At 64.5% G+C, this 55,810-nt stretch carries 53 protein-coding genes; 25 read left to right on the forward strand and 28 right to left on the reverse strand.

Annotation, left to right across the window (positions count from 1 at the left end; genetic code table 11):
* Positions 1-115: 115 nt before the first annotated feature.
* From ACQKI2_RS10300 to ACQKI2_RS10325, 6 genes are all read right to left on the reverse strand, one after another.
* Positions 116-493 (reverse strand): endonuclease domain-containing protein, encoded by a 378-nt coding sequence (locus ACQKI2_RS10300; RefSeq protein ID WP_427379614.1) that lies wholly within the window; start codon positions 491-493, stop codon positions 116-118.
* A complete protein-coding gene (locus ACQKI2_RS10305) occupies positions 490-927 on the reverse strand; it encodes a PaaI family thioesterase (protein ID WP_427379615.1) in 438 nt (145 codons plus the stop codon). Before ACQKI2_RS10305 ends, ACQKI2_RS10300 begins: the two co-directional genes overlap by 4 nt.
* Positions 927-1,226, reverse strand: a complete 300-nt coding sequence (locus tag ACQKI2_RS10310) for a barstar family protein (RefSeq protein WP_427379616.1) — start codon at positions 1,224-1,226, stop codon at positions 927-929. Before ACQKI2_RS10310 ends, ACQKI2_RS10305 begins: the two co-directional genes overlap by 1 nt.
* Positions 1,223-2,398 (reverse strand): acyl-CoA dehydrogenase family protein, encoded by a 1,176-nt coding sequence (locus tag ACQKI2_RS10315; RefSeq protein ID WP_427379617.1) that lies wholly within the window; start codon positions 2,396-2,398, stop codon positions 1,223-1,225. Before ACQKI2_RS10315 ends, ACQKI2_RS10310 begins: the two co-directional genes overlap by 4 nt.
* 110 nt (positions 2,399-2,508) lie before the next feature.
* Entirely contained in the window at positions 2,509-4,293 is a 1,785-nt protein-coding gene (locus ACQKI2_RS10320) for an acyl-CoA dehydrogenase C-terminal domain-containing protein (protein WP_427379618.1), read from the reverse strand.
* Between the two features lie 110 nt (positions 4,294-4,403).
* Positions 4,404-4,883 carry a MerR family transcriptional regulator gene (locus ACQKI2_RS10325; protein ID WP_035593225.1) on the reverse strand — a complete coding sequence of 160 codons (480 nt, stop codon included), beginning with the start codon at positions 4,881-4,883 and terminating at the stop codon, positions 4,404-4,406.
* 345 nt (positions 4,884-5,228) lie between these two features.
* On the opposite strand from ACQKI2_RS10325, the gene ACQKI2_RS10330 reads away from it, so the two are divergent.
* Entirely contained in the window at positions 5,229-8,828 is a 3,600-nt protein-coding gene (locus ACQKI2_RS10330; protein WP_427379619.1) for a peptidoglycan-binding protein, read from the forward strand.
* Positions 8,829-8,839: 11 nt separating this feature from the next.
* Here ACQKI2_RS10330 and ACQKI2_RS10335 read toward each other — a convergent pair whose 3' ends face one another.
* Complete coding sequence (locus tag ACQKI2_RS10335; RefSeq protein WP_427379620.1) at positions 8,840-11,011, reverse strand: beta-propeller domain-containing protein; 2,172 nt, start codon at positions 11,009-11,011, stop codon at positions 8,840-8,842.
* Positions 11,012-11,142: 131 nt separating this feature from the next.
* On the opposite strand from ACQKI2_RS10335, the gene nudC reads away from it, so the two are divergent.
* Positions 11,143-12,060 carry an NAD(+) diphosphatase gene (gene nudC / locus ACQKI2_RS10340; RefSeq protein WP_427379621.1) on the forward strand — a complete coding sequence of 306 codons (918 nt, stop codon included), beginning with the start codon at positions 11,143-11,145 and terminating at the stop codon, positions 12,058-12,060.
* A 104-nt stretch (positions 12,061-12,164) separates the two neighbouring features.
* Entirely contained in the window at positions 12,165-12,389 is a 225-nt protein-coding gene (locus ACQKI2_RS10345; RefSeq protein WP_114104887.1) for a hypothetical protein, read from the forward strand.
* 231 nt (positions 12,390-12,620) lie between these two features.
* Here the strand turns inward: ACQKI2_RS10345 and ACQKI2_RS10350 are convergent, their stop codons facing one another.
* Complete coding sequence (locus ACQKI2_RS10350; RefSeq protein WP_427379622.1) at positions 12,621-13,085, reverse strand: YHS domain-containing (seleno)protein; 465 nt, start codon at positions 13,083-13,085, stop codon at positions 12,621-12,623.
* Complete coding sequence (locus ACQKI2_RS10355; RefSeq protein ID WP_427379623.1) at positions 13,082-13,594, reverse strand: hypothetical protein; 513 nt, start codon at positions 13,592-13,594, stop codon at positions 13,082-13,084. Before ACQKI2_RS10355 ends, ACQKI2_RS10350 begins: the two co-directional genes overlap by 4 nt.
* 120 nt (positions 13,595-13,714) lie before the next feature.
* Between ACQKI2_RS10355 and ACQKI2_RS10360 the strand changes: the two genes are divergently transcribed.
* On the forward strand, positions 13,715-14,635 hold the full coding sequence (locus ACQKI2_RS10360) for a LysR family transcriptional regulator (RefSeq protein WP_427379624.1): 921 nt from the start codon (positions 13,715-13,717) through the stop codon (positions 14,633-14,635).
* Here ACQKI2_RS10360 and ACQKI2_RS10365 read toward each other — a convergent pair.
* Positions 14,619-15,455 (reverse strand): prephenate dehydratase, encoded by an 837-nt coding sequence (locus ACQKI2_RS10365; RefSeq protein ID WP_427379625.1) that lies wholly within the window; start codon positions 15,453-15,455, stop codon positions 14,619-14,621. The genes ACQKI2_RS10360 and ACQKI2_RS10365 overlap by 17 nt on opposite strands.
* A gap of 162 nt (positions 15,456-15,617) precedes the next feature.
* On the opposite strand from ACQKI2_RS10365, the gene ACQKI2_RS10370 reads away from it, so the two are divergent.
* Positions 15,618-16,376 carry a c-type cytochrome gene (locus tag ACQKI2_RS10370; RefSeq protein WP_427379626.1) on the forward strand — a complete coding sequence of 253 codons (759 nt, stop codon included), beginning with the start codon at positions 15,618-15,620 and terminating at the stop codon, positions 16,374-16,376.
* 81 nt (positions 16,377-16,457) lie between these two features.
* Here the strand turns inward: ACQKI2_RS10370 and ACQKI2_RS10375 are convergent, their stop codons facing one another.
* Positions 16,458-17,318 (reverse strand): C40 family peptidase, encoded by an 861-nt coding sequence (locus tag ACQKI2_RS10375; RefSeq protein ID WP_427379627.1) that lies wholly within the window; start codon positions 17,316-17,318, stop codon positions 16,458-16,460.
* A gap of 31 nt (positions 17,319-17,349) precedes the next feature.
* Positions 17,350-17,742, reverse strand: coding sequence for a MarR family transcriptional regulator (locus tag ACQKI2_RS10380; protein WP_427379628.1), 393 nt, complete (start codon positions 17,740-17,742; stop codon positions 17,350-17,352).
* A gap of 120 nt (positions 17,743-17,862) precedes the next feature.
* Here ACQKI2_RS10380 and ACQKI2_RS10385 point away from each other — a divergent pair, with 120 nt between their 5' ends.
* The 3 genes from ACQKI2_RS10385 to ACQKI2_RS10395 all read left to right on the forward strand — a co-directional run bounded on the left by ACQKI2_RS10385 (position 17,863) and on the right by ACQKI2_RS10395 (position 19,635).
* On the forward strand, positions 17,863-18,348 hold the full coding sequence (locus tag ACQKI2_RS10385) for a transcriptional repressor (RefSeq protein ID WP_427379629.1): 486 nt from the start codon (positions 17,863-17,865) through the stop codon (positions 18,346-18,348).
* Positions 18,345-19,268 (forward strand): thioesterase family protein, encoded by a 924-nt coding sequence (locus ACQKI2_RS10390; RefSeq protein WP_427379630.1) that lies wholly within the window; start codon positions 18,345-18,347, stop codon positions 19,266-19,268. The genes ACQKI2_RS10385 and ACQKI2_RS10390 overlap by 4 nt, the downstream gene beginning before the upstream one ends.
* Positions 19,269-19,347: 79 nt before the next feature.
* Positions 19,348-19,635: a DUF1330 domain-containing protein gene (locus ACQKI2_RS10395; protein ID WP_427379631.1), complete on the forward strand. Its 288-nt coding sequence runs from the start codon at positions 19,348-19,350 to the stop codon at positions 19,633-19,635.
* Here ACQKI2_RS10395 and ACQKI2_RS10400 read toward each other — a convergent pair.
* The 5 genes from ACQKI2_RS10400 to ACQKI2_RS10420 all read right to left on the reverse strand — a co-directional run bounded on the left by ACQKI2_RS10400 (position 19,632) and on the right by ACQKI2_RS10420 (position 24,933).
* The gene (locus tag ACQKI2_RS10400) at positions 19,632-21,089 is read right to left on the reverse strand and encodes a pyridoxal phosphate-dependent decarboxylase family protein (protein ID WP_427379632.1); all 1,458 of its coding nucleotides are present in this window, start codon (positions 21,087-21,089) and stop codon (positions 19,632-19,634) included. The two genes, ACQKI2_RS10395 and ACQKI2_RS10400, sit on opposite strands and share 4 nt — an antisense overlap.
* Positions 21,090-21,118: 29 nt before the next feature.
* Positions 21,119-21,736: a S24 family peptidase gene (locus ACQKI2_RS10405; RefSeq protein WP_427379633.1), complete on the reverse strand. Its 618-nt coding sequence runs from the start codon at positions 21,734-21,736 to the stop codon at positions 21,119-21,121.
* Between the two features lie 60 nt (positions 21,737-21,796).
* Positions 21,797-23,059, reverse strand: coding sequence for a SulP family inorganic anion transporter (locus tag ACQKI2_RS10410; RefSeq protein ID WP_427379634.1), 1,263 nt, complete (start codon positions 23,057-23,059; stop codon positions 21,797-21,799).
* 101 nt (positions 23,060-23,160) lie between these two features.
* Positions 23,161-23,895, reverse strand: a complete 735-nt coding sequence (gene pdeM / locus ACQKI2_RS10415; RefSeq protein WP_427379635.1) for a ligase-associated DNA damage response endonuclease PdeM — start codon at positions 23,893-23,895, stop codon at positions 23,161-23,163.
* Between the two features lie 333 nt (positions 23,896-24,228).
* The gene (locus ACQKI2_RS10420; protein ID WP_427379636.1) at positions 24,229-24,933 is read right to left on the reverse strand and encodes a hypothetical protein; all 705 of its coding nucleotides are present in this window, start codon (positions 24,931-24,933) and stop codon (positions 24,229-24,231) included.
* Positions 24,934-25,207: 274 nt separating this feature from the next.
* On the opposite strand from ACQKI2_RS10420, the gene ACQKI2_RS10425 reads away from it, so the two are divergent.
* The 5 genes from ACQKI2_RS10425 (at position 25,208) to ACQKI2_RS10445 (ending at position 30,334) form a co-directional block, all read left to right on the forward strand.
* Positions 25,208-26,227, forward strand: a complete 1,020-nt coding sequence (locus ACQKI2_RS10425) for a sterol desaturase family protein (RefSeq protein WP_427379637.1) — start codon at positions 25,208-25,210, stop codon at positions 26,225-26,227.
* On the forward strand, positions 26,224-27,345 hold the full coding sequence (locus tag ACQKI2_RS10430; RefSeq protein WP_427379638.1) for an acyltransferase family protein: 1,122 nt from the start codon (positions 26,224-26,226) through the stop codon (positions 27,343-27,345). The genes ACQKI2_RS10425 and ACQKI2_RS10430 overlap by 4 nt, the downstream gene beginning before the upstream one ends.
* 74 nt (positions 27,346-27,419) lie before the next feature.
* On the forward strand, positions 27,420-28,154 hold the full coding sequence (locus tag ACQKI2_RS10435; protein WP_427379639.1) for a 2OG-Fe(II) oxygenase: 735 nt from the start codon (positions 27,420-27,422) through the stop codon (positions 28,152-28,154).
* Between the two features lie 112 nt (positions 28,155-28,266).
* Positions 28,267-28,671: a thiol-disulfide oxidoreductase DCC family protein gene (locus tag ACQKI2_RS10440; protein WP_427379640.1), complete on the forward strand. Its 405-nt coding sequence runs from the start codon at positions 28,267-28,269 to the stop codon at positions 28,669-28,671.
* Positions 28,664-30,334, forward strand: coding sequence for a DUF4166 domain-containing protein (locus ACQKI2_RS10445; RefSeq protein WP_427379641.1), 1,671 nt, complete (start codon positions 28,664-28,666; stop codon positions 30,332-30,334). Before ACQKI2_RS10440 ends, ACQKI2_RS10445 begins: the two co-directional genes overlap by 8 nt.
* Here the strand turns inward: ACQKI2_RS10445 and ACQKI2_RS10450 are convergent.
* Positions 30,324-33,110, reverse strand: a complete 2,787-nt coding sequence (locus ACQKI2_RS10450) for a ligase-associated DNA damage response DEXH box helicase (protein ID WP_427379642.1) — start codon at positions 33,108-33,110, stop codon at positions 30,324-30,326. The two genes, ACQKI2_RS10445 and ACQKI2_RS10450, sit on opposite strands and share 11 nt — an antisense overlap.
* Before the next feature lie 100 nt (positions 33,111-33,210).
* On the opposite strand from ACQKI2_RS10450, the gene ACQKI2_RS10455 reads away from it, so the two are divergent.
* Positions 33,211-33,894, forward strand: a complete 684-nt coding sequence (locus ACQKI2_RS10455) for a hypothetical protein (RefSeq protein ID WP_427379643.1) — start codon at positions 33,211-33,213, stop codon at positions 33,892-33,894.
* A 51-nt stretch (positions 33,895-33,945) separates the two neighbouring features.
* On the opposite strand, the gene ACQKI2_RS10460 is transcribed toward ACQKI2_RS10455, so the two are convergent.
* Positions 33,946-35,445 (reverse strand): serine hydrolase domain-containing protein, encoded by a 1,500-nt coding sequence (locus ACQKI2_RS10460; protein WP_427379644.1) that lies wholly within the window; start codon positions 35,443-35,445, stop codon positions 33,946-33,948.
* A gap of 156 nt (positions 35,446-35,601) precedes the next feature.
* Between ACQKI2_RS10460 and ACQKI2_RS10465 the strand changes: the two genes are divergently transcribed.
* The 6 genes from ACQKI2_RS10465 (at position 35,602) to ACQKI2_RS10490 (ending at position 41,149) form a co-directional block, all read left to right on the forward strand.
* On the forward strand, positions 35,602-36,813 hold the full coding sequence (locus ACQKI2_RS10465) for a S1 family peptidase (protein ID WP_427379645.1): 1,212 nt from the start codon (positions 35,602-35,604) through the stop codon (positions 36,811-36,813).
* A gap of 61 nt (positions 36,814-36,874) precedes the next feature.
* Positions 36,875-37,636, forward strand: a complete 762-nt coding sequence (locus tag ACQKI2_RS10470; protein WP_427379646.1) for a hypothetical protein — start codon at positions 36,875-36,877, stop codon at positions 37,634-37,636.
* On the forward strand, positions 37,633-38,808 hold the full coding sequence (locus ACQKI2_RS10475) for a mechanosensitive ion channel family protein (protein WP_427379647.1): 1,176 nt from the start codon (positions 37,633-37,635) through the stop codon (positions 38,806-38,808). Before ACQKI2_RS10470 ends, ACQKI2_RS10475 begins: the two co-directional genes overlap by 4 nt.
* A 106-nt stretch (positions 38,809-38,914) precedes the next feature.
* Positions 38,915-39,748, forward strand: a complete 834-nt coding sequence (locus tag ACQKI2_RS10480) for a mechanosensitive ion channel family protein (RefSeq protein WP_427379648.1) — start codon at positions 38,915-38,917, stop codon at positions 39,746-39,748.
* A gap of 42 nt (positions 39,749-39,790) precedes the next feature.
* On the forward strand, positions 39,791-40,162 hold the full coding sequence (locus ACQKI2_RS10485; RefSeq protein WP_427379649.1) for a hypothetical protein: 372 nt from the start codon (positions 39,791-39,793) through the stop codon (positions 40,160-40,162).
* 84 nt (positions 40,163-40,246) lie between these two features.
* On the forward strand, positions 40,247-41,149 hold the full coding sequence (locus ACQKI2_RS10490) for an SDR family oxidoreductase (protein ID WP_427379650.1): 903 nt from the start codon (positions 40,247-40,249) through the stop codon (positions 41,147-41,149).
* A gap of 23 nt (positions 41,150-41,172) precedes the next feature.
* Here ACQKI2_RS10490 and ACQKI2_RS10495 read toward each other — a convergent pair whose 3' ends face one another.
* Positions 41,173-43,074: an ABC-F family ATP-binding cassette domain-containing protein gene (locus ACQKI2_RS10495; RefSeq protein WP_427379651.1), complete on the reverse strand. Its 1,902-nt coding sequence runs from the start codon at positions 43,072-43,074 to the stop codon at positions 41,173-41,175.
* A gap of 118 nt (positions 43,075-43,192) precedes the next feature.
* On the opposite strand from ACQKI2_RS10495, the gene ACQKI2_RS10500 reads away from it, so the two are divergent.
* Positions 43,193-43,819: an N-acetyltransferase family protein gene (locus ACQKI2_RS10500; protein WP_427379652.1), complete on the forward strand. Its 627-nt coding sequence runs from the start codon at positions 43,193-43,195 to the stop codon at positions 43,817-43,819.
* Between the two features lie 7 nt (positions 43,820-43,826).
* Here ACQKI2_RS10500 and ACQKI2_RS10505 read toward each other — a convergent pair whose 3' ends face one another.
* The gene (locus tag ACQKI2_RS10505; RefSeq protein WP_427379653.1) at positions 43,827-44,939 is read right to left on the reverse strand and encodes a hypothetical protein; all 1,113 of its coding nucleotides are present in this window, start codon (positions 44,937-44,939) and stop codon (positions 43,827-43,829) included.
* A gap of 103 nt (positions 44,940-45,042) precedes the next feature.
* On the opposite strand from ACQKI2_RS10505, the gene ACQKI2_RS10510 reads away from it, so the two are divergent.
* Positions 45,043-45,459 carry a PaaI family thioesterase gene (locus ACQKI2_RS10510; protein ID WP_427379654.1) on the forward strand — a complete coding sequence of 139 codons (417 nt, stop codon included), beginning with the start codon at positions 45,043-45,045 and terminating at the stop codon, positions 45,457-45,459.
* Positions 45,460-45,487: 28 nt separating this feature from the next.
* Positions 45,488-45,871 carry a DUF423 domain-containing protein gene (locus ACQKI2_RS10515; protein WP_427379655.1) on the forward strand — a complete coding sequence of 128 codons (384 nt, stop codon included), beginning with the start codon at positions 45,488-45,490 and terminating at the stop codon, positions 45,869-45,871.
* On the opposite strand, the gene ACQKI2_RS10520 is transcribed toward ACQKI2_RS10515, so the two are convergent.
* On the reverse strand, positions 45,853-46,467 hold the full coding sequence (locus ACQKI2_RS10520) for a hypothetical protein (RefSeq protein WP_427379656.1): 615 nt from the start codon (positions 46,465-46,467) through the stop codon (positions 45,853-45,855). The two genes, ACQKI2_RS10515 and ACQKI2_RS10520, sit on opposite strands and share 19 nt — an antisense overlap.
* Positions 46,468-46,579: 112 nt before the next feature.
* Between ACQKI2_RS10520 and pip the strand changes: the two genes are divergently transcribed.
* Both pip and ACQKI2_RS10530 read left to right on the forward strand, forming a co-directional pair.
* The gene (pip, locus tag ACQKI2_RS10525) at positions 46,580-47,569 is read left to right on the forward strand and encodes a prolyl aminopeptidase (protein ID WP_427379657.1); all 990 of its coding nucleotides are present in this window, start codon (positions 46,580-46,582) and stop codon (positions 47,567-47,569) included.
* A 78-nt stretch (positions 47,570-47,647) separates the two neighbouring features.
* Complete coding sequence (locus ACQKI2_RS10530) at positions 47,648-48,019, forward strand: hypothetical protein (RefSeq protein WP_427379658.1); 372 nt, start codon at positions 47,648-47,650, stop codon at positions 48,017-48,019.
* 87 nt (positions 48,020-48,106) lie between these two features.
* Here the strand turns inward: ACQKI2_RS10530 and ACQKI2_RS10535 are convergent, their stop codons facing one another.
* The 6 genes from ACQKI2_RS10535 to ACQKI2_RS10560 all read right to left on the reverse strand — a co-directional run bounded on the left by ACQKI2_RS10535 (position 48,107) and on the right by ACQKI2_RS10560 (position 55,409).
* Complete coding sequence (locus tag ACQKI2_RS10535; RefSeq protein ID WP_427379659.1) at positions 48,107-49,528, reverse strand: sodium-dependent transporter; 1,422 nt, start codon at positions 49,526-49,528, stop codon at positions 48,107-48,109.
* 81 nt (positions 49,529-49,609) lie between these two features.
* A complete protein-coding gene (gene rodA / locus ACQKI2_RS10540; RefSeq protein ID WP_427379660.1) occupies positions 49,610-50,845 on the reverse strand; it encodes a rod shape-determining protein RodA in 1,236 nt (411 codons plus the stop codon).
* Positions 50,842-52,785, reverse strand: a complete 1,944-nt coding sequence (gene mrdA, locus ACQKI2_RS10545) for a penicillin-binding protein 2 (RefSeq protein ID WP_427379661.1) — start codon at positions 52,783-52,785, stop codon at positions 50,842-50,844. The genes rodA and mrdA overlap by 4 nt, the downstream gene beginning before the upstream one ends.
* Complete coding sequence (locus tag ACQKI2_RS10550; RefSeq protein ID WP_427379662.1) at positions 52,782-53,333, reverse strand: hypothetical protein; 552 nt, start codon at positions 53,331-53,333, stop codon at positions 52,782-52,784. The genes mrdA and ACQKI2_RS10550 overlap by 4 nt, the downstream gene beginning before the upstream one ends.
* A gap of 2 nt (positions 53,334-53,335) precedes the next feature.
* Complete coding sequence (locus tag ACQKI2_RS10555) at positions 53,336-54,331, reverse strand: rod shape-determining protein MreC (protein ID WP_427379663.1); 996 nt, start codon at positions 54,329-54,331, stop codon at positions 53,336-53,338.
* A gap of 37 nt (positions 54,332-54,368) precedes the next feature.
* A complete protein-coding gene (locus tag ACQKI2_RS10560; protein ID WP_035593124.1) occupies positions 54,369-55,409 on the reverse strand; it encodes a rod shape-determining protein in 1,041 nt (346 codons plus the stop codon).
* Between the last annotated feature and the right edge of the window lie 401 nt (positions 55,410-55,810).

Consider the following 55,810-nt stretch of genomic DNA (forward strand, 5'->3'; position numbering starts at 1 on the left):
GTGGGGTGTGTTATCATTTGTGGGGGGCCTCGTTGACCACAACCGCCCCCAGCGCGCGGGGGTGGTGGGTCCGCCCCCCCCTGGCGCGAGACGGAGGGGGAAAAGAGACAGGTAACTACCCATGCCGGTCCTCCGCATGTTCAGCATATCTGAGCCGGTCGTCGATCAGAGTCAGCACACCGTCCAGTTCATCATACACATCTGCATTCTGAACACGCAGCATATCCCATCCCTTGGCCCGCAGATACGCGCTGCGCTGTTCGTCATACCGGATTTCGGCGTTTTCCGAATGCGTGGCCCCGTCCACTTCGATGGCAAGATGCGCTTTCACACAGGCAAAATCCAGAATGAACTGACCCACCGGATGTTGGCGCCGGAACTGCCAGCCATTGCGCTGGCGCCCTCTGAGTTTCGACCAGAGAATTGTTTCCGCCTCAGTCATCGACCGGCGCATCTGCCTGGCAAAGGTACGCACACGCGGGTCGGCCTTCACATCCCACCCCCTGCCGGCGCTTTGACCGGATTGAGTGTAAGCGAAGCGGTGGCTCTCGCGGCTTCCTTGCCGCGGGAGTCGAAAAGGTCGGCCTCGGCGAACACCATCGCCCTGCCGACATTGCGAAGCCGCGCCGCCACCTCGATGGGGCCAACGCGGACAGGGCGGAGGAAATGCGTGTGCAGGTCCACCGTGGAAGGGTATTTTGAGGTGCCGGCCTTGATGGTCGTCAGCATGCCGATGGCATCATCCATCATGGCAACGAGATAGCCGCCCTGGATATAGCCGGCGGGATTTGTGAATTCCGGGCTGCCATTGAACCGGACACGGGTCGTCATCGCCTTCGCGTCCAGTTCAATGAGCTCAAAGCCGAGGGACACCGAGCTGCGCGCGGGGGTGGGGAAGACTTCGCGGAGGAGGTCACGATCAGGCATCAGTCAACAAGATCTACCTTCCTGTGCTTCATCTCCGCCGACACTTCTCGCAAAATCCTCAGAAACTCACCATTTCTAAAACTTGACAGAGATCGGCAGTTCAAAAACCGCAAATTGACTTCGCCAGGCCATCCTGGCCCGCCCCACTCAACTGCATCCCAGTATGCATCCAAGTTTCGACCGAACAAATGACCAAGTTCGGGTTTAGTTGCAGTAAGATAGCGATCCCAAAATTCGGTCTCGCTTTGCACACCGCAACAATCAACCTCGATAACCGGCCAGTTGCTCCAATCCCTCAAAGCGTCCTCGCGATCAGCATTTTCATCACTTCGTTGGCGCCGCCATAGATGCGCTGGACGCGGGCGTCGGCATACATCTGGGCGATGGGATATTCATCCATATAGCCGAAGCCGCCATGCAGCTGGAGGCATTCGTCGATAATCTTGCACTGCAGATCGGAGATCCAGTATTTCGACATCGAGGCCGTGGACGCATCCAGTTCCTCCTTCAGGAGAAGCTCCGTACAGTGATCAGCGAACACTTTTGCGACAGTCGCCTCGGTCTTGCATTCGGCGAGCTTGAACTGAGTGTTCTGGAAATCGAAGATCGTCTGGCCAAACGCCTTGCGGCCTTTGACATAGTTCACCGTCTCATGGATCGCGCGCTCGATCATGCCGACGCCCTGAAGGCCGATGATGTGGCGCTCCTGCGGCAGTTTCTGCATCAGCTGGATGAAGCCCTTGCCCTCTTCCCCGCCCAGCAGGTGAGCCGCCGGCACGCGCACGTCGTCGAAGAACAGCTCAGACGTATCGGCCGCATGCTGGCCCACCTTGTCGAGGTTACGGCCACGGCGGAAACCGCCTGCGCCTTCAACCGCTTCTGTCTCGACACAGATGATCGAGATGCCCTTGGCGCCCTTGGTCGGGTCCGTCTTCACGCAGAGGAGGATCAGGTCAGCGGTCTGGCCATTGGAGATGAAGGTCTTCGAGCCATTAATGACGTAGTGATCGCCGTCCAGCTTCGCCGTCGTCTTCATGCCTTGAAGGTCAGAGCCTGCACCCGGCTCGGTCATCGCGATGGCGGTGACGAGATCGCCGGAACAGATTTTCGGCAGCCAGCGCTGCTTCTGCTCCTCAGTGCCATAGGCGGTGATGTAGGGGGCGATGATGGCGTTGTGCAGCGTGATGCCAAAGCCGTCGATGCCCTTCCATTGCTGCTGCTCGATGATGATGGCCTCATGGCGGAAGTCCCCGCCCGCGCCGCCATATTCTTCCGGAACCGACGCGCCGAGCAGGCCCATCTCGCCGGCCTTCTTCCAGATCTCGCGCGGCACGATACCGGCCTTGCGCCAAGCCTGGACATGCGGGGCGCATTCCTTCTCGAAGAACTGACCCACGGCGTCGGCGAAAATGTCGAGCTCTTCATCCTGGCGCCAGGCAGCCTTGGGGACGTTCAGAGGGCTCTCATGCATCGGTATCTCCACATCTTGTCGTAGCGTAAAGTTGCCGCTTACGTTCACGTCAGCATGTAAGCGTGGCGGCCCGGATTCTCCAGCCGTGCCGCCACGTCAGGGATACCGCGTCAGAATTGCGCGGCGTCGAGCGCCATCATGGCGGCCGCGCCGGTTTTCACCTTGATGAGGTGGGCGCCCGCGTCCGGCAGCATCCGCTCGACAAAGTAACGGCCGGTGGCGAGCTTCGACGCATAGAACGGGTCGCCGCCCTCCTGCTTTTCCAGCGCGATCTTGGCCATGCGGGCCCACATATAGGCAAGCGCGGTCAGGCCCATCAGGTGCAGATAGTCATGGCTGGAGGCGCCGGCGTTGTTGAAGTCGCTCATGCCATTCTGCATCAGCCACATCGTGCCATCCTGAAGCTGGGCACGGACGGTTTTCAGGCCCTCGATGAAGGGCTCAAGGCCTTCCATCTTTTCATTGGCGGAGATGAACTCATCGATCTCGCCGAAGAAGGAGAAGACCGCGCGGCCCCCATTGGCGCCGAGTTTACGGCCAACGAGATCCAGCGCCTGCACGCCATTGGTGCCCTCATAGATCAGGGTGATGCGGCAATCGCGGACGATCTGCTCAAGGCCCCATTCGCGCGTAAAGCCCGAACCGCCATGCACCTGCAGGCCCAGATTGGCGCTTTCATAGCCCTTATGCGTCAGATAGGCTTTCACCACCGGCGTCAGCAGGGCCATATAGTCCCCTGCCTTCTCGCGCACTTTCTCGTCGGGCGATTTGTGCTGCAGGTCGCCCTGGAAGGCCATCCAGTAGGTGAAGGCGCGGCCACCCTCGATGAAGGCTTTCTGCTCCAGCAGCATGCGGCGCACATCGGGGTGAACGATAATCGGGTCTGCCGGCTTTTCCGGGGCCTGCGCGCCGGTCAGCGAGCGGCCCTGAACGCGGTCCTTGGCGAAATCGAGCGCGTTCTGATAGGCGATCTCCGCCTGGGAAAGCCCCTGCAGGCCCACGCCGAGGCGCGCCTCGTTCATCATCACGAACATGGTGCGCATACCCTTGTGCTCTTCCCCGACGAGCCAGCCGGTGGCCCCGTCATGGTTCATCACGCAGGTGGCGTTGCCATGGATGCCCATCTTCTCTTCCAGGCCGCCGCAATAAACGGGGTTGCGCTCGCCGAGGCTGCCATCCTCATTGACCAGGAATTTCGGCACGAGGAACAGCGAGATGCCCTTGATGCCTTCCGGGCCGCCTTCGATGCGGGCAAGGACAAGGTGAATGACATTGTCCGTGAGGTCCTGCTCGCCGCCGGAAATCCAGATTTTCTGGCCGGTGATCTTGTAGGTACCGTCAGGTTGCGGGACGGCCTTGGTCTTGATGAGGCCAAGATCTGTGCCGCAATGGGGCTCGGTCAGGTTCATCGTGCCGGCCCATTCGGCAGATGCCATCTTGGGGCCGTACTTGGCTTTCAGTTCCTCTGAACCGCCTGCCATCAGGGCCCGAAAGGCACCATGTGTAAGGCCGGGATACATTCCAAAGGCCATGTTCGAGGAAGAGACCATCTCGGTCCAGGCGATGTTGACGACATGGGGAAGCCCCTGCCCGCCCATCTCCGGCTCAGTCGCCAGCAGCGGCCAGCCATTCTCGACCAGTTGCTTGTAGGCATCGGGAAACCCGTCCGGCGTCTTCACGCTGGCATCGGCGGCGCGCTTGCAGCCCTGCTTGTCGCCCACCGCGTTCAGCGGGAACAGCACATTCTTGGCGAACTTGGCGCCCTCATCGAGGATCTGGTCGATCGTCTCGGGCGCGGCATCGGCAAAGCCCGGAAGGTTTGAATGGTTCTGCAATTGCAGCACTTCGTGCAGCACGAACTGCATGTCGCGGACGGGGGCATCATAACGGGGCATCTTCAGACGACTCCTTGGAATGAGTAAGTTTGGTGCCTTCAATGCCAAAGCGCGCTGGAAAAGTCATTCCAACGCGCTTCATTATCTTCAAAAATGTCAGTAACGGCCAATCAGACTTCGTCGAGCTGCTTGCGGGCCACCTGTTCATAGGCGGCTGCCTGGCGCTTGGTCTCTTCCGACGGGCCGGGATTTTCGACGATGCCCTGCAGCCAGTCGATGCCCTTGTAGAGCTCGGTCAGGGCGGTATCGATGTCCTGGCGCTGGACTTCCAGTTCGCGGGCCTGCTTGCGGAATTTCTCCAGCATCATGCGCGTCTGGGCACGTTTGCCGTCGTTCAGCGCATAGAGGTCGAGAATTTCACGAATGTCGGCCAGCGGCAGGCCAAGACGCTTCAGGCGGACGATAATGGTGAGGCGCGCGCGGTCGCGGTTGGAATAAAGACGCATCATGCCGTCGCGGGCCGGATGCAGCATATCCTTGTCTTCATAGAAGCGCAGGGCGCGGGGCGTGACGCCAAACTCGCGGGCGAGTTCGGAGATCGTGTAGGTACGTGATTCTGCAGCAGAAATGGATGAGGTGGGCTTGTGCATGGCTGTCTCCCTTGATGTGCAATTTTTATTGTTCTTATTATTAGTCAGCGCAGACTATCCAGCTTTCCGCGTACGTCAACGTCAATTTTCCGCTTACGCGAACGGAAACTGTTGGCACACCCCCTGACAGCTTCCCCCATCCAGGCTAGTCCCCGGAATTAACAGAATTAACGCGCCCTTAAGGGAATAAGCCGCATTTCTCCCGAAGTATGAACAAATCGGCCGCTCGCCTTAACCCGGCGCAGCGGTGCGGGTGCGCAAGGAGTGGGCGCGATGAGCCAGACGGGGCCCTGGAGCGTAAAAGGGATAGATCAGCGAGCCCGGGAAGCCGCGCGCGAAGCCGCAATGGCTGAGGGAATCACGCTGGGCGAATATCTCAACCGTCTGCTGATGTCGGCTGAGGAGCCCCATTATGAGGAGATGCGCTCTCCTTATGAAGGCCCCTCTTACGGCAATCCGTCCTATCGCAATCCGCCCCGCCCGCCGCGCAGCGATTATCGCGGCGAGCCGCGCCCCCAGCAGGACGCCGCCACCGCGCTTGAGCGCCTTTCCCGCCGCATTGAGGCCACCGAGGCCCGCTCCACCCTCGCCATCACGGGCATCGACCATACCGTTCTGGGCCTCGTCGCCCGCATCCAGAATGCCGAGCAGACCAGCGCCGCCGTGGCCGGCCATGTCGAAGGCCTGATCGATGAGATGCGCGCCACGCATGAGGCGCTGCAGGCCAAAGTCCGCCGGATGGAACACGACGAGGCCGGCAAACAGAACATTGAGGCCCTCAAAGCGCTGGAAGCCGCCCTCGGGAAGCTCGCCAATCATGTTTATGAAGAAGCCGAGCTGACCCAGAACGAAACCCTCGCCATCAAGGGCCGCGTCGAGTCCGGTTTTGCCGATGTCGCCGAGCGCGTCGAGATGATCGACACCCGCGTTCAGCGCACGCTGTCGGAAACCGCTGCCCGCATCGACCGCGCCGTCGAACAGGCTGAGCAGCGCGCCGAAGGCGTCACCCGCCACCTCTCCGAACGGATGGGGCGGCTGGAAACGGAAGTGCACGAACAGACATCAAAACTGGAAAGCCGGTTTGATGATCTGGAACTGCAAACCGCCGCCCGCGCCACCGATACTCAGAAGGCAGAGGAACGCCTGAGCGCAGTTGAAGATGATGTCTCCGGCGCGCTGTCCTCCATGGAGGCGACCCTTCTGCGCGTGCAGGAACGCCTGAACCGCGCCGAGACCACCACCGACGCAGCGCTGAAGGGCCTTGAATCCACCTTCGCCTCGCTCGACGAACGCATCGATGCCGTCGCCAAGACTGTTGACCCGGAGCTGGCCGATCGTCTGCGCAAGGAGTTTGACGCGCGCTTTGAGGATATCACCCAGCTTGTCCGCTCCACCGTCGATAATGCGCGGATGGAACTGGCCGGGGAGATCACCCGCGCTGCCGAACAGGACGCGGAAACCGAAACGCAGCTGCGCACGGAAATCGGTGAACTGAAGGCGCGCCTGGCGGAAGTGGAAGCGCGGGACCCGGAAGAGCTGACCTCCGGCGTGCGCGAAGAAATCGAACGCCTCGGCACAACCGTCACGGAACGGATCGATGCGCTGGCAGAGCATGTCGAGACACGCCTGGAAGAAAGCGAGATCCGCGGCGCCGAAGCCATCGAACAGGTCGGCGAGCAGGTTACCGTTGCGGCGGTCCGCCTTCAGAAGCGTCAGGACGAAGCCCTCACCGCGCTTGCCCAGGAAATCGAAGCCAGCCGCAAATCGGCCGATGCGCGCCTCTCCGACGCGCTGGCGAGCGTGTCCGAGCGCCTGGAAGAGATTCACAATCAGTCCTCCGGCTCCCTCTCCCCGATGCAGCGCGCCATCGCCACGCTCGCCTCGCGCCTTGAGAGCCTGGAAGCCTTCACCGTGCCGCCCGGCGCCGAGCTGCCGCCCCCTGCCCTGACCCCCGAAGCGCCCACAAGCTTCACCGAAGAAACCGGCGCAGACCCTTATGCAGAGACGGAAACCTCTGCCGAAGAAAGCGATGAGGACGCGCATGGCGAGTTTGAAGCCGGCCTTCCCGAAATCGCCTTTGAAGACCTGATGCCGGATGCTCCGCAGGCCGAGGAAGCAGACTTCAGCTCCGGCTTTGAAGACTGGGACACGGCCTCCGAGACAGACGCAGACACACAGCCGGCAGAAGAAAGCCCCTTCGGGTCAGACTTCGAAGCCATTCGCGCCGCCGTCGAGCGCCTCAGCCATGTCAGCGCGCAGTCTGCCGCGTCTGCACAAGAAAAGACCGAACACAGCGCGCCCGAGCTTTCCGCCCCCGCAGTCAGCGAAGATGTGTTTGAAGATGCGTTCGAGCACGACTTTGAAGATGACCTGGACGACAGCCAGTTCATGGCCGGCATTCCCGATACGGCGGCGCCGGATATCCTGGCGGAAGATTATGATCCGCTGGCAGAGCTTTCCGGGCTGGAAGAAGCCCGCAGCGAGGCGCGCGAGTCGGATATCTTCGATGACGATATCGAAGGGGGCCCCTTTATCGCCGAAACGCTGCCGAAGGCAGATCGCGATGATGCCTCCGGCCTGATCGATACGCTGGACAATGCCGCCACCGACCGGGACGCGGAGACAAACGACTATATCGCCCGCGCGCGCCGCGCCGCGCTGGCGGCGGCCGACACGCAGGGAAAGCCCCGCCGCGTGGCGATCTCCCCGGCCAAGCAGACAAAGCCCGCCAGCAATCGCGCGCCGCTGCTGATTGCCGCCTCTGCTGCCGTGCTGACGGGCGCGGCCGCCGGCGGCTATCTCTACCTGCGCGGCAAGCAGCCGCATGATCCCTCCCTCTCTGGCCCGGTCGATACCTATGTCGATCCGGTCTTCGCCTCTGCGCCGCCGATTGAGGCCGATCTCCAGCAGCTGGCGGGTCTCGACGCGGCAGCAGGCTCTCTCCCGCTGCCGGACGCCCCTGCCGAAGAAGACGAACTCTTCGACAGCGCCGCAGGCGCCATTGAGGAAGACATCTTCGGCCTGCCTGCCACCGTGCCTGCCGAGGCCGCCCCCGCAGCGGCCGCTGCGCCCGCAGACGTGCCGACCATCGCCTCCCTCAGCCCCCAGCCCGCCGCCAGCTATCCGGCCATCCCGTCGGTGGTGACGGTCGAGTCCGAAGCCAATGCCGGCAATGCGATTGCCCAGTACCAGCTGGCGCAAAGCTATCTGACGCAGAATGATCTGGAGGCGGCCATTCCCCTGCTGCGCCGCGCCGCCCTCAAGGGCGCAGCGCCTGCGGAGTATGACCTCGGCAAACTCTATGAGCAGGGGCTGGGCGTTGATCAGGACATGATCGAGGCGCGCAACCTGATCGCCAGGGCCGCTGCAGCAGGCCATGTCGGCGCGATGTATGATCTCGCCCTCTTCATGGCCGAAGGCGAAGGGGGTGAACTGGATGAAGCCGGCGCGGTGGAATGGTTCAGCAAGGCCGCCGATCACGGCTTCCTCGATGCCCAATATAATCTCGGTGTGATGTATGCCGAAGGCATCGGCGCCGGGCAGGACCTTGCCGAAGCACTCTACTGGTTCGAACTGGCCTCCCGCAAAGGCGACAGCGCCGCAGCGCTGGAAGTGCGCAACCTGACCGGCCGCCTGCCGCCGGAAACCGTGCGTGACGTGATGGAAGCCGCCGATGTGTGGAGCGAGCTGCCAAGCATCGCGCTTGCCAATGGCCGCTTCGGCGCCCAGCGCTGGAACACGGGCAACCCGCTGCAGGTTCAGGCTGTGCAGACAGCGCTCTCCCGGCTGGGCTATCTCTCCAGCCAGCCCGACGGCGTGATCGGTCCGCAAACGGCAAATGCCATCCGCGAGTATCAGCGCGGCGAAGGTCTCGCCGTAACCGGCACGGTGACGCCTGAACTGATCGAGCGCCTCAACACCGGCGCGTCGCGCGGCCGGGGCTGAGGCGCCCTTTCCTAGTCTGCCAATGGCCCGGTAAGGTCGATCCGGCCGGTCTCGGTGAGCTTGCCGTCCTCAACGCGGCCTTCGACCAGTTCGGAATTGATCAGCGCCAGCACGCGCCCGCCGGTAAAGATCGGGCGGGCATTTCCATACCAGTCGATACAGGACACTTCGCAGGTGTACCCGGTCTCCGAAGGCAGCCGCGGATCGCGGCGCGTTGCGTCCAGCATACCGGCTTCCGACAGGCCGCCATCGGCCGCCGCCGCGATATAGCTCATGTCGGAACTCGCCGACCACCACCACCAGCGATCCGCCTCCTCTGACCGCGGAACAGTCGGCAGCCCAATCAGTCCCGCCCCATCAGCGCCAATCCGGCTGTTGAAGGCGTGGCTGCGGCTCTCGCTCTCATAGCGCCCCTTCAGCGTGATCGTTCCGGAGACGCGCGGCTCCGCTCTGAGGTCGATCAGCGACAGGCTGAGGCCCTTGCTGTCATGGTATCCGGTCAGCGCCATGTATGGCCCCGCCCGCTCGGCGCGGATCACGTCATGGGTCAGCTCCACGGTCACCGGCTTTTCCGGCGCATCGACCGGCACAATGATCGCGCGGCCCGCGTCCCGTGTCTCGCCGTCCCCCGGCGGCCAGCTACCCCAACCTTCGCGCGCGCCATACACCAGATGCTTCTCGGTGAAGCGGGCTTCATAGTCAGACGCGCCCGGCGTCGGCAGGTCGAAGTAACGCCCGCCAGCGGTATCGTGGAACACTTCATCCAGCTCACTCAGTGGCACGTCAAAGAAGGAGAGGTCTGCTTCATCCTTGCTGTCCCAGCTATCACAATCGCGGTGGCGCCAGTCGAGCACGGCGCGGAAGGTGCCCGCATCCATATCCATCGAGAACTGGTTCTGCGGCGCGCCGCGCACACCGAGCACCGCCGGCTTCGCCCCATCAGTGGGCAGACGCACGAGCGCTGAAGGCGCGATATCGGCAAGCTGCGGGCGCGGGCCTTCCGAACATTCCGGATAGGACGCACGCTCGCCGAGATCGCGTTCCCGCTCTTCATCGGCAGGGCTCATCCAGAGCCAGAAGGCATCCTTGGTCACCAGGAACTCATGCGTCTCGGTTCCGACAATCGCAGTCGCTTTGCAGGCAGGCACGTTGCCATCGGTGACCCCGGCAATATCGCACACCGTCACTGTATGGATCACCGGCTTCAGCGTCTGCTGAACCGGCATCCAGATGTCGGTGGCGCTGAACAGCGGGCGGCCATCTTCAAGTTCCGTACGCTCACGGAACCCGTCACCCTCCTCCTGGCGCCATTCGCGGATCACCGGAATATCAAGCTCGTCCCACCAGCCACGCCCCACCAGATAGATCGGCGTATGAATGACCAGCTTTCCGTCGATCATCCGCGTGGCATAGTTGGAGCCGGAATAATAATCATTGGAAGAAATGTAGAAGGTCGCCTGCCGCGTCACCTTCCCATCCTCGCCAAGGTTCAGCACCGTGTATTCGGTGGCTTCCTCGCGATAGGAATATCCCGTCACCAGAATGGTGCGCCCGGCGACGAGCACTTCATCATACCAGGTGTCTTCATTGCTGGAGCGGTAGACATTCGCGCGGTCTGCCAGCTTCAGCCCCGGCTGCCCGCCCGGCATCAGGTCGGTCACGAAGAGGCGGCCATCCTGAAGGATCACCAGATGCTGGCCGATCTGTTTGATGATGCCGCCTTCATCCACGCCCGCTTTCTGGTTGTTGGTGATCTCGGGATTGTCTGCCGACCCCGGAGCGGCGCTGCCGGTGACGGTGACTTCCTGAGAGGGCGCAGCCTCAGCTGCCGGCGCCGGCGCGCCAACCGCCATCGCCATATCAGATGTCGGCGGCGGCGCGGAGACCATGGGATAAGGCCGGCCGATGCCGCGCGCTTCAGCGGCCTCGCGCGTTGCCCGGATCCAGTCCTTGAATTCCTCTTCGCTGCGGAACTTCGAAAGCGATGTCGCGCGCAGCCCGTCCAGCGCCGGATCTTCAAACGCGGCGAGCGTTTCGTCCTGCTCGGGCAGCTTGAAATCCGCATAGCGGTTCTGGTTGGCCGCAGGCGGCTCGGGCGGATCCACGAAGGTCTGCCGGGGTGAGAAATAAGCGCAGCCGCTGACGGCAAGTGCGGCCAGCGGTAATCCGAGATAGCGTTTCATGATGTGCGTCCCCTCAAACATGAACGCATACTACCGCATGCGAGTGCGGCGGAGTAGTGGCAGACCCGTGGCGAGGCTGGCGCGGCGTCCGGTGTTCCCTTCTCCGAAAAACCAATCTAGTCCTCTGGCCCATGACGAACTCGAACGACATGCCCCTCGCCGCCAAACCCATCAGCCGCGCTGCCCATCGCCGCGGGGATGACGCTTGGCTTGAAGCCGCCATCCAGCAGGACACCGCCCTGATCCTTCTTCTGCGCGCGGGCGAACCTTTTGTTGCCAGTGATGGCGGGCTCTACTGGTTCGGCCCCGAAGCGCTGCGCGTCTCGCCCGGCAGCCCGCGCCTCTTCCTCGGCGAAGACAAATCCGGCGCGCCGGTCTTCGCGCTCGACCTTCCGGCAAAGTTCGATGTGGCCAGTTCCCTGATCGCGGGCGCAGGAGAGTTCCTCGATTTCCGCCAGGCGTCTGCGCGCATGCCGGACATGGATGCCAACTGCGCCTCCACCGCGCGCAGTCTTTTCCTGTGGCACCAGAGCCACAGGTACTGCGCAAAATGCGGCGGGCAGAATGGCATCGTCGAAGCGGGCTGGAAGGCGCAGTGCGCTGCGTGCGGCGCCGAACATTTTCCGCGTACCGATCCTGTCGCCATCATGCTTGCCGTAAGAGGCGGCCGCGCGCTGATCGGCCGCCAGAAGTTCTGGCCGGCCGGCTTCATGTCCTGCCTCGCCGGCTTCTGCGAACCGGGCGAAACGATAGAGCAGGCCGCCTCGCGCGAGATACTGGAAGAAGCTGGAATCCACTGTGATCCCGCCAGAGCAGAGTATGTGGCGTGCCAGCCCTGGCCCTTTCCTTCCTCGCTGATGATGGGCTTTATTCTGCCTGCTGACTCAGAGGAAATCGTCATCGACTCAAAGGAACTTGAGAGCGCGCGATGGGTCACGCGCGAAGAGATGCGAGACATCCTCAACGGCACGCATGGCGAACTCTTCTGCCCGCCGCCGACCGCCATTGCCCATCACATCATGAAGGTATGGGCCCTCCGGAACGATTGATCGTGTACGGACTGCTACACGGATTCTCCTCATTTGTGAAAATCAGGAGTTGATTTCTCCCGAATCACGATATTATTGGCTGGCCAGATGATAGGAGATCAGACATGGCAGTTGCAAAGAAACCCGCCGCTAAAGCTGCCACCAAAGCAGCCCCGGCAAAAAAACCGGCAGCCAAAGCTCCGGCCGCTAAAGCAGCTCCGGCTAAAAAGCCTGCTGCCAAAGCTGCCCCGGCGAAAAAGCCGGCCGTGAAAGCCAAAGCAGCTCCTGCTGCTAAAGCTGCTCCGGCAAAAAAACCGGCCGCTAAAAAACCGGCCGCAAAAAAGAAGTAAGTCTACGGACAATCTTCACATGAAACGGGCGAGCTGGTCTCGCCCGTTTTTTTTGTATTTAAATCAAAGTACTGCGAGGCTGCTCGCCCCACGCCGCCGATCATTGATTTGCCGCGAATGTTTTACATACCGCGCGCATCTCTTTCGCCGCAGCCTTTTCTCCAGCCCCTGAGAGACAGCGGCTTCCGCCAACCTGCGGGTGCCCGCACAGCCGGTCCCTGCGTGCCCGGATCACCTCTGCTGGTTAAGATCCGGCCAGGTCTTGTCCGCCTTCGCGATGAAGCCGGGGATGTCGCCTTCCCACCTCTCCTGAACCGCGCCGTTATAGTTCAGGTAGAGCTTGCCATCGACGATCTTCCAGAAGCGCGCATCCCCCTTGGCATGATAGCCCTGGCTGACAGCCCAGGCGCAATAACCTCCATATTGAGGGGCGTACTTTTCCGGATCCTCAAGAAAGGCATCGCGATTGGCCGCGCTGACAAAGCGGAAGGTCGCGCCGTTATATTCGGCGGTGAATTCCTTTGATCCCTTGCCGGGTTTTCCGTCCTTGAAGTAGGCAACCGGATCATACCCCTGCACGGCAACATCGGAGAAGAGGTCGGTATAGACTGGCGGCTCTGCGGCTGCAGGCGCAGGCAGGATCAGCATGGGCGAAGCCGCCATCAGCAGGGCAACAACAAGCGCGCGGGGTTTCATCCGTGAGGAACCTTTTCTTCTGAGGCCAGTGAAGCTGGAACCAGCGCGCGGGCAAGCGCGCGTCCGGCATCAAACAATGTCCGGCGCCCTGCGATGAGCATCCCCAGCGAGGAGAGCCACACCACAACCGCCATCACAAACAGGCCACCGCCATCATCGTTGGGATCAACGCCCAGCGGCGTGAAGAGATGAAAGCTCACCGCGCCGGTCATGATGGCCGCCGCAATCAGCGCGCCAATGACACGCAGCCGCTTCAGGCGCGGCGCAAGGCTGGCAAGCAACAGCGCTGACGCCACAAGTTCTGCGCTGCCGATGACATACTGGCTGAAGAGACCCGTCTGTGCGAAGAGGCCCGCCGCGCCCAGGCTCGCCGCCCAGGCATCGAGCTTGCCAAAGATGGTCTGCGTTTCCGGCGCGTTGGTAAACTTGAAACGCAGGCTGTCCAGAAACACGCCCGCCGCGATCAGGCTGTAGGCGGGTCCGCCGAGATTTTTTAGATGAATGGCCACGGGGCCCTCCCATATGTGTGGGGTCTTTTGCGCCCGCTTGGGTTTTTTGCGCAAAGCAAGTAGTCGTGAACACTCTACACAGCCGCGTGATGGCGGCCCGTCAGTTTCCGGAGGACCGGTTTGGACAGAATTGAAGCCATGCAACTGTTCGTGCGGGTTGCCGATGCCGGCAGCTTTTCGCGCGCGGCTGCCGATCTCGAACTGGGCCAGCCGACCGTCTCGCGGCGGATCCAGGATCTGGAAGCCAGCCTTGGCACAACCCTCTTCCAGCGGACGACCCGGGCCCTCAGCCTGACCGAGGCGGGCGAGCGCTTCTACCGCCGCGCGGTCGATATCCTCACCGAGTTTGATGAAGCCGAGGCCGAAGCGCGCGGGCTCGAGCATTCGCCGGTCGGGCTCCTCCGGGTGTCCTGCTCGCACTCCTTTGCCCGGCGCGTCGTTGCGCCGGCCGTGCCGGTCTTCCTCGCCGCCTATTCCAGCATCCGGTTCGACCTTGTGTCCGACGATTCGCTCACGGACCTTGTTGCCGAAGGGGTCGACATTGCCTTCCGCCTGGGAGAGCTGCGCGACTCGCGCCTGATGGCCAAGAAGCTCGGCGAGGCGCCGCAGGTACTCTGGGCATCACCGGACTACATTGCCCGCCACGGCGCGCCGCAGACGGTGGAAGAGGTTGTCAACCATAATGCCGTCGTCTTCCGCCACACGCGCCAGACGGTCTGGGATCTGCGGCGCGGCGAGGAACATTTCGAAGCGCGGGTGGATGGCCCCTTCCGCGCCTCTTCCGGCGAAACGCTGCTGGAAGCCGCCGCTGGCGGGCTTGGCATTCTGCTGGCGCCTGCCTGGCTCGCGTCTGAATGTTTCGGGGATCAGCGTCTGGTCCGTGTGCTGCCGGAATGGCAAGGCCCTTCCCTGCCAATCCATGCAGTGTGGACCTCAGGTAAGCTGCGCGGCAAGGCGCGGCTGTTCGTGGAACATATCGAACCGGCCATCGCGCATGCCTGCTCGATGGCCAGGCTGGAGGCAGCTACAGCCGCGCGTTGACCGCCTTCGGGAAGACGCCGAGGATCTTCAGCGACTGGGAGAAGAAGCCAAGTTCTTCCAGCGCCAGTTGCACCGGCCGCTCGTCCGGGTGGCCTTCAATCTCCGCATAGAATTGCGAAGCCTCGAATGAGCCGCCGACGAGATAGCTTTCCAGCTTCGTCATGTTGACGCCATTGGTGGCAAACCCGCCGAGCCCTTTATAGAGCGCGGCCGGAATGTTGCGCACTTCGAAGATGAAGGCGGTCTTGGCCGGGCCATCGCCCGCATCGATTTCGGCAGGCTCGCGGGACATGATGACGAAGCGCGTCGTGTTATGGGCCGCGTCCTCGATATTCTCGGCCAGGATTTCCAGGCCGTAGACTTCCGCAGCCAGGCGCGGGGCAATCGCCGCGATGCTAGGGTCGCCGAGTTCGGAAACCTCCCTTGCTGCCCCGGCAGTGTCGGCTGCCGTCACCGGGTCAATGCCATGCTTGCGCAGGAAGTTGCGGCACTGGCCCAGCCCCATGATATGGGAGCGGGCCTTCCGGACATCGGCCAGCTTCGTCCCCCGCAGGGCCATCAGCTGAAACCGGATCGGCAGGTAATATTCCCCGGTGATGTGCAGCTGGGTTGTGGGCAGCAGATAGTGAATATCGCCCACCCGGCCGGCAATCGTGTTTTCCACGGGGATCATGGCCAGCTCCGCATCGCCCCGTTCCACGGCGATGAAGCAGTCCTCGAAGGTCCGGCAGGCCATCGGCTCGAAGCCGGGGAACGCCTCGCTGCAAGCGATATGCGAGTTCGCGCCGGGTTCGCCCTGATAGGCAATTTTGCTGGTCATGCCGGAATTCCCTGTTTGAATGACCCCCGGCATGCGTCTGATCGCCGCGACGGCGGGGGGAAGCGCCCCGAAGAGGCACCCGTTATATTGTGCGCTCCCGGTTAGCGTGCCAAAAGGCGCGCGCCAAGACAGAATAACGCTACAGATTCGAAGGAATGCCTCATGGGAGAGCTCGGTCTAAACAAGATCTTCGGAGCGCTGCTCGCAAGTGCGCTCGGCATCATGTTCCTCATGCAGCTCCCGAACGTGGTGTTCGCCAGCGGCGCTGGCCATCACGGCGATGAGCATGGCGAGGCAGCCTCGCTTTCGGAGCAGATGTGCCAGAAGTTCCATTATTGCGTGGAAGTGGCCGAAGCCGCCGGTGCTGGCGCAGCCGCTGCAGAAGAGGTGTTCGACCTTGGCGCGGCCCTGGCCAGCGCAGACCTGACGCGCGGCGAGCGCCTGTTCGCCAGCCAGTGCTCCACCTGCCACACCATCAATCAGGGCGGCGCAAACGGCACTGGCCCCAATCTTTACAGCACAGTCGGCGCCCATAAGGCCCACATGCCCGGCTTTGGCTATTCCGGCGCCATGGCGAACGCTGAAGGCAGCTGGACCTATGAGAACCTTGATCAGTGGATCAAGAATCCGGGCGCCTATCTGCGGGGTACCTCGATGTCCTTTGCCGGTATCCGCCGGGACAATGACCGGGCTGCCGTGATTGCCTATCTGGCCGCCAATACCGAGAACGCACCCGCCTTCCCGGAGCCGCTGCCGGCCGCTGATGAGGCCATCGATGCTGTTCCGAGCGATGGCGAACTGATCGACGGGGAAGCTGTTCCTGTTGAAGGCGCTGTGGTTCCGGCCGAAGGCGAAGAGGGCGCTGCCCCTGCCGAAGCGCCGGTGGAACCGGCCCCGGTGGAAGAAGCCCCGGCCGAGTAATCTGGCCCGCCAGAATATCCGATCAAACGTCAAACCCCGGCCAAGGCCGGGGTTTTTCTTTTGGGAACAAGGGGGTAATCCTCAGGCGGCGCGCCAGGCAGGGCGTTTGCCGCGTTCGGCCGCCAGATCGATCCGGCGCACACCGGTGACCGGGCCTACGATTTTGCCAATTCTCTCAATGGCCTCGGCCAGGGGTTCTTCGGCAACGGCCATGTGATGGGCGTTGGCGTGCAGCAGCGTGTCAGGCGCGGTCAGAATACCGGCATGTCCCTCCCAAAACACGACATCGCCGCGACAGAGCCGGACATCTGATGGACAAATCCGGACAGTCCCGGACACTTCGGTGCCAGCCCAGGCCCCCTGCATGTCAGAATCGCGCGGCAAGAGGACACCGCACGCCTCAAACGCCTGTTGGAGGAGGCCCGAGCAATCAAGCCCCAGGCTTTCCCGCCCGCCCCAGAGATAGGGCGCGCCGAGGAAGCGAAGGGCGACGGCGGCGGGGTCATCCTCAAAGCTGCCTGGCCCGGCAAGATGCCGCTCATGGACCCAGCCTGCCCTGGCGCACTCCACCCAGGGGCCTTCGCGCCGGCCCGTGGCGGCGACCCGGGCGCCGAGGCTGAGCATGAAATGGGGGGCGGATTTGAGATCGGCCTGCGAAAAGGCATAGGTGCGCAGGGCAGAGACCTTGTGGGTGACCGGGCGGATAGGCGCCGAGAGGGCCTCCATCAGCGCCCAGCCGACATACCGGTCCCGCTGACACTGGACGAGGCCGAACGCGCCTTCTTTCCGGAACACCTCCACAGCCTCCCCATGCAGGGCGAAGGTGGAGACGAGGCCATCGGAGGCGGGCGTTTCGCGGAGGGCGACGGCGCCGGCGGTGACCTGAAAGGGCGCCCCTTCCCCTTGCGGGCGGGCGAGGCGCTTGTCAGTGAAAACCGGCATGGCGGGCGGCCTCCCAAGGGGCAGCCCGGCGTCAGGCCACCGCAGAATTGCGGCGGGAGGGCTTGCCCGAGCCTGTTTCTTCGCCGGAAGCGGCCGCCAGCACAAGCCGGGCGAAGGCGCGCAGATAGCCCATGCCGTCCGGCGTACGCTCCACGAAGATCGAGCGCAGGTCTGTATCGTCAGGCAGGCGGCGGATGAAATTGAGACGCTCCAGCGCATCGAGCGCGCGGGTGACCGCCGGCTTGGCAATGCCGAGATGTTCGGCAAGGCCGCGGACGGTGTGCGGGCCGGGGGTGAGGGCGATGGTCATCAGGACCGCCTGCTGGCGCGCGGTGAGATCGGGCGCATCCGACCGGACGGAGGCCGTGACCGCTTTGCGCCAGAGTTCCAGACCATCCCGCTCCGACAATTGCATCCCGGCCATGCCTCCACGCTACGATTATTCCGCTATGAGACAGAATCTCAGGTGATTTGCCGGTAGCGTCCAGTGCCTCTTGCGGTGTTCCCCCTTCACATTCGGCACAAAACACCAGACATTAGAGCCATGGCCCAGTCACACACTCATGATCATGCTTCCGCCAACACGCCCTGCGCCCCGCAGGATGTGGACGCCTTCCTGGCCGAGGCCGAAGCGCTGGTGGCCCGCAAGGGCCAACGGATGACGCGCATCCGCCGCAAGGTGCTGCGCCTTCTGCTGGAGAATGACGGGCCGGCAAAGGCCTATGACCTCCTGGCCAATCTGGATGGGGAAGGCGCGGCCAAGCCGCCGACGATCTACCGGGCGCTGGACTTCCTTCAGGAGACGGGCCTCGTCCACAAGATCGAAAGCCTCAACGCCTATGTGGCGTGCGGCCATACGAGCCATAATCATTCTGCGGTGTTCCTGATCTGCGAGATCTGCCAGAACGCCGAGGAACTTCACGCCGTGGCCACCAGCCAGGCGCTTAGAAAAGAAACCGAAGCCGCCGGCTTCCAGATGACCCGCGCCGTGATCGAAGTGCGCGGGCGGTGCAGGAGATGTCACGCATGATCCCACTCTGGCAGGGTAGCTGTAACCAGTGGGATTGCGATGAGATGGGGCACATGAATGTGCGCATCTATGTCGAAAAACAGCTGGAGGGCCTTGTGGCCCTGGCCCATGAGCTGGGCCTGCCGGAGGCCTTCCGGCCGAATGCGCCTTCCACGATCATTCCTGTGGACCAGCATATCCGCTTTGTGCGCGAGGTGCTTCCGGGCAAGCCGATTTCGATGCGGGGCTGCATTCTGGAAATCGGGGAAAGCGACGCGGTGGTGTATCAGGAGCTGCGCCACTCAGACGGCGCGCTGGCCGCCTCATTTCGCACACGGATCAACCATATCGACACGGCCGAAGGCGACGCCTTTCCCTGGACGCGCAAGACCCGCGCCCGGATGGAAGCCCTGAAGGGCGAGACGCCGGAAGAGGCCCTGCCCCGCAGCTTTGACCCTGATGCGCCGGGAATGCCGGTTTCGGAAATCACGCTGGACTATGCCAAATCGGTTGGCGCGCCCCGCATCGGCATGGGCGCCGTGCCGCCCGGCCATTGCGGCGTACACGGATGGATGGAGCCTTCCTGGTTTATCGGGCGCCTGTCTGACATGGTGCCCAACCTGCTTTATGACTGGCGGATGCGCGTGGGCACGACCAGCGGCGGCAAGCGCATGGGCGCGGCCGTTCTGGAATACCGCCTGCGCTATCACCGCTATCCGCGCGCGGGCGACCTGTTCGTGGCGCATTCTTCCTTTGGCGGCGTTGTGGGCAAGACCCATTCCCTTGTTCACTGGGTGATGGACCCGGCCACCGGCAGCCCCTGGGCGACGAGCCAGGTGGTGGCCATCACGCTGGACCTGGACGCGCGCAAGGCCGTGGCCGCCCCGCCCGAGATGCTGGGCGAGTTGGAGAAGATCGCGCCGAAGGGCCTGACGATCTGACCGCCGCAACGGCAGGGATTTACAAGCCCTGCTGCGCCCACCGAAGATGGGCCCCATCACAAACCGGGAGAGACACGACATGGCCGCTTATGCAATCCTGATCCGCGAGAAGCTGCGCGATGGCGAGGCGATGGCCCGCTATGCCGAGGCCGCCAAGAATGCGCGCGGCGATCACCAGATCACGCCGCTGGCCTTTTACGGTACGCATGAAGTGACCGAAGGGGCCGATGCCGATGGCGTGGTGATCCTCTCCTTCCCGACCATGGCCGAAGCCAAGGCCTGGTATGACAGTCCCGCCTATAAGGAAGCGCGCGGCCACCGCTATCAGGCGGCGGACTATCGCGTGATCTTCGTCGAAGGGGTTTAAGGGCGCAGGCTCTCTCCGATCCTCACAATCTCCGTGAGCAGAAGATCGAGATCGCTTTCCTGCGTGCGGTGATTGGTGAGGTTGATGCGGATAGCGAGGCGGCCCTTGAGCCGGGTGGTGGAGGGCGCCGCCACGCCGCTTTCCTGCAGGCGCAGGACGATTTCCTCGTTCAGCGCGTCGAGCGCGGCTTCCTCCAGCCCTTCCGGGCGCAGGCGGAAGCAGCAGATGTTGAGCCGGGCCGGGGCGAGCAGTTTGAAGCGCGGATCAGCCGCCACCTTGGCAGACAGATAGGCCGCCTGCGCGCAATTGCGCGCAATCGCCCGCCCAAGACGCTCGGTGCCAAAGCCGGCAATCTGGGACCAGACCTTCAGGGCACGAAAACCCCGCGACAGCTCCGGCCCATATTCCACCGGCCAGGGATTGCCCGCCGCGATGCCGCGCTCGGTGCCTTTCAGATAGTCTGGCCGGTCAGAGAAAGCGTGGCGGTGCAGCGCTTCATCACGCACCAGAACGCAGCCGGCATCATAGTTTACATGCAGCCATTTATGGAAATCGAAGGCGATGGAATCGGCCTGGCTGATGGCGGCAAAGCGGCTGGCATGTTCGGGCGAGAGGCGGGCGAGCGCGCCGAAGGCGCCGTCAACATGGAACCAGAGGCCTTCGGCCTTTGCGATGCCGGAAAGCTCCGCCAGCGGATCGGTTGATCCGGTGTTGACGGTGCCGGCCGTGCCGATGATGAGGAAGGGCGTGAGGCCCGCTTCCCGGTCTGCCTGAATGGCGGCGCGCAGGGCGCCCGTATCCATCTCATAGGCATCGTTTACGGGAATGCGGCGCAGCGCCTCTGTGCCCAGGCCCAAAATATCGAAGGCGCGGGGGTTGCAGGCATGGGCCTCCGCCGAAGCATAGCCCACCAGCCTGTCGCCGCAGATGCCTTCCTTCCGGCTACGGAAGTCCAGCGCCGCGTCGCGCGCGGTCTTTACCGCGATGACCGTGGCGAGCGATGTGCCCGACACGATGAGGCCGCTGGCGGTTTCGGGAAAGCCGAACATCTCGCGGCACCAGGCGATGACCTGCCGCTCGACATAGATGGCGCCGTGATCGCGCCCGCCGGCATTGGCGTTGAGGGCGCTGGCCACGATTTCGGCCAGCAGGTTCTGCGGCGTGCCCGACCCATGTACCCAGCCGAAGAAGCGGGGATGGGTGTTGCCCACCCCATAGGGCAGCAGCGCGGCGAGCTGGCCGGCAAGCGCAGCCTCACCCTGCCCGTCCTGCGGCAGGGGGCGCGCGAAGGCGGCCTTCATCTCTGGCGGGAACGGCGTCCAGACGCGGCCTTCGCGATTGGCGGTCATCTTGTCGATGGCGGCGTCGAGCAGCTCGTGCGCGGTCTGGCGGAAGGCGGCCCAGTCAGCGGGGTCGAGCCCCTGGCCGGGGGCGGGTGATTTGGGGTCAGTCATGGGAGGACAGGCCTTTGGAAACTGGGCGCTTACTGACTCGCCCAGAGGATGCGCGCAATCCAGGCAATCTCGGAGGGCCTGAATTCCCTCGGGTCATAGGCCGGGTTGAGGGAGGCGAGTTCGATGGTGCGGGCGTTGCGCTTGGCCAGCACCTTGGCCATCACTTCGCCAGAGGTGGTCTTGGCGACGACCCGGTCTCCGATCTTCACTTCCGCGCCGGGGGCGACGATGATCCGGTCTCCGGCGCGGTAGGCGGGCTCCATCGAATCGCCACTGATTTCAAGGGCATAGACGGTCTCTGCGCCGAGGCCGGGGAAGCGGACGTCCTCCCAGCCGGCGCCTACGGGGAAGCCGGCATCGTCAAAGAAGCCATCCTGCCCGGCCTGGGCAAAGCCGATGAGGGGGGCCGAGCCCCCCCGGCGGCCTTCGACCAGGGCGGCGAAATCGTCAAAGCCGGCGCCGACCGCTTCGAGGGCGCGGGCGAGGCTTTCCGTGCTGGGCCAGCGGGGGCGGCCATCGGCGCCTTCGCGCTTGGACGGGTTGAAGCTGGTGGGGTCGAGCCCCGCCCGCTTGGCGAGCGCCGAGGGGGTGAGGCCGTGATGGGCGGCGAGCCGGTCAAGCCCCCGCCAGATGTCCTTGTGCTGCATCAGGATGCGCCATTTCGAAACGGTGGAATATATTCCTATTGCAGGAATTTTTCCCTATCGTCAACGGGTTGGGGGCGTCCAGTCGGACGGGGGCACATGGCGGCGGCGCAGGCGGATGGCGAGGCCGAGGGCGACGCCCACGCCGATGGCGATGGTGAGGTCTGCGATCACGGTGAGCACCAGCGTCAGCAGCAGGAGCAGCCGGTCTTCCAGGGGCAGCCGGGCATAGTCGCGCCATTTGTCCGGCTCGCTCATATTCCAGGCGGTGAGCAGCAAAAGCCCGGCCAGGGCGGGTAAAACCAGCTGACCGGCAAGGCCAGAGAGGGACAGCATGATGACCAGCAGGGTCAAGGCATGGACAATTCCGGCCACCGGCGTCTTGCCGCCGGCCTTCACATTCGTGGCCGTGCGGGCAATCGCGCCCGTGGCGGGCAGACCGCCGAAAAGCCCCGATCCGAGATTGGCCGCGCCCTGGGCGATGAGTTCCGCATTGGGGCGATGGCGCCCGCCGATCATCCGGTCTGCCACCATGGCGGAAAGGAGCGATTCGACCCCGGCCAGGAAGGCGATGATGAAGGCCGACGGCAGCAACTCTTTCAGGCGGGCGAGCGTGATCTCCGGCAGGCCCGGCATCGGCAGGCTGGAAGGGAGATCCCCGAAGCGGCTGGCGATGGTATCGACGGGGAGATGGGCGAAGGCGGCAACCGCCGAGGTGAGCCCGACAGCGGCGATGAGGCCTGGCCAGCGGGGCGCGAGGCGCCGGAAGAGGACGATCAGCAGGATGGTGGAAAGGCCGATGCCGAAGGCGGCGGGATTGAAACTCTCCCTGCCCTCCCAGAGGGCGGGCAGCTTGTGCAGGAAATCCGCCGGCAGATTATCAATCTGCAGCCCGAAGAGATCCTTGAGCTGGCTGGTGGCAATGATCAGGGCGATGCCGATGGTGAAGCCGTTGACCACCGCTTCGGGGATGAACTGGATGAGATTGCCGAGGCGCAGGGCGCCGGCCAGCAGCAGGATGAGCCCAGCCATCAGGGTGGCCAGCACCAGCCCGTCAAAGCCGTGATGGGCGATGACGCCATAGACGACCACGATGAAAGCCCCGGTGGGCCCGCCGATCTGCACCCGGCTGCCGCCGAGGGCAGAGATGAGGAAGCCGCCAATGATCGCCGTGACGAGGCCGACGCCGGGATCAGCGCCCGAGGCGATGGCGATGGCGAGGCTGAGCGGGAGGGCGACCATGGCGACCGTGACACCGGCGAAGGCATCTGCCGCGAAGAGTTTAGGCGTGTAGGTCTTGAGGGTGGTAAGGAGTTTCGGTGTCACATCGCTGGCGGGCGCGAGGATTTGCGGGCGTCCGTACTTCAGGAAGCTCTAAAGTAAGCCGGGGGCGCGCGCAACTGTGGCGGTTGTTCGCACCGCAGCGATCAGAGCCGCCAGCCGCCGGAGGAAGCGCCGCCGGGGCGGACATCCGGGATCAGATGTTTGCGGGGCAGCGAATAGACCCTTCCCTCCCCCATGGCAAAGGCCATGCAGCCTTCGGGGAAGACGGCAGAAAAGGCCGTATCCAGAATATTGAGGCCGCCGGCAAAGGCGCCCATGGCGGGCATGACGAGGCGGGCGCCATCGGCCGCGAAACAGCGGCGGCGGACAGACCGCCCGCGCCCGGAAACCTTCGCCACGGGGTGAAGGTGGCCGGCAATTTCGCCTGCCTCCCCTTCCGGCTCGTGCCGGAAGACGAGACCATCCAGGCGCACCACCCTGGCCGCGCGCCCGCCGAGATGGGCCGGGGGATCGGGATCATGGTTGCCCTCGATCCACACCCAGTCATGCGCCGCTGTCAGCGCGCGGATGCGCGCCGCATAGGGCGGCGGCAGGCGATGTTCCGACTGGCGATCATGGAAACTGTCGCCCAGCGAAAGGATGATTTCCGGCCGCAGGGCGGCGCAGAGGGCCTCCAGCCGCGTGAGGGTGGCGCCGGTATCATAGGGGGGCAGAAGCTGGCCGGCGGCGGCGTAGTTGGAGCCCTTTTCCAGGTGCAGGTCTGACACCACCAGCAGGCGGCGCGCGGCCCACCAGAGGCCGCCCTCCGGCAGAGGCGTCAGCAGCTCTCCGGCCAGGTGGAGCAGCGTTTCACTGGGAAGGGCGCGGGCGGGCGTCATGCAGAGGAGGATTGGCGCGGCGCGCGGGCCGGGTCAACGGGGCGGCGGCAGGAGGAACAGGGCGAGAAGATGCCACCCCGGAACAGGGGGTGGAGGCGCCGGGCGCGCCGGGGTTTTCTGGCAGGCGGGCTGGCCGCGCTGGGGGCAGCGTGTGCTTCGGCGCCGCCGGAGGCGCCTGCGGCGGCATTAGGCGCAGCAGGAAGGGCCCGAAAGGCGGGGCCTTCGGGGGATGGGGCTGGCGTGTGGGGTGGTCCCGGCGCAATCACGCTGCGCGTTTTGGCCGGAGGTCCCGGCTCAATCGGCAGTCTTGCTGCCTTTGGCCGGGATGACAGTTTAGGAGGAATCCCTCCGCCAGCGGAGGGAATCCTGGGCGGCGAGGTTCATGTCCTGAAGGATATCGCGGAAGGGCGCATAGAGATGGCGCGTGTTGCCGGGGATGCGCGTGAAGGCGAGGCGCCGGGGCGCCCTGCCCTTTGCCTCGGCGCGGGCGCAGCGGCGCAGATAGCGGCGGGCCTCCCGCCAGGGGTTCTGGTAGGCCTGCTCCAGCGCAAACAGGCGGCGCAGGAGGCGGGTCTGGCTGGCGGTTTCAATTTCATCCGATGACGGACGAGACCTTGGCGCCGGGGGCGAAGGCGTGGGCGTATCCAGAAAGAGGATGCGGGGCAGCGCGGCCTCCGGTGCGGGACGCGGGGCGCGGGGGCGCGGCTCTGCCTCTGTCAGGCAGAAGACCGGATAGCGCACGCCCTTTGGCGCCTGAGGCGCAGCCTTTGGCGCAGGGCGCGGGGAAGCAGCCGGGCGCAGGACTGGCCGGGGCAGCGTGCCGGCGAGGACGAGGATCGCGCGGCGCACAGTCGCCTCGGCCGGCACCACGAACCGGCGCAGGATGAGCCGCGTATAGGCCGCCGGCGGGGGCGCGGCGCCAAACTGGGCAAGAGCCGCGCGCGCCATGGAAATGAGACCGAGCGCCAGCCCGGTGGCGCGGCGCAGGAGGGCAACCACGCCTGTTTCATCTTCCGTCTGCGGATCTGTCTCGCTCATGGGGGCCAGTATAGGCACAAGCCGGAAGGGGGTGGATAAGGGCTGGCCCATTTTCTGTCAGCGCCCTGAATCCTCGCATGTTTTACCACACGGAAATGGGGGACAGGACGCGCAGAAAGATGAAAGCCGGTGTGCCGGAATGTAACACTTTGCCGATGGCGCGCTGCGCCGCCGACCGCGAAAAGCGCCGTGCTTTCACGCCATCTTAAGTCTGGCGAGCCTAGGCTGAAGGTTACGGCATATAAACACAAAAGGTGATGGGGCCGGCTGAACCATGCAGGGGATCACCCTTCCGGAGACACTTCCGGGCGCTGCGCAGCGCCTGGCGCAGTGGGCGTGGAGCCTGATGCCTTTCGATGGCGCCAGCCGGCTGCACTGGACGGGGCTTGTTGCTTTCTTCCTGCTGGGCAGCGCTGTCTGGCTGATCGCGCGCCGGCAGGGCCGCGCCGAGGGCAAAGGCGGGCTGGCCGAGTTTCTTGTCCCCCGGCACATGTATCTGTCGCAGTCTTCGCTGGTGGATGTGAAGGTGTATTTCGCCAACAAGCTGATCGAGCCGGCGTTGACGCTGGTTTCGTCCGGCGTCCAGATCAGCCTCGTGGTGTTTGTAGCCGGGCTGGTGGGCGCCGGCGTGCATTCCGGCGAGGGCGGAACGCTGGCCTGGCCGATGCTGGCGCTGGCAACCCTGCTGGCCACGATGGCGGGCGACCTTGCCTATTATGTGACCCACCGGGCGCATCACGAAACCGCGATATTGTGGCCGTTTCACAAGCTGCACCATAGCGCCGAACACCTGACGCCCCTGACCGCCAAGCGCAATCATCCCGTATACGAACTGATTGCCGGCCTTGTCAGCGCCTTTTTCGTGGCGCCGGTTATCGGGCTGATCTTCGGGCTGATGGGAGTTTACGACACGATGACCGTGCTGGGCCTCAGCGTGTTCATTTTGGCGTTCAATGCGGCGGGCGGCGCCCTGCGCCACTCGCATATCTGGCTGGATTATGGCCCGGTTCTGGACCGTATCTTCATCAGCCCGGCACAGCACCAGATCCACCATTCCTGCGCGGTGAAACATCATGACAGGAATTACGGGCTGATCTTCGCGCTGTGGGACTGGATGTTCGGCACACTGTATATTCCCGAAGGCCGGGAAGACCTTGTGTTTGGCGCGGCCGATGCCCATGGCGTGCGCGAACCGCAGGTGCACACCTCGCTGGCGAGCGCCTATCTGGTGCCGTTTGCCGAGGCTTCCGAAGCGATGCGGGCACGCGCGGCGGCGCCGGTGGCGGCAGAATGACACGCGGCTTTTCCCTCTATCTCGACGCGCTGCGCTTTCTGGCGGCGATGGCCGTGTTCGCCTCTCACATGGGGTATGAGCGCTTCACGCAAGGCAGCATGGCGTGGATCCGCGCGCTGAACCTCGGCAGCGATGCGGTGGTGGTGTTCTTTGTGCTGTCGGGATTTGTGATTGCGCACACCACCTTTGCGCGGGCGCGCGGACCGGCCGCGTATGCGCAGGCACGGATGGCACGCCTCTATTCGGTGGTGATCCCGGCACTGATCGTGACCGTGATCCTGGACGCAGCAGGCTCCGCCCTCTTCCCGGCGGCCTATGAGGGCTGGTGGTATAATGGCGAGAACATTGGCGGCCAGATTGCCCGCGCGCTGACCTTCACCTCGCAGACCTGGAATGAAGCCCTCCGCATCGGCAGCAACGGGCCGTTCTGGTCGGTGGCTTATGAAGCGTGGTATTATGCCGGTTTCGGCGTGGCGGTATTCTGCCGGGGGCACATCCGGTGGATACTCCTTGGGCTGATGGCTGTTGCGGCGGGCCCGGCCATCCTGCTGCTGGCGCCTTGCTGGCTGGTGGGGGTCGCGCTGCAGCAGGCGCTGGGCAAGGGATGGGGGACGGGCGTGTCGCCGGCGAGCGCGTGGATGCTGGCGGTGGCGCCCTGGGGCGCCTATGCGCTGGCGCTGATGTGGCATGTGCCCGAGCGGCTGACGATGGGCACCGGCGTGCTGCTGGGCGGGCAGGACCCCAATGCGGCGCTGGGCTTTTCCGACGAGTTTGCCTGGAACTTCCTGATCTCGCTGCTGATGACGGCGCATTTTGCCGGGGTGTACCGGCTGGCACAGGGGGCCGGCTGGATCGGAGCCAGGGCCGAGGCGGCGATCCGCTGGTGCGCGGGGGCGACATTCTCGATCTATCTTTTCCACTATCCTATCCTGACATTCCTGCACGGTCTGCCCGGATATGACGGCGCCAACGGCCTGCACGCCGCGCTGCTGGCGGCCGCGACGCTGGCGGCGTGTTTCGCGCTGGCGGAAGTTTCCGAGCGGCGGCTGGACGTCTGGAAACGGCTGATGGAGAGCCTGTTCCGGCGGGCAGGCGGGCTGCGGCCGGCGCCAGCGTGAGCGGCGCGCTTGCCTTCTCACCCCCTGCTGGCTAGGCCATCTGCTTTGGGTGGATAGAGATTCCGGAGGCACCCTTGCTTGCAAGCCGCAATGACATTTCTGGCCTGAAGGACCGCTTTGCGCGGACCGGCCGCGTGCTGGTGCCGGGGATTTTTGAGCCGGATTTTGCCAGATCTGTGCTGGCGACGGCGAAGCAGCATGATGGCTGGCTGCTGGTGACGCGCATTCAGGGGCAGCACCGGGAGTTTGACGCCGCGCAGATGGCGGCGCTGCCGGCCGAGCGGCTGGCGCCGTTTGAGGAGCTGGTGGCGGCCGAGGCGCGGGCGGGGTTCCAGTACCGGTTTGAACGGCATCTGCTGTATGACAATCTGCGGGCCGGAAAGCTGCCCGATGGGCCCTTGCGGCAGATGGCCGAGACGCTGAACTCGGAAGCCTTCATTGCGCTGCTGCACGACATCATGGGCGCAGACTATGTGGCGGGCGACACATTTTGCGATGGGCAGCTGACACGCTACCGCGCCGGGCATTTCCTGACTTCGCATGATGACGAGTTGCCCGAGTTCCGGCGGATCGCGGCGTTCGTGGTGAACCTGACGCCGGACTGGAACGCCGATATGGGCGGCCTGCTGATGTTTACCGGAAAGGACGGGCATGTGCAGGAGGCGTTCACGCCGATGTTCAACACCCTCTCTTTCTTCAAGGTGCCCCAGCAGCATGCGGTGAGCGCGGTGGCGCCCTTTGCCAAGGGCGCGCGCCGGGCAGTGACCGGATGGCTGCGCAAGGGGCCCCCGCCCGCCCCTACCCCATAGCGTCGCGGAGGATGGCTGATGCGCGGCGTATAAGCCCCCGGGCGGCGCGGAATTGACGCATTTTCAACCCCAGATGATTACCGGATGATCCTGCCAATAATGGGAACCGGCCATGCGCGACCATTTGACGACGGATCTTTATGTTTATGATGGCGAATGCGCGCTCTGCTCCCGCTTTGTGCGGTTTCTGGTGGCGCATGACCCGGAGGGGCGGTTTGCGCTGATGACGGCGCAATCAGAAGCGGGCCGGGCGATCTATCGCGCTGAGGGGCTTGATCCCGATGCGATGGAGACAGCCCTGCTGCGCATTGACGGGCGGGTTTACCGCAATCTGGATGTGTTTACCGAGACGCTGGTGGCGATCGGCTGGCCCTGGAAGGCGGCGGGCCTTCTGCGCGCGCTGCCCCGGCCGGTTGCCGGCTGGCTATACCGGCGGGTGGCGAACAATCGCAAGCTGCTGCAGCGCGGGCAATGCCCCCTGCCCTCAGACGAGATCCGGGTGAGGCTGATTGAATAGGCGTATCCTCATCATCGGCGGATATGGCGTATTCGGCGGAAGGCTGGCCAGCGCGCTGGTCCGGGCCGGGTATACGGATGTTGTCGTCGCGGGACGGAATCTTGCGGCAGCCGAAGCGTTCTGCCGGGAGGCAGGCGGCACGCCCGCGCAACTGGATACGGGTACGGAGGATTTTTCCGCGCAGGTGGCCGCGCTGGCGCCCGCCATTCTGATTGATGCGGCGGGCCCTTGGCAGGCCTATGGCAAAGCGCCTTATGCCATCGCGCAGGCGGCGATCGCCTGCGGGGCGCATTATCTGGACCTCTCCGACGATGCCGCATTCACCGCAGGCATTGCCACGCTGGACGCGGACGCGGCCGCCAGGGGGCTCACGGTCCTGTCAGGCGTTTCCAGCGTGCCGGGCCTGTCTTCGGCGGCGGTGGAGGCGCTGGCTGCCGGACTGAGTGAAATTGCGCTGATCGACACGGTGATCCTGCCGGGCAACCGGGCGCCGAGGGGGAAATCCGTCATCCGGTCCATCCTCTCGCAAACCGGAAAGCCGTTGGAACAGCGGGAGGGAGATCAGTGGAAATCCGTAAACGGGTGGGGGTCAATCCGGAGTGTGACGCTGGAGACGCCCGGCACCGCGCCCCTGAAAGGCAGGTGGGCCAGCCCGATCGGCGCGCCAGACCTGCGCCTGATGCCCGGCCGATATGGCGCAGCCAGTGTGCGCTTCAGCGCAGGGCTGGACCTCAAACTGATGCATGGCGGGCTGTGGGCGTTGGGGCAGCTCGTCTCGCTGAGACTGATCCGGTCTCTGGAAAGCTGGACGGGACTTCTGAAATGGGTGGCCGAACGCCTCGCCGCGTTTGGCAGCGACCGGGGCGGGATGGGCGTGGAGGTGACCGGCTTTACGGCGCAGGGAACGTGCGAGCGCAGAAGCTGGACCCTGATTGCCGAAGCAGGCGACGGGCCCGACATTCCGGCCGTCCCGGCACGGATCATGGCCGGGAAGATACTTGCGGGCGAGACATTGCCAGGCGCCAGGGCGTGCCTTGGCGCGTTTTCGCTGGCGGAAGCGGAGGCGGCCCTGAAGACGCTGCGCGTGACCACCGCGCAGACGGCGGCGGCGCAGCCGATGGTGTTTGCCGCAGCGATGGGGGATGAATTCGGGGCGCTGCCTGTGCCCCTCAAGACGCTACACCGCGTGGCGCAAGTACATCACTGGCGGGGCGAGGCAGACATTACACGCGGCGGGGGTCTGCTCTCAAGAATGGCCGGCGCGCTGGCCGGATTCCCCCCGGCTGGGCGCGCGGTGCCCGTGCTGGTGACCATGCAACGGACCCGGACCGGCGAAACCTGGACGCGCCAGTTCGGAGCCCGAAAGTTCCGCTCTCACCTACGCCGGACGGCGACCGATCCGGCGGGCATGGTCCGTGAACGGTTTGGCGTAATGGAGTTTGCCATTCCGCTCACCCTGGAGGGCGCGCGGCTGGCATTTCCCGTGCACTCCGGGCGCGTATTTGGCGTGCCCCTGCCCCGCTTTCTGCTGCCAGTGAGCGAGACATATGAGAGCGTGACAGATGACGGAGCCTGCAAGTTTGACGTATCGATCCGCCTGCCGATGATTGGCCTCGTGGCGCATTATCGCGGATGGCTGAAGCCTGCGCTGCCTACCCCATAGCGTCGCGGACGAGGTCTTCTTCGGCTTCGCGGAGGATGGCTTCCATGGCGGAGGCGCCGAAGACGGGCTCGCGGCCGACTTCCAGCATGACGGGCACGGCGAAGGGGCTGATCTTCGCCAGGGGCTTGTGGACGATGTGGCCATGGATGCGGGCGAGCATGTCTGACAGGCGGCACACATCGAGGAGGCCGGTGGCGGCGTCGGCGCGGGTGGCCTGCAGCAGGATGTGACCCGGCTCATGGCTGCGCAGGACATCGAAGATGAGATCGGTTGAAAAGGTGACCTGGCGGGAGTTTTTCTCCGACCCCGGAAGGTTCCGGTGGATGAGGCCGGAAATCTGGGCGCAATGGGCGAAGGTGCGCTTCATCAGGGCGCTTTCGTCGAGCCATTCTTCCAGATCATCGCCCAGCATGTCCGGATGAAAGATCGCGTCCATATCCAGGCCGCGCATATCCTCCAAGCCCCAGACGGCCATGGCATATTCGCTGGCGACGAAGCCGACCGGCCTGGCCCCGGCCCGCTCGAGGCGGCGGGTGACGAGCATCCCCAGCGTCTGATGGGCGAGGCGCCCCTCGAAGGGATAGGAGACGAGATAATGCCGGTCTGCGCGGGGAAAGGTCTCCACGAGCAGATGATCCGGCGGCGGAATGACCGAGCGCAGCTGCTGTATCTCGAACCATTCGCGCACGGGGTCTGGCAGGTGTTTCCATTCCGCCGGATTGTGGATCATGTGGCGCACACGGTCTGCCAGGAATGTGGAGAGCGGAAACTTGCCGCCATTATAGGTAGGGATGGCCGGGCTGTCTGACTGGGCACGGGCGCAGAGGGCGTCCATGCCGTCAATGCCCAGCAGGCGGAGGATTTCGCCGCCGAAGAGGAAGGTGTCTCCGGGCGTCAGCAGGCTGAGGAAGTATTCTTCCATTTCGCCGAGTTTGCGGCCGGCGCGTATTATTCTATTGCTCGGCGCTGTTGCTCCGCCTGCGGCGGAGCGCGCCTGCGCCTGCGCTTTGCTTGTGGGGGTGGCGACCGTTGGCTTGGCATTGCTGCCCCCCCCTCCGCCCCTGCGGGGCACCTCCCCCGCAGGCGGGGGAGGAGAAGGTTGCCCTGCAAAACTGGCCAGGCGGACGCTGAGCATGGGGGCTTCGACGATGGCGCCGATGTTCATGCGGTGGGCTTGTTTGTCTCGCGGGGTGCGGGCGACCCAGAGGCCGTCGGGGCGGCGCACGATGCGGTGGAACCGGTCATAGGTTTTGAGGGCATAGCCGCCGGTGGCGACGAAATCGGCGATGCGCTCGAAGGTTTCCCAGTCGAGATCGCGATAGGGCTGGGCGCGGCGGATTTCGTCATAGAGGGCGGCAAGGTGGAAGCCTTCGCCGCAGGCGCGGCCCATCACATGCTGGGCGAGAATGTCGAGCGCGCCGTTTCGTGGCCCCTCCCCGTCGATTTCGCCGGCCTCGACGGCGGCCTCGGCGGCGCGGCATTCGAGGACTTCAAACCGGTTTGTGGGGACAAGGATGGCCTCACTGGCTTCGTCCATACGGTGGTTGGAGCGGCCGATGCGCTGGATGAGGCGGGCGGCGCCCTTGGGGGCGCCCATCTGGATGACGAGATCAACCTCGCCCCAGTCGATCCCCAGATCGAGGGTGGAGGTGCAGACGACTGCTTTCAGTTTGCCCGCCGCCATGGCGGCCTCGACGCGCTCACGCTGGTCGCGGGCGAGCGAGCCATGATGCAGGGCGATGGGGAGGCCGTCCTCATTGGCGGCCCAGAGTTCCTGGAAGAGAAGCTCTGCCTGGCTGCGCGTGTTGACGAACACCAGTGTCATCGTGGCGCCTTGGATCGCCTCATAGACTTCCGGCACGGCGAAGCGGCCGGAATGGCCCGACCAGGGGATACGCTCGCGCGAGACAAGGATGGAGATGTCGGGATTGAGGAGGGAGGGTGTCTGGATAATCCGTACACGTCCGACTTCTCCTCCCCCGTTTACGGGGGAGGTGGCGCCGGAGGCGACGGAGGGGGGAGAGGTTGCACACTGGGGCTTCCCCCCTCCGCCCCTGCGGGGCACCTCCCCCGCAGGCGGGGGAGGAGAAGGGCGCGCACGCACGTCGAGCCAGCCAGCGAGCTGCTCTGGATCCCGCACGGTGGCGGAGAGGCCGAGGAAGCGGCAGGCGGGGGACCATTCGGCCAGCGTGGCGAGGCCGAGAGCGAGCAGGTCTCCGCGCTTGGAAGGCGCGATGGCGTGGATCTCGTCGATGATGACGCATTTGAGATCGGCGAAGAAGCTGGCGGCGTGATCGGAGGCGATCAGCAGGGCGAGCTGTTCGGGCGTCGTCAGCAGGATATCTGGCGGGGTCTTGCGCTGGCGCTGGCGGATATGGGGCGCGGTGTCGCCGGTGCGGGTTTCGATGCGGATGGGCAGGGCCATCTCCGACACCGGCGTCATCAGGTTGCGCTGAACGTCTGCGGCGAGGGCTTTGAGGGGCGAGATGTAGAGGGTGTGCAAAGCCGGGCGCGGGGCTCCCCCCTCCGTCCGCTTCGCGTCCACCTCCCCCGTAAACGGGGGAGGAGAAGAAGGTTCGCTGAGTTCGATCAGGGTGCCGAGGAAGCCGGCGAGGGTTTTGCCGCCGCCTGTGGGGGCGATGAGGAGGGCGCTCTCGCCAGCGAGAGAGGCCTGCGCAAGGGCGAGCTGATGCGGGCGGGGCGACCAGCCGCGCGCGGCAAACCACGCCTCGAAGGCGGGCGGCAGGCGGAAGGAAGGCGGGGCGGTGTCAGCCATGGCGAAGATTAAACTAGGGCAAGACGCGGCGTCTGGCTCTTTCATTTTGCGGCGGAAAAGCAGAAGTTGCCCTTCGCATGCAACCTGATGGAGCCAATCGATGCGCACCCGCCTGTTTCTGACCGGACTTTGCGTCATCCCCCTTGCCCTGCCCGCGAGCGCGGACGCGCTGCTGGAAAAGGCACGCAAGGTGCCCAAGGAAGGCCCGGCCTATCTTTTCGACATGTCATTCGATGACGGCGCGCAGCGCTTGAGTTTCAAGATCGATCAGGCGCGGCCCGAGGACGAACGGGTGGTGGCGATTACACCGGACATTGCAAGCCTTGAGGGCGAGGCCGCCAAGCGCGCCGAGCGGCTGAAAAGCGAAACCAAGGGCGACATCTGGTGCAACAGATTTACCGAAGCCATTCCGGCGGGCGCAAAGCGCGTTTCGGAGACAGGCAGCACGGCGACCTACAGCTTCACCCCCCTGCCCGGCGACGACAAGAACATGCGGGCCATGGTGAAACATCTGACGGGCACGGCCGTGCTGGACAAGGCAACGGGCAATGTGCTGGCCTATGAACTGGCGGCGCCCAAAGCCTTCAAGCCGGCGATGGCCGCCAAGATCGACACGTTCAGCATGAAGGTGGCGTGCAAAGCCGCGCCGGATGGGCGCAGCCATGTGGACACGTTCACGCTGCAGGTGGCGGGCAATGCCATGATGCAAGACTTCCGCCAGACCGAAACACGCAAGGTATCGAACCTGAGGGCGGCGCCGCAATCGGGCTATGGAGCGCCATAAGGCGCGGCAGACGCCGGCCTCCGCGCGTGCGGAGACCGGCGCGGGACGGTGTCAGCGCGGCCGGCGGATGGCGGGGGCGTTTTCGGCTTCGGCGGCGCGGCGCAGTTCTTCGGCAGCCAGGCCGCGGTCTGCATCGGCGGCCTGGATGGCGCGGGTGACATCCAGCACGAAACGCTCAATCTCGAACCGGGCGCCGCCAATCATGTCATAGCCCTGACGCACGATGACCGTGTTGAGAGCGGGCATGATGACGATATACTGGCCGCGATTGCCGGCGGCATAAAAGGTGCCTTCGGGCACGCCGGGCACATTGTTCATCAGCCAGAACTGGGCGCCATAGCCGCCTCTGGAGGCGGCATCTGCCGGCTGGGCCGGGGCGGGTGTACGGACGAATTCCACCCAGCCTTCGGGCAGCAGGCGCTCACCGGCCCACATGCCATCCTGCAGGTAAAGCTGGCCGATGCGGGCAAGATCACGCCCCGTGGCCCAGACCTGGCTGGAAGAGATGAAATCGCCGTTCCAGTCGATCTCCATCGTGGTGCGCACGGCGCCGATCTTGTGGAGGACGGCTTCATACGGGAAGCGGTGGAAGCGGGTGTCATCGGCCATCGCCTCACGCAGGGCGCGCATGGCGATGACGGTATCATTGTTGGCGTATTTGAAGCGGGAGCCGGGCTCCACTTCGAGGATGCCAGTGGCGGCCTGATCGACCACGCGGCCGCCGCCGAAATACAGGCGATCCGTACGCGAACCGTTTTCGCCGCTGTCGAGGCCGCTGGCCATGTGCAGCAGGTTTCGGATCGTGATCTCGCGGCGGGGATCTGCGCCCTTGTTCCAGGCCGCGATGACAGCGGGATAGTCAATATCGATCAGGCCCTGGCGGCGAGCGGCGCCGATGATGGTGGCGGTGAGGGATTTGCCGACCGACCAGGTGCGCTGGGGCGTTTCATGCTCGACGCCGCGGGCATAGCGCTCGGCCACGACCTGGCCATCGCGCACGACGATGACAGAGCTGGTGCGCGTGCCGGCGCCGTAGGTCATTTCATCGAAGGCGGAGGTGACGGGCATTTCCAGGCGCTCTGCCTCTTCCAGGCGCAGCTCCAGCTTCACATTCGAGCCGATGGCGCTGCCCCGGTCCTGGGTGGTGTATTCCGGCCAGGCGGCAAAGCGGGGCAGAAAGTCGATCGCCTTTTCGGTGGCGCCAACGGGCAGCTGGGTGCAGCCGAAACCGGGACGGTAGGCGGCCAGGCGAGGCGGCATCAGCGGGGAATAGTCGACCGAGACGGTCTTGCGGGCCTGATCGATCCGCGCCGGGGGCAGCTGGTCGAAATAGCGGGCATAATCGGGATAGATGCCGGAAAGCTCGTTCTGGTCGAGTTCCTGCTGGGTCTGGCGGGCGACGAAGAGACCCGAACAGGTGAAGGTGGCCTTCCAGCCGGCGGCCAGGGCGCGCTGCGTGTCCTCGGTGGTTCCGCCTTCCTGGGCCAGGGCCGGAAGGGCAAGCGGGATCGACAGGGCCAGCGCCGCAAGGGCTGCGCGGAATGTGGGCATGGGCGAGTCTCCTAGGCTGGGGCCAAGTGTAGGCAGGCGGGCGGTTCGGGCAAGCCCGGCGCGGCAGTTTCCGGGCGGTATTCACCGCCAGTTGACCGGGGCTGCCCGCCCGGCGTTTATGAACCGACGCGATGCTTTCAGAAGGGGACCACCGGAATGCGACGCACCCATTATGCCCTTGCGGGCGCTGCCCTTACCCTTGGCCTGATCCTGGCGGGCTGTGATCAGGTGAGACTGCCGGGGCTGAACCCGGTTTCCCCCGATCCGGCCAGCAAGGCGGGCGACGCCAGCGGCGGTTATACTGAAGCCGACCTGCAACCGGCGCCCGAGGAGATAGAGGCCGAGCGGGCCGAGGCGGCGCGCAAGGCCGAGGAAGCGGCGGCAGCGGCGGCGGCAGAAGAGATGCCTGCGGCGGGGGCGAGCAGCGAACCGGGCGAAGCGGCGCCCCCTGCCCCGGATGCGCCCTCAGAGGAGGAGGCGATGCTGGCGCCCGAAACGGCGCTGGCCGCGGCGCTGGGCCTCGTCAATGCGAGCCGGTGCAGCCTGCCGCGCGGGGCCGCGCCCACGCCGACCGTGGCGATGGCCGCCGGGGCAACCGAGCTGGAAGAACCGGTGGCGGGCACCGAAGCGGTGAACGCGCTGGCCGCGACGCTGGGCGCGTTTCCCGGCATCGTGAAGATCGAGCCGCGCCGGGCCGAGCCGACGGGCGCGGTGGCCAGCGGGCATTGCGGGGCCGTGCGGGTGGCGCGCAACTGGTTTGTGACGGCGGCCCATTGCATCGACGAGCCGTTCGACGAGATCCGGGTGATCGGCGAGGCGGCCAATCTGCGCAGCCCGGAGGCCAAGCGCGCCTCGGCCGAATATGCCGTGTGCCATGCAGGCTATCAGGGGACGGACAATGGCTATGCCAATGACATTGCCCTGGTGCATCTGAGCGAGGAACAGGTGGCGGGCCTTGGCAATGTGCCGGCGGCGCGGTTTGGCGCGACCAGCCGGCCGCTGGCGCCGGCGAATTATCCCACCGGCGAGATGGCGGGCTGGGGCCTCACCCGGTTTGACGGGCAGCTATCCAACGACCTTCTGACCACGCGCCTGAAGATTACCCATGCCGGACCGGCGGCGATCACCGTGGCGAGCGACAATGGCGCGGGCCCATGCATCGGCGACAGCGGCGGGCCGCTTTATGTGACCGAGGCCGATGGCAGCAAGACAGCGGTGGGGATTCTCTCCGTTGTCGAACAGAACCGCACGACCGGGCATTTCTGCGAGGGGGAGTATAATGGCCGCTATACCAACCTGCAGGGCTATGCTGACTGGATCACCTCGGTGATGGCGCTGTGTGACGCCGATCAGGGCGCCTGCCGCTGATCCGGGGATGGACGGAGGGGTGGGCCGGTCTATACTTGGAAGACAGCGAAAGGGCCGCCCCATGCAAAGCCGGACACTTCCCCTTCTGGTCCTGATTGTGGGCATTTTGCTGCCGCTGGCCGGCGCGCTGGCGCCGCTGACGGGCATCGGGATTCCTGTGGGCGAGGCCAACCGCGCCGCCCTGGCGCCGGAACAGCCCATGCCCCTCTTTTTCTCCATCTGGGGCGTGATCTTCGCCCTCTATATTGCCTTTGGCCTGGCCGGGCTGCGCAAGCCGGAGAGCTGGCCGCAGGCGATCGGGCTGCCGCTGCTGCTGGCGGGGGTGGGCAACATCATGTGGATGCTGAGCGCGCAGCTTTTGAACCTGCAGCTTCTGAACTTCATTCTTCTGGGGCCGGTCTTCCTGTTTGCCTGGCTGGCCGCACGCAGCGCGCATGACCTGCGCGGCGGGGCAGCCTCTGCCAGCTATTATATCGGGGCGACGGCCAGCGGGCTGCTGGCGGGGTGGATTTCGGCGGCGACGGCGGTGTCGATCCCGCTGACCGTGCGCACCCTCACCGGACTGGGCGAGACAGACTTTCCCTGGCCGATGTTCTGGACCACGCTGGGCAGCGCCGGGGTGTTTGCCTGGCTGTTTGCCAGCCGCATCAGCGCCAGCCTCTGGTATTTCGCCGCGCTCGGCTGGGGCATCCTGGGCATCGCCTTCCACAACTGGGTGGAGACGGGGATGCACCTCATCGGCCATATCGCCTGTGGCTGCCTCATTCTGCTGCTGCTGGTGAGGCTGACGCGCGGCGCAAAGCCGGTTAGACCGGCGCCATGACGATACCTGCCGAGACCACGCGCCTGCTGGCGCAGCTGAACATCGATACGTCCACCTGGCCTGTCTGGCTGGCGGCTTCCTGGCCCCACATGGTCAAGTGGAGCCTGGTGCTGGCCTCCATGATACTGATCTGGCTGCTGGCGACGGCGGTGAAGCATATCGTGCGGTTCACCGGCCAGAGGCTGACCCCCAAGGACAAGGAGTTTGAAGGCTCCGCCTGGGATCTGATGGCCTCTGTGGCGCGGGTGTTTGCGCTGATCCTCTTCTCGCCGCTGCCGCTGGGCCTGGCTGGCTATGACTGGCGGACGCTGGTGGAGACGCGGGGACCGGGCGCGATGGCGGCGGTGGCGATCCTGTTCTTTGCGCTGATGGGCGCCAACATGATTGCCCGCTCTCTGCGCAAGTTCGGCGAAAAGGCCCATGCCCATGCCGGGGCCGATGACACGCTGATCGCGTTTTCTGCCTCGCTGATCAAATATGTGATCTTCGCCATCGCCATCGTGATGGCGCTGATCCAGCTCGGCTTTCCGGCTGCCTCGCTGGCCGCCGTGCTGGGCGCGGCGGGCCTTGCGATTGGCCTTGCCTTGCAGGACACGCTGAAATCGGTGGCGGCCGGGGTGATGCTGGCGGTGTTCCGCCCGTTCCGGATCGGGGATTTCGTGACGCTGGCGGGCCTGGACGGGGAAGTGACCAATATCACGCCCTTCACCACCTCGCTGAAGCAGATCGACAACAAGATCGTCTCCATCACCAATGACAAGGTGTGGGGCTCGCCACTGATCAACCACACGCTTCAACCCTTCCGCCGGATCGATCTGATCTTCGGCATTTCCTATGATGATGACATCGACAAGGCGCTGCAGATCCTGCGCAGCGCGGCGGAAAACCATCCGCAGGTGATCGGCTATATGCCGATCTGGGCGGGGGTGCGGTCGCTGGACGATTGGGCCGTGTCGCTGACGCTGCGTGCCTGGGTGGCCACGCCCAACCATTTCCAGGTGCGCGCCGATCTGATGAAGACCGTCAAACAGGCGCTCGACCGGGCGGGCATCACCATTCCCTTCCCCACCTCGACGCAGTATCAGGTGGACACACCCCCACGCGAGAGACGGCCTGAGGATGAAGGCGAGACCGCGCCTTCGCCGCCGGCCGGACGCGACACGAGCGGATAAGCCGCGCAAGAGAACCAAGCCCCTTCAGACTGAAAAGGAACACCCCACCGCCCAAACAGCCGTATGCTGAACAATGACAGCAGGCTCACCTCAAAAGGAGACTGACATGGAAGACACAATGACGCCCCAGGCAATCTGGGAGAATTTAGGCCCCTATCTGCTGCCCTTTGGATTGAGGGCGATAGGCGCCCTGGTTCTGGTGATCGTGGGGCTGCGGATCGCAGGCTGGCTGAGCAGGCTGGTCCGAAAGCAGGCAGCCCGCAACCCGCAGATTGATGCAACCCTGTCGAACTTCTTTGCCTCGCTGGTTCAGTGGGCGATCATTGCGGCGGTCGGGATTGCCACGCTGCAGGTGTTCGGGGTGCAGGCGACGAGCTTTGTGGCCGTGCTGGGCGCGCTGACGCTGGCGATTGGCCTGTCGATGCAGGGGGCGCTCGGCAATATCGCTTCGGGCGTGATGATCATGGTGTTCCGCCCCTACAAGCTGGGCGATTATATCGAGGCAGCCGGCGTGGCCGGCACCGTGAAGGATATTTCCCTCTTCCAGACCATCCTGGCGACCCCGGACAATATCAAGGTGATCGTGCCCAACAGCCAGGCGATTGATGATGTGATCAAGAACTATTCCGGCTTTGACCGGCGGCGCGTGGATGTCACGTTCGGCATCGATTATGACGACGACATGGACAAGGCCATCCGCATCATCCAGGCGGTGATTGACGCGGACGCGCGTGTTCTGCGCGATCCTGAGCCATTTGTGCGGGTGGTCAATCTGGGCGACAGTTCGGTGGACATTGCCTCGCGCAGCTGGGTGAATTCGGCAGATTACTGGCCGGTGCGCCTCGACATCACCCACAAGGTGAAGGCGGCGTTCGACCGGGAAGGCATCTCCATTCCGTATCCGCACCGCACGGTGGTTCAGAAGGTGGCGGCAGAATAAGGCGCCCTTCCGGGAAACGGGCGGCGGGTTTAGACTGGGGCCATGATGGACCCGTCTGATCCCCCGCGCCCCGCCGCCACGCCGGAACCCGAGCCGGTGGCGGCAGCGCCCGCGCCTGCCGCGCCGCCCGAGAAACGGCCGCTGCTGAAGCGCCTGTTCGGCATCAGCCTCTGGGGCGCGCTGAAGCTGCTGGGGCTGTGTATCCTCACCGGCTTTTTCGTGATGGCGGCGAATTTCGATCCCGGCAATCCGGACTTCAACCTGGCCGAAGCGCTGCGCGCGATCCTGCGGCAATCCTTTGCGGCGCTGGGCTGGGCGGTCACGAATTTCTGGCAGCCGGCGCTGGCCGGGGCGCTGGTGGTGCTGCCGGTCTGGATGATCTGGCGCGTCGTCAGCCTGCCCTGGAGGAAATGAGGCGGCAGCTTCCGCGACGTAGCGGCTGGCGGCGGGATCAGGGCGCCTGTACGCTCGTTAAGGACATATGAGGGAGGACCAGAAATGGACGTATCGAAACTGATGTTCCGCGACGGGCTGATGAAGGATGAACGCATCCTGGTCACCGGCGGCGGCACCGGCCTTGGCAAGGAAATGGCCGAAGGCTTTCTGAAACTCGGCGCTGAAGTGCATATCTGCGGGCGCCGGGGCGGCGTGCTGGAAGAGACCGCGAAGGAATTGATGGACAAGCATGGCGGCGAGGTTGTGCCCCATGCGTGCGACATTCGCGTGGCCGAGGCGATCACCGAGATGAATGACACGATCTGGTCCAAGCATGGGCCGCTGACCGGCCTGATCAACAACGCGGCAGGCAATTTCATTTCGCGCACGGAGGATCTGTCGATCCGCGGATTTGACGCGATTTCGAACATCGTGTTCCGCGGCAGTTTCTACATGACGCATGACATCGGCAAGCGCTGGATTGCCGAGAAACGGCGCGGCAATGTCTGCTCCATCCTGACGACCTGGGTGTGGAATGGCGGGCCGTTTGTGGTACCCTCGGCGATGTCGAAAGCGGGGGTCAATGTGATGACGCAATCCCTCGCCGTGGAGTGGGGCCATTACGGGCTGCGCTTTAACGCGATTGCGCCGGGCCCCTTCCCGACCGAGGGCATGTCGAAACGCCTTTCACCCGACGCTGACGGCGCCGAGCGGATGGAACGCGGCGTGGCCAATCCGATGGGCCGGGTGGGCGAGATGCACGAACTGGTGAACCTTGCCGTATTCCTGATGGCGCCGGGCGCCGAATATGTGAACGGGCAGACGATTGCCATCGACGGCGCGATGTATAACGCTTCGGGCGGCAATTTCAGTATGCTGACGGCCTGGGGCGACGAGCAATGGTCCGCCGCCCGCGAAGCCATCGAAGCCACCAATGCGAAGGACCGCGCCAAGCGCACGGTTTGAGGATTTCTCCGGTGGGCTGAGCGTCAGCCCACCGCTTCCTTCACGGCCGCTTCGTAGGCGTCCAGCGCGGTCAGCCATTCGGTTTCGGCTTTGGCGGCCTCGGCTTCGAGTTTGCCGCGCTCGATGGAGAGTTCGGTCATCTTCTGCGGGCTGAGGCCGGTTTTTGAAAGCTCGGCATCGATTGTTTTTATACGGGCGTTTGCCTTCTCGAAGGCTTTCTCCGCTGCGTCTGCCTTTTTCTTGAGGGGAGCGGCCGCTTCGCGGGCCTGGGAAGCGCGGCGGCGCTGCTCGGCCTTGTCGGCGGGGGCCTCTTCGATGACCGCAGCCTTGGCGGGGGCAGCCTTTTCGCGGTCTGAACTCATCACAAGGACGCGGTAGTCGGCGAGGTCTCCGTCATACGGGGCGACCTTGCCGCCTTTGACGAGCCAGAGCTGATCGGCGGTGGCCTCGGCGAGATAGACATCGTGCGTGATGAGCAGGACGGCGCCGGAAAAATCGTTGAGCGCGTAGATCAGCGCTTCGCGGCTGTCGATATCAAGGTGGGAGGTCGGCTCGTCGAGGATCAGGATCTGCGGTTTTTGCAGGCCGATGAGGCCGAGGATGAGGCGGACTTTCTCGCCGCCCGAAAGCTTCTCGACCTTGGTTTCGACCTTCTCATGAGAAAAGCCGAGCTGGGCGGCGACCGAGCGCTGTTTGGCGACCGGCGTATCTGCAGGCAGCGCGCGCATGACGTGTTCGAGGACCGTATCGCCGATGGTCAGCTCGTCGAGCTGGTCCTGCGAGAAGTAGCCGATCTCGACTTTCTTGGGCATCCGGCGCTTGCCGGCGAGCAGCGGCAGGCGTTCGGCGATGGATTTGACCAGCGTGGTCTTGCCCTGCCCGTTGGTGCCGATGATGGCCACGCGGTCGTCCGGATCGATGCGCAGGCGCACGCCGCGCAGAATGACCGCCTGCGGACCATAGCCCATATCCGCGTCTTCGATCTCCAGCAAAGGCGGGGCGAGCACGGCCTCCGAAGCGGGAAAGTTGAAGGGCGCCGTGCGCTCTTCCAGCGGGATTGAAATCTCCTGCATCTTTTCCAGCATCTTGATGCGCGACTGAGCCTGACGGGCCTTGGACGCCTTGGCACGGAACCGGTCGACGAAGGATTGCAGGTGGGCGCGGTCCTTGTCCTGCTTGGTTTTCTGGCTTTCAAGCTGGGCAAGCTTGGCCGCGCGCAGCTTCAGCCAGTCATCATAGCCGCCGGGCGTGATCGTCAGCTTACGGTGTTCCAGCGCCATCGTGTGGGTGACCGAGCGGTTGAGCATTTCGCGGTCGTGGGAGACGATGAGGACGGTGTTGGGATAGCGGCGCAGATAGCCTTCGAGCCAGGCGGCGCCTTCCAGGTCAAGATAGTTGGTGGGCTCGTCCAGCAGCAGCAGGTCTGGCTGGGCGAAGAGGGCGCCGGCGATGGCCGCGCGCATGCGCCAGCCGCCGGAAAACTCGCGCGTGGCGCGGGAGAGATCGGCATGGGTGAAGCCAAGGCCCATCAGGATTTCCGAAGCGCGCGCCTCGGCAGACCAGGCGTCGATGTCCAGAAGGCGGGCGTGGATATCGCCGATCCGGTCCGGATCGGTGGCGGTTTCAGCCTCCATCATCAGCGCGTGGCGCTCGGCGTCTGCCTCCAGCACGACATCCAGGATGGTCTGATCGGTGGGGGCGACCTCTTGGGCGACCCAGCCGAGGCGGGCGCCGTTTTGCAGGCGGATGGCGCTGTCCTTGGCGGGGGCGGCGATTTCCTCGCGGATGAGGCGCAGGAGCGTGGACTTGCCCGTGCCATTGCGGCCGATGAGGCCGACCTTCCAGCCGGCGGAGATGCGCGCGGAGGCCGCGTCAAACAGCGGGCGGGCCTCAACCCGGTAATCAAGGTTCCTGATCTCAAGCATGCGGCGGGCTTTACCCTGCTGCGGCGCAAAAGGCACCCCGTTTTTGCAACGCAGCCATATCGTCGCATAAGTGCTTTCCGTCCTTTTCTTCTCGTTGTGCAGTGCACAAATTCCCCTCATGAACACGCACACCTTCTCGACCCGCCTGAAATCCGGGGATGCGGTGTATCTGCGGCCCATCGGGCCGCGTGACCGTGCCCGTGAAGTGGCGCTGATTGCCGGATTTTCCGATCATTCGCGGTATCTGCGCTTCTTTACCGGGGCCAAGACCGTGCCGGAGGCCGTGATTGACCAGCTGGTCAATGTGGATGGCTATCATCACATCGCCTGGGGCGCGCTGGACCTGGAGACGGCGGGGGCGCCGCTGATGGGGGTGGTGCGCGCGATCCGCCGGGGAACGAGCGATGTGGCCGATCTGGCGATGGGGGTGCTGGACGCCCACCACGGCAAGGGGCTCGCCCGGCTGCTCATGGCGGCGGTGGTGCATGACGCCATTGACGCGGGCATTACGCGCTTTGCCGCCGATACGCTGGCGGAAAACAATGCGGCGCGCGCGCTGTTCCGGGCGATGGGCGGCCATGCCACCGGGCGCGACGGGCTGGTGGTGACGTTCGAGTTTGATGCAGGCGTTGCAGCCGAGCGCCTGGACGCGATGGTGGCGCCCGAAGCGCTGGCCGATCTGCGCGAGGCGCTGGGGCCGAGGCAACCTGCCCCGGCCCGCGCGCCGTCAGATCAGAGCGCCTGAGCCGCGATTAGGCGGCGCCGTCGAGAATGTCCTTGAAGCCGCTGGGCGCGTGCTTGCCGAGGAAAAGCTGTTCATAGGCGGCGACACCGACCGAGGATTTTCCATCCGGGCCCTTATGGGTTGCCCGGACGATTTCCTGGATGTGCAGGTTTTCGATCTCGTGCCAGGGGGATTTGGCGACGTCATAATCCTCACGGGCGACCATCAGCTGGTCGCCATGGAAGACGCCGTGACGGTATTTGGCATGGTTGTAGCCGATGCCCTTCATCAGGAAGGTGCCCATCGGTTCGTAATCTACCGTATGCTGACGGCCTTCATGATCCTTCGCGGTGAGGGTGGCCGAAGACATGCGGCGGGTGCCCTTGGCGTAGCGCACATCCATGTTCACGTCGCCCATATGCATGCCGGCCCCCTGGGGCGCGCCATCCATGACGATGGAGGTGCGCGTGTTCCAGGGCTCGCCATGTTCGTCATGGTTCACATGGTAGAACATCGAGAGGTTCTGGAAGTTCGTGGGCACCCAGATCCAGTAGAATTGCGGCGGCACGGGCGGAAACATCGGCTGGGGATCGGGCGCGCCGATGGGGCGCACGCCCCAGCTGCGATCCCGCGTGCCGGTGAAGTTATCCGGCGTGACGGCGATTTCCTGGCCATCGATGCGCAGCTTGCCCGACCAGGTGCCGTTCTGCGTCATGCGCGTGAGATCCATCATCATGCGCGGGCCGATGCGGCGGGTGAAGCGCGGCTCCTCGATGGGGAAAGACCGGCCGGTGAACTCGACATCGAGGGCGATGCCTTCGGTTTCCTCAAGCTTCAGGCGGATGCGTTTCAGCGGCTCCAGCACGGTGACCGAGAGGCCGCCGACATAGGTGTCCATCCGCTCCATGTTGAGCGGGCGGGAGAAGAAGACCGAGGATTGCTTGCCATCGCGCAGCACGGAAACGGCGCCATCGATGACATTGAGATGGGGGTAGACCCCCATGGCGGCGGCGAAGAAGGTCTTGCCGTCTGCGCTGTAGCCGTTGAAGAAATACCGGTCATAGAAGTTGCGGTCCGAGCCCGAGAAGGCCACCGGCTCCGGCGTCTGGTGGATGGGGTATTCGTCTCCGGCAGTCAGCATGGGGCGTTCCTTCCTCTGGGTGACCTCTTGGCGGGTGGGTCTCAGCGGGTAGGTTTGCAAGGCGGCGCGCGCGGATCAAGCGGTGCCGCGACGGGAGGGTGGCATGTCAAAGTTCACGGCAGACGAGGCCAACGCATTTCTGAGCCAGGCCTTTCCCGGCCGGGGGCACCAGAACCAGGTGCTGGTGATGGAGACGGGCCGCGCGGTGATCCGGCTGGAGGCAGACGAGACGCATCTGCGGCCGGGCGGCTATATCTCCGGCCCGACGCAGATGAGCCTGTGCGATACCGCCGCCTATATGGCGATCATGACCGTGACGGGCCTGGAGCCGATGACCGTGACCAGCAATCTCAACATCAATTTCCTGCGCCCCTGCATCGGCAAGGTGGTGATTGCCGAAGGCAAACTGATGAAGATTGGCCAGGCGCTGGCGATCATCGAGGTGGATGTGCGGATTGAGCACGCTGACAAGCCGGCGAGCCACGCTATCGTGACCTATGCCCTTCCCCGGAAGGGCTGACCGTTCCTGATCCCTGCGAAGGTTTGCGATGAACCGGCTTATCCCTGCTGCGGCGCTTGTTGGTTTCCTGTCAGTCGCCTTGGGCGCTTTTGGCGCCCATGCGCTGGACGGCCGGTTGACGGCGCAGGGCGCGGACTGGTGGCACACCGCGACGCTTTACGGGCTGCCGCATGCGGGCGCGGCGCTGGCGGCCGGGTTGTCGGGCCGGGGCGGCAAGATTGCCGCAGGCGGATGGATGATCGTGGCAGGCGCGGTGATCTTTGCCGGGACGCTGTATGCCATGGCGCTGGGCGCGCCGCGCTGGCTGGGGGCTGTCACGCCGGTGGGCGGGATCAGCCTGCTGGCCGGCTGGGTGATGATCGGGCTGGGCGGGCTGAGCGCCGCCCGCAGCCCTCAGGACGATGTGCCGTAAGAGCCGGTATAGCGTTCGGCCAGATCATCGGCGACGCGGCGGGCATCATCGATGGCATTGGAGAGATTTCCAAGCTCGGCCTCGATGGGGCTGACATCCAGATCAGCACGGGCCGAAACAATGTCCAGCGCCTCACGGAAATTGCGGTGGGCCATCTGCGCACGGACGAGCGCGCGCTCATAGGCGATCACATCATTGCGGTTGGAGGCATCGCTGCGCGATCTGTCGAGCACTTCGCGGGCTTCCAGGGTGACGCCCTCAAGCCCCTTGCGGGCTGATTCGCTGTCAGCGGAAATCTTGGCGAGCACCAGAACCGGGGCGCGCGTGCCGGCCCCGATATCGGACGCATAGGCCGGAGGCGTCTGTTCCGAAGCGCTCCGTCCCCGGATCAGCAGGTCTGCAAAGCCGGCCAGGCCCTTGTCGGCCTCTGCCCAGCCCTTGGCGGCAAGATGGTCGCAATAGGCATCGGACGCCTTGCGCAGATCAGACTGGCTCTTGGTTAATGCGGTTTCAACCGTGGTTTCGCCGGGCACAACCGAAACAGTTGCGCATCCCGCCAGAAGTCCTAGGGATACACAAACGAGAACGATACGCATCAATTCGCCAACCGCCAAAAGCCAGTTTCCCCAAGTGTTATTAACACTATGGGTGTGAATAAGATAAGTCCAGTCACGTCAGTCATTGTGGCAGACCATAAGTGAAGAGCGCATGAACAGACGCCAGTCCCGCCGTATATTGTATCACAGACATGAACCTCATGCCTCCGGACGGCTTCGCGTCTCGGATCTGCATGAAATCTACTGGGAAGAATCCGGGAATCCGAAGGGCATTCCCGTGGTGGCCCTGCATGGCGGGCCCGGCGGGGGCTCCAGCCCGGAAATGCGCCGCTTCTTCGATCCGGACCGCTACCGCGTCTTCCTGTTCGACCAGCGCGGATGTGGCCGCTCGACGCCGCATTCGGAGCTTCGGGAGAACACGACCTGGGATCTGGTGGCCGATATGGAGGCCCTGCGCAAACATGTGGGGGTGTCAAACTGGCTGGTATTTGGCGGCTCCTGGGGCTCCACCCTGGCGCTGGCCTATGCGGTGACGCATACGAGCCGCGTGCTGGGCCTGGTGCTGCGCGGGATTTTCCTCGTCACCAAGGCCGAGATCGACTGGTTCTATCAGTCCGGGGCGAGCCGTCTGTTCCCGGATGCTTACGATATTTATGTGGCCCCCATCCCCCATGAGGAACGGGGCGATCTTCTGCAGGCGTTCCATAAGCGGCTGACGGGGAGCGACCCGCGCGCCCGGATCGATGCGGCCCGCGCCTGGGCGCAATGGGAGGGCCATACCCTTTCGATCAAGGGGCCGCTGACCACGCCGCCGCGCTTCAATGAGGATGATTTCGTCGACGCCTTTGCCCGGATCGAATGCCATTATTTCGTCAATGGCGGCTTCTTCGAGAAGGATGGCTGGCTGCTGGAACAGGCGAGGCTGAAGCTCGGCCGGGTGCCGGGCGTGATCGTGCACGGCCGGTATGATGTGGTCACGCCGCTATCGACCGCCTGGGAACTGAACAAGGCCTGGCCGGCCGCGCAACTGCATGTGGTGCCTGATGCGGGGCACTCCTCGATGGAGCCGGGCATCATCGACCGCCTTGTTCAGGCGACCGATGATTTTGCGGATAAGCTGGGCGCGCGGACGAAGGCTTAGGGGCGGGGGTGGCTGGAGGGCGGGATTTGGCCCGAAGGCGACATAGACCTCAAACGCAGTTGGGGGTAAATTCCTCAAATGTTTGACCTCAACCAACTGCCGAGGGACGTCGAAAAATGGGTGAGCGTGGTCGTAGATTTTCCACGGCTTCCCGATGACTCCGCTAGCTCTTGTCCACTTAGCGAGGGGGACATTTTTGACTATGTTCGTGACGAGTCGGCCGATCAGGAAAACGCCGACATCAAGCGCTTTCGGTTCGTAAGAACCGCTTTAATACGAGCAGAACGCTTTTGGATTTGGGAGTATCTGGAACTCGACGATGAAGTCACCTACGTTTGGGTGCAACTAAGGGCTGGTGGCGGAACGCTTCTCAGCCTCAACAGCACATTAGGCCTTAATCGAGAACAGTTCTTGCTGGCCGCATACCACGACAAAATCAACTGGTCGTAGGTCGCCTTTCGGCGATTAGCAGCCTCTCACCATGGCTCACATACCGGGCCGATCCTCCGCAGGAGGACGGGCCTAGTTGAAGCGGACCTACTCCTGCAGCGTCAGATCGTAATTCGGGCCGAGGAGCAGCTCGAGCGCGCCGGGGAGCTGGACGTGGTACTGGTCCTGGATCTTGTCGAGGAAGCCGAAGATCAGGACGAGGCCGATGAAGGGCGGCACGAACCAGCGCATCAGGAAGCGCCAGAGGTTCATGATCGTGCCCTCCCCCAGTTCCGAGGTGAGCATGTCGCGGCTGAGAATCCAGCCCGCGAAGATCGCCGCCAGAAGCCCGCCGAGCGGGAGCAGCAGACCCTCGGTCATGAAGTCCATGAAGTCGAGATATTCCAGCGAGAAGACGTAAGCGGCGCCGACCATGAAGAGGACGAAGCCGACGCCGATGGCCGCGCCGAAACGGGTGACGCCCTGGCGTTCCTCCAGCCACGATACCGACACTTCCATCAGCGAGATGGAGGAGGTGAAGGCGGCAAAGAGGGCAAGGGCGAAGAAGACGATGGCGAAGATCGTCCCGCCGGGGATCGCCTCGAACGCCACCGGCATAGAGACGAAGAAGAGGCTGGGGCCGGCATTCTCCGGCAGGCCGGCGGCAAAGACGATGGGGAAAATGGCAAAGCCCGCGATCAGCGAGACGAACGTATCCGACCCTGCCACGATGGCGGAGGATTTGGGAATGTTGGTCTCGCGGTCGAGATAGGCGCCATAGGTGATCATCAGGCCGACGCCGACACCGATGGAGAAGAAAGCCTGGCCGAGCGCGGCAAGGAAGGTCTTGAAGCCGACATCCTCCCATTTCGGCTCGAAGATGAAGGCGACCGTGCGGGCGGTATCGCCGGTGGCGACGGCAAAGCCGACGACAACGATGAGCATCACGAAGAAAGCCGGCATCAGGAGGGTGGCGGCCCGTTCAATGCCGCCTTTCACCCCGCGCCCGACGATGAAGACGTTGGCGGCCAGGAAGATGCCCAGAAGGGCGAGGATGTACCATTTGGAGGGCATCGGGTCTTCGCCCTGCCCGATGGTGTTGGCGAAGTTCTGGCCCGATTCGGCCGCTGTGGTGCCGTGCAGGTCGCCGCCGATAGCCTGGATCAGATAGGCCAGCAGCCAGGCGGAGATAACAACATAGAAGCTGAGAATGAAGAAGGCGGTCAGCGAGCCGATCCAGGTGACGATGCCCCAGTTCTGGCTGCGGCTTTCAGCGCGGGCGAGCGACTGGACGCCCTCAATGGCCGACATGCCGGATTTCCGGCCCATCGAATATTCCGCCATCAGGAGCGGCAGCGCGATCAGCACGACGCAGAGGATATAGATGAGAATGAAGGCGCCGCCGCCATTCTCGCCGGCCGTATAGGGAAACCGCCAGAAATTCCCCAGCCCGACGGCAGATCCGACCGAAGCCATGATGAAGCCAAAGCGCGAGCTGAACGTGTCTGACTTGCGGCCAATATCTGCCATGAATCCCGATCCCCGTGGAAATGTTTGGCGGGACCGTAGCGTCAAGCGGTGAGAAATCAACGCAATTGGCGCATTGTGGGGTCAAATGGGGCCGTGGGTGGTCATCTTCTCATCCCGGTGAAGATGGGCCGACAGGACAAGGCCGAAACAGGCCATGACCGTGATCAGGGCCGTGCCGCCATAAGAGATCAGCGGCAGGGGCATACCCAGCACCGGCAACAGGCCCAGAACCATGCCGCTGTTGAAGATGGTGAAGAAGGCGATGGTGGAGGTGGCCCCGATGGTGGCGAGGCGGCCAAACCAGCTGCGATTGCGCGCGGCGACCCGGAAGGACCAGACAAACAGGAAGGCAAAGACCGTGAGCAGGCCCACCGTGCCGATGAAGCCGAACTCTTCGGCGATCACGGTGAGAATGAAGTCTGTATGCTGTTCGGGCACATATTCCTGCTGGGACTGGATGCCCTGCAGATATCCCCTGCCGCTGATCCCGCCTGCCCCGATGGCGATCTTGGCCTGCTCGATCTGGTAGCTTTCGCCGAGGCCGTTTGTGGTCTGGCCGGTGATGCCAGCGATCAGCGTATCGACGCGCTGGCGCTGATAGGGCTCCAGCACGAAGGCGTAGATGGCGGGCACCGCCGCCAAACCGGCCAGGATGGCGGTGACCACGTAGCGGTAACCGATGCCGGCGAAGAAGACGATCATCACGCCGGAAGCTGTCAGCGCCAGGGCGGTGGAGAGGTTGGGCTGTTTGAAGACCAGCGCGGCGGGAATGAGGATGATGGCGAGGGCGCCCAGATGCACCCAGAGCGGCAGGCTGCGCCCGTTGAGCGGCATCATGCGCTGGTAATAGCTGGCGACAGCCAGCGTCACCGCCAGCTTTGCCGGCTCAGACGGTTGCAGCACGATCGGCCCGACCTTGAGCCAGCGCGCCGCGCCCCCGCCCATGATGCCGAAGAAATCGACCAGCACCAGCAGCACGACAACGCCAAGATAGGCGAGCCAGGAAAGCCGCGCCCAGATGCCCAGCGGCAGGAGCGCCAGGAGGACCATCAGCAGCCCGCCGATGGACAGGCGTGTGAGCTGTTCGCGCCAGAGGCCCGCCTCCTTGGCCGAGGGGGCCTGAGCGACAGGATCCCAGCCGACCGAAAACAGCATGGCGACGCCGACAAGGCCGACGCCAAAGATCAGAAGGACAATGCCCCACGGCATCCGCGCCAGCTTGCTGAAGGGCCCAAGCTCTGCGAACTGCAGGGTTGAGGCAGCCGTGCGCACGCGCGCTTCGCCCCTGGTAAAACCGGTGAAACCATCACGGCTCATGCAGGGTCACCCGACTCCGGCTCTGGCGTGGTGGACGCGCGCTGGGCATAGGTGGGCGTGCGCCCGCTATTCATCCGGATGGCGGCGGCAAGGATATCACGCGCCACAGGGGCCGCCGTGCGCGAGCCGCCTTCGCCATGTTCGACGATGACGGAGATGGCGTATTTGGGATTGTCCGCCGGGGCATAGGCCACGAAAAGAGCATGGTCGCGCAGCTCCCGCGCGATGGCGTCGCCGCCCCGCACAACCCCGCTTGCACGTTCTGCGGCCGTGATGCGGCGAACCTGCGCCGTGCCCGTCTTGCCCGCGAGGCGCGGCCCGCCAAGGCCAAGATCCCCCGAGCGCGTGGCCGTGCCGCCGCCTTCGGAGGTGACGCCATACATGCCCGCCTTCATCCGCTCCATGATGGCCGGATCAAGCGGCTCATCCAGAAGGGCATCATCTTCATCATTGGGGCCAAGGCCGATCATCCGGGGGCGGATCGGCGCGCCGGTGGCCGCGATCCGCGCCGTCATCAGCGCAAGCTGCAGCGGGGTGGTGCCGAGTTGCCCCTGCCCGATGCCGAAGTTCAGCGTTTCACCTTCAAACCAGGGCTCGCCCCGCGCCTTCTGTTTCCAGGCAGGATCGGGCACAAGACCGCCCCGCGCGCCGGTCATGCCCAGCACCCAGGTGTGGCCGAAGCCGAACTTGCGGGAGACTTCGGCGATCTTCTCCACGCCCGCCCGGCGGGCGATCTCGTAGAAATACACGTCACACGAATGCTTGATGGCGTTGTGCATGTTCATGGCGCCGTGGCCGCCGCGCTTCCAGCAGTGCCAGGTGCGGTTGCCGAACCGGTAATGGCCGGAGCAGCGAACATGCTCTTCCGGCTTGATCACGCCGGCTTCGAGCGCCGCAGTGGCCACGACCATCTTGAAGGTCGATCCCGGCGGATAGACCCCGCCATGGGCGCGCGGATAGAGCGGCGACCGCGGATCATCCCGCAACACGGCATAATCGGCGCCGGAAATGCCGTTAACGAAGCTATTGGGATCAAAGGCGGGTGTGGAGACCATGGCGAGGACGTCGCCATTCTCGATGTCAATCACCACGGCTGCGCCGCTTTCGCCCTCGAACCGGTCAATCGCCGTGCGCTGAAGCTCGGCATCGATGGTGATGTAAAGATCCTTACCCGGAACAGCGGCCTGTTTGGGATCCTGCTCCAGTTCCCAGAGGGGGCGGCCATGGGCGTTGGCCACCACGCGGCGGCGGCCGGGGCGGCCACGCAGCCAGTCTTCGGCAAAGCGTTCCATGCCCTGGCGGCCGGTGCGCATATCCGGATGGCGGAACATTTCCTGATAGATGCGCCGGTCTTCCGGCACGAGGCCGTCTGTCATCCGCTCAAGATCCTCGGCGCTGGCGCGGGCGACATAGCCCAGCACATGGCCGAAATCGCGCCCGCGCGGATAGGACCGGGTGGACGCCATCTGCACATCTACCCCCGCCATCTCCACGGCATGCACCTGCATGCGGGAAAATTCCTCGAAGGTCAGCTCCTGCGCGACGATGACCGGCAGGAAGGCTGCGTTGCGGCGGCGGGCGTTGCGGATTTCCTCGGCCAGCCTTTCGCGGCGGGCGGCGGGCAGATCAATCAGGTTGGAAATGCGATTGAGGACCGCTTCGGGGTCGCTCATCTGCTCGGGAATGACAGAGACGCGGCCTGCCTGGCGCTGGGACGCGAGGGGGCGCCCGAACCGGTCGAGGATCTGGCCACGCTCGGGCGGGGCCATGACCAGCTTCACATGGTTGGCCTCGGCCAGATCCTGATAGCGCTCTGCCTCCAGGAACTGCAGCTGGAAAAGCCGGCCGACCAGCGTGGCCCAGACAATTCCTCCGACCCCGGCCGCCATGAACATGCGGCGGTCGAACATCTCATCGGCATTCTTGCTCTTGCGGCTCATGTCGTCTGCCCCGGTGGTTCACCTGGCCTGCGCCCGAGATCAAACATGCGATATCCCACGAGATAGACAAGCCCTGTCGTGATGATGGAAGCCAGGATCGGTGTGGACCGCACAAGATGATCGCTTGTGACGCTTGCGAATATCCAGATCATCACCAGCGCCACGAGCAGCATGACTACGGGCCCAAGCACCGCCACGAAGGCGTCGCGCATGCCGTCTGTCTGCTGCGTAAAGCCCGCACTCAGTCCGTATACGGCCAGGTTGATGACCGCGAAACAGCCCAGCGGCGCATTCGACACGATGTCCTGCATCAGGCCGAACAGCAGCAAGAGGATCATCGGGCGAATGGCGAGCCCCACCTTGCCCCAGCCCATCGCGCCCCAAAGGGCGGCAAAAGGCCAGGCGATGGCAATGCCGAAAATTTCCCGCGGCAGCATGCCGATGGCGCCGGTCAGCACGATAAAGAAGGCACCGAAGGCGAGCCGGGCACTTGGCGCTGTCTGGCTCCACAGGGACTTCTTCCGCCGTCTGAGCTTTCCGCTGGCCATGCCTATTGCCCTCCCGGCGGGGGGCTGGCCTCGGAAGCCGCGGCCTGGGCGGCGCCGTCATCCGGCGGGCTGGCAGCGGCAGAGGGGTCAGGCTGCGGCGGGGACGCCGGCTGGGTTTGCGGAGTGCGCGCCGGGGCGGGCTGCGCGGAGGGCTCTGCCGGCGTTTCCTGCGGCGGCGGCGCTTCGGTGATCGGCGCCAGGATGACCGGCGGCTGGATCATGCGGACATAGGTGCCGCCATGATCGCGCATGGCGAGGCGGACACGCCAGCCACTGGTATCCTTGCGGGCCGAGCCGACCACCAGGCCGCGCGGATAGGCGCCGCCATCCCCGGAGGTGAGGATGCGCTCGCCTTCCACGAAATCGGCGTCTTCGGGCAGGTCGCTGAGGCGGCCGCCTTCCCGGTCCTGGCCATACATGATGGCGCGCACGCCGGAGACCTCACCCAGAACCGGCAGGCGGCTGGAATAATCGCTGATCAGCAGGATGCGCGAGGACCGCTCGCCCAGATGCACGACGCGGCCGACCAGCCCGCCTTCATTGACAGCCACCGCGCCCGGCTCAACCCCCTGAAGGCGCCCGGCATTGGCCAGCAGCGTCTGGGAGAACGGCCCGTCGACTTCGGTGGTCACCCGCGCGGTGACCCCCTTCTCCGGGGGCTCGCCCATCAGGTTGAGGATACGCTCATAGGCTTCGAGGCGATCGGCCATGGAGATGGCGGCGGCCTTGTAGCGGGCAAGGTCGCGGACTTCGTTTTCAAGTTCGCGGATGCGGCGCTCGCGCTCGGCCTGGCCGGTGATGCGGGCCCAGAGGCTGATCTCGCTGGGGGCGCGCAGCCGGTCGCTGACCGTGGTGCGGGCGGGGACGAAGAAGGCGGAGATCTGCGGCGCGGTCTGGGCCAGCACCAGCGCAAACGCGGCCGCCATCAGCACGCCAAGCGTCAGCCGGCGCGCCCCGCGGGCCGCAGTTTTCTGACCTGATGGTCCGAAGCGCGCCATCTATTCTGGCTCCCTCGCCGTCCGCGCTGCCCGCGACTCAGACTTCCGGGCAGAGGACGCTTTTCATTTTTGAATAATTTTCGAGAACATGGCCACAGCCATTGACCACACATTTCAGCGGATCGTCCGCGATCATCACCGGCAATTGGGCCTGGTTGCGGATCACGGCGTCAAGATTGCGGAGAAGCGCGCCCCCGCCCGTCAGCACGATGCCCCGGTCCACAATGTCAGCGGCGAGTTCGGGCGGCATGGCTTCGAGCGCGATCTTTACAGCGTCGACGATATCGGTGACCGGTTCCTTCAGCGCTTCGGCGATCATCGCTTCGGTGATCTCGGTTTCCTTCGGAACGCCGTCCAGCGTGCCGCGGCCACGGACGGTGAGGGCCATGCCGGTGCCGTTTTCCGGCGGCATGGCGGTGCCGATCTCTTTCTTGATCCGCTCGGCCGACATTTCGCCGATGAGGATTTTTTGCTCGCGGCGCAGATAGTTGACGATGGCCTGGTCCATCTTGTCACCGCCGACGCGCACGGAGCGGGAATAGACGATGCCGCCAAGGGAGAGGACGGCCACTTCCGAGGTGCCGCCGCCGATATCAACGACCATGGAGCCGGCCGGATCGTCAATCGGCAGGCCGGCACCGATGGCGGCGGCCATGGGCTCCTCGATCAGCTCGACATGGCGGGCGCCGGCGGCGAGCGCGGACTGGTGGATGGCGCGGCGCTCAACGCTGGTGGCGGAGCTGGGCACGCAGATGATGATGAGGGGAGACACGAACGCCCGGCGGTTATGAACCTTCCGGATGAAGTGCTTGATCATTTCCTCGGCGACTTCGAAGTCTGCAATCACCCCGTCGCGCATGGGGCGGATCGCCTCCATGTTAACAGGTGTCTTGCCGAGCATGTTTTTCGCCTGCTCGCCGACCGCATAGACGATCTTGCGGCCGCCCTGCGTCATGTAGGCGACGACGGAGGGCTCATCGAGCTGGACGCCCTGACCCTTCACATAGACGAGTGTGTTTGCGGTCCCGAGGTCAATGGCCATGTCTGTGGACAACAGGCCGAGGAGGCTACCGATCATGCTGTTCTCAAGCTCTTTCTGAAACGGTCCGGATCGTTCCGTCCGACAACGCGCGCATTCCTGATATCAGCCCCATACATCATGTGCCGTTAACGCCGCTTTAAAGCAAGGTCCGCTCGTCACATAATCGGAACGAACCGTACTTATATTTGGGATGTGCTGATTCCAAAGGCACTCACCGCTGCTTTGGCCGTTGCCTGCTCAATAATCACGGAACGGTTCGTACGCCAAATGTAAACGGTTTGCGGCTTCCTGTTAACCTTTGGACTGCCCGCCGGACGAGGGGCCGTCAGCCTGAGCGGAAGATGAACGGTTCGTTCGGATACCGTTTGCCCGGCTTGTGGGAGGGTGATCCTGCAGCGCCGGAGAAGGCAAGCGCACCACGCTTCAACCCCTCTCCC

It is taken from the genome of Hyphomonas sp. NPDC076881 (assembly GCF_050269995.1).
Lineage (GTDB): Bacteria > Pseudomonadota > Alphaproteobacteria > Caulobacterales > Hyphomonadaceae > Hyphomonas.

Coding starts and splice junctions, on each gene's coding strand:
- ACQKI2_RS10305 (WP_427379615.1), bottom strand. CDS start 927: ATGCCTGATCGTGACCTCCTCCGCGAAGTCTTCCCCACCCCCGCGCGC.
- ACQKI2_RS10315 (WP_427379617.1), bottom strand. CDS start 2,398: ATGCATGAGAGCCCTCTGAACGTCCCCAAGGCTGCCTGGCGCCAGGAT.
- ACQKI2_RS10320 (WP_427379618.1), bottom strand. CDS start 4,293: ATGCCCCGTTATGATGCCCCCGTCCGCGACATGCAGTTCGTGCTGCAC.
- ACQKI2_RS10325 (WP_035593225.1), bottom strand. CDS start 4,883: ATGCACAAGCCCACCTCATCCATTTCTGCTGCAGAATCACGTACCTAC.
- ACQKI2_RS10330 (WP_427379619.1), top strand. CDS start 5,229: ATGGCTGAGGGAATCACGCTGGGCGAATATCTCAACCGTCTGCTGATG.
- ACQKI2_RS10335 (WP_427379620.1), bottom strand. CDS start 11,011: ATGAAACGCTATCTCGGATTACCGCTGGCCGCACTTGCCGTCAGCGGC.
- nudC (WP_427379621.1), top strand. CDS start 11,143: ATGACGAACTCGAACGACATGCCCCTCGCCGCCAAACCCATCAGCCGC.
- ACQKI2_RS10345 (WP_114104887.1), top strand. CDS start 12,165: ATGGCAGTTGCAAAGAAACCCGCCGCTAAAGCTGCCACCAAAGCAGCC.
- ACQKI2_RS10350 (WP_427379622.1), bottom strand. CDS start 13,085: ATGAAACCCCGCGCGCTTGTTGTTGCCCTGCTGATGGCGGCTTCGCCC.
- ACQKI2_RS10365 (WP_427379625.1), bottom strand. CDS start 15,455: ATGACCAGCAAAATTGCCTATCAGGGCGAACCCGGCGCGAACTCGCAT.
- ACQKI2_RS10370 (WP_427379626.1), top strand. CDS start 15,618: ATGGGAGAGCTCGGTCTAAACAAGATCTTCGGAGCGCTGCTCGCAAGT.
- ACQKI2_RS10375 (WP_427379627.1), bottom strand. CDS start 17,318: ATGCCGGTTTTCACTGACAAGCGCCTCGCCCGCCCGCAAGGGGAAGGG.
- ACQKI2_RS10380 (WP_427379628.1), bottom strand. CDS start 17,742: ATGGCCGGGATGCAATTGTCGGAGCGGGATGGTCTGGAACTCTGGCGC.
- ACQKI2_RS10385 (WP_427379629.1), top strand. CDS start 17,863: ATGGCCCAGTCACACACTCATGATCATGCTTCCGCCAACACGCCCTGC.
- ACQKI2_RS10390 (WP_427379630.1), top strand. CDS start 18,345: ATGATCCCACTCTGGCAGGGTAGCTGTAACCAGTGGGATTGCGATGAG.
- ACQKI2_RS10395 (WP_427379631.1), top strand. CDS start 19,348: ATGGCCGCTTATGCAATCCTGATCCGCGAGAAGCTGCGCGATGGCGAG.
- ACQKI2_RS10400 (WP_427379632.1), bottom strand. CDS start 21,089: ATGACTGACCCCAAATCACCCGCCCCCGGCCAGGGGCTCGACCCCGCT.
- ACQKI2_RS10405 (WP_427379633.1), bottom strand. CDS start 21,736: ATGCAGCACAAGGACATCTGGCGGGGGCTTGACCGGCTCGCCGCCCAT.
- pdeM (WP_427379635.1), bottom strand. CDS start 23,895: ATGACGCCCGCCCGCGCCCTTCCCAGTGAAACGCTGCTCCACCTGGCC.
- ACQKI2_RS10420 (WP_427379636.1), bottom strand. CDS start 24,933: ATGAGCGAGACAGATCCGCAGACGGAAGATGAAACAGGCGTGGTTGCC.
- ACQKI2_RS10425 (WP_427379637.1), top strand. CDS start 25,208: ATGCAGGGGATCACCCTTCCGGAGACACTTCCGGGCGCTGCGCAGCGC.
- ACQKI2_RS10430 (WP_427379638.1), top strand. CDS start 26,224: ATGACACGCGGCTTTTCCCTCTATCTCGACGCGCTGCGCTTTCTGGCG.
- ACQKI2_RS10440 (WP_427379640.1), top strand. CDS start 28,267: ATGCGCGACCATTTGACGACGGATCTTTATGTTTATGATGGCGAATGC.
- ACQKI2_RS10450 (WP_427379642.1), bottom strand. CDS start 33,110: ATGGCTGACACCGCCCCGCCTTCCTTCCGCCTGCCGCCCGCCTTCGAG.
- ACQKI2_RS10455 (WP_427379643.1), top strand. CDS start 33,211: ATGCGCACCCGCCTGTTTCTGACCGGACTTTGCGTCATCCCCCTTGCC.
- ACQKI2_RS10460 (WP_427379644.1), bottom strand. CDS start 35,445: ATGCCCACATTCCGCGCAGCCCTTGCGGCGCTGGCCCTGTCGATCCCG.
- ACQKI2_RS10465 (WP_427379645.1), top strand. CDS start 35,602: ATGCGACGCACCCATTATGCCCTTGCGGGCGCTGCCCTTACCCTTGGC.
- ACQKI2_RS10470 (WP_427379646.1), top strand. CDS start 36,875: ATGCAAAGCCGGACACTTCCCCTTCTGGTCCTGATTGTGGGCATTTTG.
- ACQKI2_RS10475 (WP_427379647.1), top strand. CDS start 37,633: ATGACGATACCTGCCGAGACCACGCGCCTGCTGGCGCAGCTGAACATC.
- ACQKI2_RS10480 (WP_427379648.1), top strand. CDS start 38,915: ATGGAAGACACAATGACGCCCCAGGCAATCTGGGAGAATTTAGGCCCC.
- ACQKI2_RS10485 (WP_427379649.1), top strand. CDS start 39,791: ATGATGGACCCGTCTGATCCCCCGCGCCCCGCCGCCACGCCGGAACCC.
- ACQKI2_RS10490 (WP_427379650.1), top strand. CDS start 40,247: ATGGACGTATCGAAACTGATGTTCCGCGACGGGCTGATGAAGGATGAA.
- ACQKI2_RS10495 (WP_427379651.1), bottom strand. CDS start 43,074: ATGCTTGAGATCAGGAACCTTGATTACCGGGTTGAGGCCCGCCCGCTG.
- ACQKI2_RS10500 (WP_427379652.1), top strand. CDS start 43,193: ATGAACACGCACACCTTCTCGACCCGCCTGAAATCCGGGGATGCGGTG.
- ACQKI2_RS10505 (WP_427379653.1), bottom strand. CDS start 44,939: ATGCTGACTGCCGGAGACGAATACCCCATCCACCAGACGCCGGAGCCG.
- ACQKI2_RS10510 (WP_427379654.1), top strand. CDS start 45,043: ATGTCAAAGTTCACGGCAGACGAGGCCAACGCATTTCTGAGCCAGGCC.
- ACQKI2_RS10515 (WP_427379655.1), top strand. CDS start 45,488: ATGAACCGGCTTATCCCTGCTGCGGCGCTTGTTGGTTTCCTGTCAGTC.
- ACQKI2_RS10520 (WP_427379656.1), bottom strand. CDS start 46,467: ATGCGTATCGTTCTCGTTTGTGTATCCCTAGGACTTCTGGCGGGATGC.
- pip (WP_427379657.1), top strand. CDS start 46,580: ATGAACAGACGCCAGTCCCGCCGTATATTGTATCACAGACATGAACCT.
- ACQKI2_RS10530 (WP_427379658.1), top strand. CDS start 47,648: ATGTTTGACCTCAACCAACTGCCGAGGGACGTCGAAAAATGGGTGAGC.
- ACQKI2_RS10535 (WP_427379659.1), bottom strand. CDS start 49,528: ATGGCAGATATTGGCCGCAAGTCAGACACGTTCAGCTCGCGCTTTGGC.
- rodA (WP_427379660.1), bottom strand. CDS start 50,845: ATGAGCCGTGATGGTTTCACCGGTTTTACCAGGGGCGAAGCGCGCGTG.
- mrdA (WP_427379661.1), bottom strand. CDS start 52,785: ATGAGCCGCAAGAGCAAGAATGCCGATGAGATGTTCGACCGCCGCATG.
- ACQKI2_RS10550 (WP_427379662.1), bottom strand. CDS start 53,333: ATGGCCAGCGGAAAGCTCAGACGGCGGAAGAAGTCCCTGTGGAGCCAG.
- ACQKI2_RS10555 (WP_427379663.1), bottom strand. CDS start 54,331: ATGGCGCGCTTCGGACCATCAGGTCAGAAAACTGCGGCCCGCGGGGCG.
- ACQKI2_RS10560 (WP_035593124.1), bottom strand. CDS start 55,409: ATGATCGGTAGCCTCCTCGGCCTGTTGTCCACAGACATGGCCATTGAC.